Here is a 41417-nt window from a genome sequence, read left to right as displayed (position 1 = left end):
TTTCCTCCCCTTCCCCCGGACCCCCATCCCCTCCTTTTCCCAAACTTTTTATGCCGCCTTCGGCGGAGCAGGCCCACTCCCCCCGCTCCCTCCTCCCCTTGGAGCGATTCGGGTGCGCAGCACCCGACAGCGGCTCTCTTACCGCGCTCGCACAAGGCTTTGATTCGCCCCGTCCTGGGGCTCACCCCTTCGGGGCGTTGCGGAAAAACCGCAACGTCCAAATCCGCTGTCCTGCGGATTTGTCGAGAGTGGGTCAGCTGTGCATTTTCTTCCGGCCGCGACAACCGCAGCGTAGCCGTCTACGTGAGGATTGGCGCGGCCGGAAAAAGTGTGCAGATGGCCCGCTATCGGAAGCCGCCCCCCACCCGCCCCGCGACACAACAAAAAAAAGCCCGGTGAAAACCGGGCTTTTTTTTGTTGTGGTCGCGCGGGCGGCCGCCAAGCCGATTAAAGCTTCGCTTTAATCGCTGCGGCGATAGCCTTGCCCTGCTCATAGCATTTGTTGAAGACCTCGTGATCCGGGACGTACTGGTTCTTGATCCCTTCCACGACTTCCATGTTCATGTCTTCGAGCCACTGGGTCAGGGCCTTGACGCATTCGCCGGACCAGCCGAAGGAGCCCACGGCGGAGCCGATCTTGTTCTGGGGACGAAGGCCCTTCATGTAGGTCAGCATGTCGGCCATGAGCGGCAGGATGCCGTTGTTGTGGGTCGGCGAGCCGACGATGACCGCGGCGGCGTCGAAGACCTCGGCCATGACGTCGGAGTGGTGGTTGTTCTTCATGCACATGAGGCGCACGGAGACGCCCTCGTCGGCCAGGCCGCAGGCCACGGCCTCGGCCATCTTCTCGGTGGAGTGCCACATGGTGTCGTAGACGATGACCGCCTTGTTCTTGGGCTTCTGCTCGGCATAGGCCTGGTATTGCTCCATGGCCCAGGCGCAGTCCTCGCCCCGGAACAGCAGGCCGTGGTCCGGGCAGATGGTCTCGATCTCCAACCCCATCTCCTTGATGGTGGCCAGGGTCTTGAGAACCACCGGGGAATACGGCAGCACGATGTTGGCGTAGTAGTTGGCCATGAGTTCCTGCAGCCGGTAGCGGTCCACCTGGTCGGCCCAGCGCTCGGACGTGGCCCAGTTCTGGCCGAAGGCGTCGTTGGTGAAGGCGATCTTCTCCTCCGGGCAGTAGGTCAGCATGGAATCGGGCCAGTGCAGCATGCGGGTCTCGAGGAAGGAGAGTGTCCGCTTGCCGATGTTGATCTCGGTGCCGGTGGGCACGACCTCGACCGGCCAGTCCGTGTACTTGAAGTGGGCCTTCATGGCCTTCTGGCCCATGGGGGAGGTGAAGATCTTCTCGGGCTGGTATTTCTCCACGACCTTGGCCAGGCAGCCGGAGTGGTCGGGTTCCAGGTGGTTGGCCACCACGTAGTCGATCTTGCGGTCGCCGAGCACCTGGGCGAGGTTGCACTGGAGCGTGCCCCAGAACTCCTCGGCCACGGTGTCGATCAGGGTCACCTTCTCATCCACGATCAGAAAATTGTTGTAGGTGGTGCCCTTGTGCGCCTTGGAATAGCCGTGGAAGTCGCGGCGGTTCCAGTCGACAGCGCCGAGCCAGAAAACGCCTTCCTTGATTTCAACAGGTCTCATGGTCTTCTCCACATTGAGCGGTTACTCAACCGCCATGGTAAAAAAAGGAGCGCGTACCGGGGTGCGCGCTCCCTGCCCGCGGTCCGGGCAAGAAATTAATCCTCGGGTACGAAGCTGTCCTTGTCCGCACCGCAGACGGGGCAGGTCCAGTCGTCGGGCAGATCCTCGAACTTGGTCCCGGCCGGGATGTCGGAATCGGGGTCGCCCTGAGCCGGGTCGTACACATAGCCGCAAATCTCACAGACATATTTCTGCATGGGGTCAGTCTCCTTTTGGTCACGCATATTCGCAGCAGCGGCGGCCGCTGTCAACTTATCGTAATCGGTTTATATGAGCCAAGGGCTGGGGGCCGAAAGATACCCGATTCGATCAAATAACACGGAAATCCTCTTGCGGGGAACCGCACTCCGGGCAAACCCAATCCTCGGGCAGGTCACTGAATCTGGTCTCCGGCGGAATGCCGGAACGGGGTTCGCCTTCCACCGGCAAGTAGAGATACCCGCACGCACATTCATAGTTATGGTCTTCAAAACCATAAGTGCGCTTGCTCTGGCCCCTGTCTTCTACCGGACTATCTTCAGCACGCCAGGCGGTGGCAACCTCTGGACCTCCGCTCCACGGCACGCCGTCCTGTCCGAAGTTCCCCCGGTCGGCACCGCACTCCGGGCACCTCCAGTCCTCCGGCAACGCGTTGAAATCGGTGCCCGGCGGGGTCCCGGAATCCGGATCGCCATCCTTCTGGTCATACACATAGCCACAGACTAGGCAAACATACCTCGACATGAAAACAAGCTCCCTTCGGTTGTCCTTTTCGCGCCAGCTGACCCCGCCGTCAACGTTTCGCTTCTCCCTCGACTGGCAACTCACAGTCGCCCTGGGTGGAGCCGGGCCCGGCCAGGGGCCGGAAGCACTTTTTGGTGCCGCCGCAGATGGGGCAGCGCCAGTCGTCGGGCAGGTCCTCGAACCGGGTGCCCTTGGGGATCTTGCCCTTCCGGTCGCCCTTGTCCGGGTTGTAGATATAGCCGCAATTGACGGTTTGGCACTGGTATATCTCTTCGGGCCGGGCCATGGCTCCCTCCTGGGATGGAAAGGGCGGGCCTTGCGGCCCGCCCCCGTGATTCACATGCGGACGCCTCGCGGCCCCCGCCTCGCCGGACCAGCCTTACGCGGTGGCGGTCCACAGGCCGTGGAGGTTGCAGTATTCGCGGGCCTTGAGCGCGCCGGACAGGCCGCAGATGCAGAACTCGGCCTCGGGTTTGTCGCCGGGCTTGAGCATCTTGGTCAGGACCTTGTCACCGACCTGAAGCTCGATCCATTCGATGTAGTGCTTTTCTTCCATGGGATGGGCCACGGAACCGACCTTGACGGTGACCTTGTCGCCGTCCTTCTCGATGACGGGGACGTGCTTTTCCTTGGCGGCGTCCACGGTGTTCTCGGTCATCTGGACCATGTCCTCGCCGCAGCAGACCAGGTCGCCGTCGCCTGCGTGAATGGCCATGACGATATTACCGCAAACATTACACTTGTACACTTCGCCCAATTTGATAGCCATGTTGAATCCTCCTTAAGGATGTGTTGATATTTGTTTACCAGTTGGTGTCTTTGAGTTCGAAATGGGCCTGGGGATGGTCGCAGGCCGGGCATTTCACGGGAGCGGTGGAGCCCCTGTGATTGTACCCGCAGTTCTGGCAGCGCCAGACCACTTCCTCTTCCTTGACGAAAACGTGGTCGGTCTCGATGTTCTTGATCAGCGCCCGGTAGCGCTCCTCGTGGTAGCGCTCGGCCACGGCGATGTTCTCCATGACCGCGGCGATCTCGTTGAACCCCTCCTGGCGGGCTACCTTGGCGAAGCCGGGATACATGTCGGTGTTTTCCTCGTGCTCGCCCTCGGCGGCCGCGTAGAGGTTTTCGAGGGTGGAGCCGATGACCCCGGCCGGGAAGGAGCCGGTCACCTCGGCCGTGCCGCCCTCAAGGAACTTGAACAGCCTTTTGGCGTGTTCCTTCTCGTGCCCGGCGGTCTCCTCGAATATCTTGGAGATCTGCACGTAGCCTTCCTTCTTGGCCACGCTGGCGAAATAGGTATATTTGTTGCGAGCCTGGGACTCGCCGATGAAAGCGTACAGCAAATTCTTCTCGGTCTGGGTTCCTTTCAGTGACATCGTTCCTCCTTATCGGATCGATCTTTGGTTTTCTGATTCACCAGTCACCTTACACAAAATTGCGCTCGTTGTCGTATTTTTATGTGAAAAGGTACGGGTTTTATGGATCAGAAATATTTTATTCCGTCAAAACTCCGGGTTAGCCTCAAGGTGAGAATCATTCCTATCTTTAATTGTCCAAGCTGTCAAGCGAACCAAAAACAATTTTGACCATAAATAAAGCCGGTTGCCCCTTGGGGCAACCGGCTTTGCGCCGTGCGAACGGATATATTCGAAATTTACTGCCGCGCGGCCTGGCACCTGGGACAGATGCCGACGAATTCCACGTTGGTTGTCAGTATCCTGTAGCCGCTGGTGCAGCTCTCCGGGATGACCGGGATCTCGATGTCGCACTCCACGTCGGCCACGGCGGTGCAGACCTCGCAGCGGATGTGCGGGTGCGGGTCCGGGGTACCGTCGAAGCGCTTCTGCTCGCCGGGAGCGCCCAGCTTGAGCACCAGCCCCTTTGACGACAGGAACTCGAGATTACGGTAGACCGTGCCCAGGCTGATCCTGGGGATGATCTTGCGCACCATGTCGTAAACCTCGTCCGCCGTGGGATGCGACTTGACCTTGCGCAACTCTTCCAAAATCACTTTCCGCTGTTTGGAAAGCCTGAAACCCATTTCTTGAGCCATGGATGTCCTCCACATTTGATAACAATTACTATTCCCCCAGGCCGCCCTTGTCAAGGGGAATCACCGCCAGCGGAATCATGGCTCATTATCCCAGAAAAAGAATTACTGCAAATGGTCCGGGCAGGCGGCCCGTAGCCGCCCAGATTTGCTGGACAACTCCATCCAAACCAGGGCGAGGAAGGCCCGTGTGCGGAGCATGGGAAAGGGCCCGGCCGGAGCCGGGCCCCCGATATCTCATTGCTTCCGCTAGCTGCGGAACTTGGCCACCAGTCCGGCCAGCTTCTCGGCCATTTCCGAGACCTCCTGGATGCCCTGGTTGGACTTGCGGATGCCGGACAGGACCTCCTGGGAGAGGTTGTTGATCTGGGTGACCCGCGTGTTGATCTCGTCCGAGGTGGAGGACTGTTGCTCCGCCGCGGTGGCGATGCCGTTGACCATGTCGGCGATGGAGTTGGAATGCTTGACGATCTCGTCGAGCACGCCGCCCGCCTCCTGGGCCATGCCCGAGGTGTTGACCACCCGCTTCTTGGCGGTGTCCATCTCCTTGACCACGTTGCTGGTGGACTGCTGGATCAGGGAGATGGCTCCCTCGACCTCCTTGGTGGCGTCCATGGTCTTCTCGGCCAGCTTGCGGACCTCGTCCGCGACCACGGCGAAGCCGCGACCGGCCTCGCCCGCGCGGGCCGCCTCGATGGCCGCGTTCAGGGCCAGCAGGTTGGTCTGGTCCGCGATGTCGTTGATCACGGCCATGACCTTGCCTATGTTCTCGGCCCGGCTGGACAGGGAGGCCAGGGCCTCGGCCAGGTTCTCGGTGATGTCGGCCACGGCGTTGATCTCCGCCACGGTCTTGCCGACCACCACCCCGCCCGAGGCGGCCACCTTGTTGGCCTTGTCCGACGCCTCGGCGGTCTCGGAGGCGTTCTTGGCCACCTCCAGCACCGTGGCGTTCATCTCCTCCATGGCCGTGGCCACCTGGCTGGTCTCGTTGGCCGTGGTGTCCACGCCGCTGGCCAGCTGGTCCATCTGGGTGGACAGGGCGTTGGAGGCCTCGTTGAGCTTGTTGGCCACCTCGGTGACCTCGTTGGCCACCACCAGCAGGTTCTGGCGTTGCAGCTCGATGTTCTTCTTGTCCTCCTCCTCGCGCGTCAGGTCGATGAGCACGCAGATGACGCCCACGGTGTCGCCCTCGGCGTCCTTGAGCGGCGAGGCTTCGAACAGGAGCGGGAAGGTCGTCCCGTCGCGGCGGGTGAACAGGAAACGGCCGTTGAGCGGCTCGCCCAGGGCGATGACGTCGCCCGCGTTGCAGGTGGAGCCATCCTCGGACTCGCAGTCGAAGACCTCGGACACGGGACGGCCCTTGAGCTCCTCCTCGGTCAGACCGAGGATGGCCTGCAGGGGCGGATTGGCGAACTGGAGAGTCTGCCGGGCGTCGGTCACGAACAGGGGGACCACGATGCCGCTGAGCACGCTCTGGTTGTATTCCAGCTGGTTCTTGATCTGGCTGACCATGGCCCCGAGGTAGCGCGACAGGGAGCCGAGCTCGTCGGTCCCGGCCACTTCGAACCGGGCGTCCAGGTTGCCGTGCGCCACGTCCTCGGCCGTGGCCGCGATGGAGGTGATGCGGTTGACGATGGCCTTGCGCATGAAGATGATCAGCGCGGCCAGCAGGGCCAGCACGCCGAGCACCGAGATGCCGGCGGACTTGAGCTGGTTCTCGAGCAGCGCGTTGTACTGCGGGCTGACGTCGACGGCCACGACCATGGACCCGAGAATCTTCCGGGACCGTCCGTGGCAGTGAAAGCAGAACGGGTTGTTCTCGATGCTCTTGACCTCGACGAAGTGGCGCTTGCCGTCGATGTCCTCGAGCTTGCCCTCGGCCACCTTCTCCTGGAGGCCACGGGCCACAAGGTCGGGCAGCCCGGCCTCGGGCCGGACGTCGAAGATCATCTGGCGCTCGGCCTCGGTCACGGTGGAATAGGTGATCTCGCCCTTGTAGTCGGTCAGGTAGACCTTGATGTCCGGGTAGCGCTCGGCCATCTGCAGGAACTTGATCTCGGTGCCGTCGTTGTCGCCCTTGGACATGGGGTCCTCGATGGCGATGTAGAGCATGTCCGCCACCCGTTCGGCGGCCACGGCCACGCCCTCGAGGGTGTGGTCCTTGGTGGACATGGAGCTGTAGGCGAACAGCCCGGCAAAGGCCAGGATGGTCAGCAGGGACGACAGCAGGATAAGCTTGATGCCCAGAGAGCGCGTGATGAAATTATCCATACGGCCTCCTAGTGCGCCCCGCCGTACAACAGCGGCTTGAAGTCAAACGCCTTGACCCGCTCGGGGTTGTGGCATCCGGTACAGTCGTCCAGGCTCAGCTTGCGCTTGATCAGGTCCGGATCGCCCCCGGATTCCACGTGGTCGTAGCCCGGCCCGTGGCAGACCTCGCACCCGGCCTGGGCCATGTTCGGGGTCTTCTCGAAGCTGACGAACCCGCCCGGCTTGCCGTACCCGGTCATGTGGCAGCCGTAGCATTCGGCCAGCTCTTCCTGCGTCAGGTCGCCCACCATGATCTTGACGGAGTCCCCGGAATGAGCCTTCTTCGCGAATTTCTTGTAATTGCCGTATTCCCGCTCGTGGCAGTCGCCACACGCCTCGGAACCGACGTACCGGCCGGAATCCGTCCGGCCCGTGCCCGTCATGGCGGCGGATACGACAAGGGCTGCCAGCAAAAGCGCGCAGCAGCCCTTGATCCAAACCGATCTATTGAACATGAACCAACCCCCATAGCTATAAAGCCCTGTGCCGCAACCGGCCGGGCACCCTCAACCCGGCAGGGTCAAATACCCCGTCACCATAGAGAATTATTCACTTTTGGTAAAGGGTTGGCGTTAGGGATTGTGTTCTATGCGATCATTTTACCAGGCCAGTGTCTCCTTGAAGGCGCGGGCCAGCTCCTCCACGTCCGCGTCCAGGACCTTGCGGTCGGCCAGGGTGGCGCTCAGGGCGGGGGTTTCCGAGACATTGCCGATCCAGGCGCAGGCCTGCCCGGCGAACAGGGTTTCGAACCGCTCGCGGTCGGCCGGGGCCACGGAGACCACCAGTCGGCTGGCGGACTCGGCATAGAGCAGGCCGGTCAGGTTGAGCTCGCCCCAGGCGGGCACCTGGTTCAGGTCCACTTCCGCGCCGAGCCGTCCGCCGATGCACATCTCGGCCAGGGCCACGCCCAGGCCGCCGTCCGAGCAGTCGTGGCAGGCGGTGATCAGCCCTTCCTGCGCGGCCGCGAACACGGTCTCGTAGCGCTTCTTGGCGGAGAGCAGGTCCACCTGGGGCACCCGGGCGTCGGAGAAACCGAGCTGGGACGCGATCTCGCTGCCGCCCATCTCGGGCTTGGTCAGGCCGAGGACGTAGATCAGGTCGCCCGGCTTCTTGAAGTCCGAGGTCAGGCACTTGTTCACGTCCGGGATGACGCCGATGATCGAGAAGAGCACGGTCGGCGGAATGGATATCTTGCGCCCGCCGCCCTTGTAGTCGTTCTTCATGGAGTCCTTGCCGGACACGCAGGGCACGCCGAAGCCGAGGCAGTAGTGGGCCAGGGCCTGGTTGGCGCGGACCAGCTGGGCAAGCTTGTAGCGGCCATCCGGGGTGGACTCGGACTGGACCGGGTCGCACCAGCAGAAGTTGTCCACGCCAGCCATGTAGGAGACGTCGCCGCCCACGGCCACCGCGTTGCGCACGGCCTCGTCGATGGCGTTGGCCATCATCCAGTAGGTATCAAAGTCCGAGAACTGCGGGCAGATGCCGTGGGAGACCACCAGCCCCTTGTCCGAGCCGTACTCGGGCCGGATGACGCCCGCGTCGGACGGGCCGTCGGCCTTGACGCCGACCATGGGCTTGACCGCGGACTTGCCCTGGACCTCGTGGTCGTACTGCCGGACCACGTACTCCTTGGAGCAGATGTTCAGGCGGCCGAGCATGGCCTTGAGCAGACCGTTCTGGTCGTCGGCCACGGGCACGGCGTCCTGGGCGATCTCGGGCCGCTTCCAGACGGCCGTAAGCTCCATCTGGGGCACGCCGTTGTGCAGGAAGTCCATGTCCAGGCAGGTGACCAGCTTGTCGCCGTAGCGCACCAGGTACTTGCCCGAGTCGGTGAAGGTGCCGAGCGCGGTGGACTCCACGTCCATCTCGTCGGACAGACGCATGAACTCGTCGAGCCTGTCCGGCGGCACGGCCATGGTCATGCGCTCCTGGGCCTCGGAGATGAGGATTTCCCAGGGACGCAGCCCGTCGTACTTGAGCGGGGCCTTCTTCAGGTCCATGTCGAAGCCGCCGGAGTCCTCGGCCATCTCGCCCACCGAGGAGGACAGGCCGCCCGCCCCGTTGTCGGTGATGGCGTGGTACAGCCCGAGGTCGCGGGCGCGCATGAGAAAGTCGTACATCTTGCGCTGGGTGATGGGGTCGCCGATCTGGACCGCCGTGGCCGGGGAGCCCTCGTGCAGCTCCTCGGAGGAGAAGGTCGCGCCGTGGATGCCGTCCGCGCCGATGCGGCCGCCGGACATGACGATGACGTCGCCGGGCAGGGCGCGCTTCTCGTAGGACGGGTGGCCGGACACCGTGACCGGCATGGTCCCGATGGTGCCGCAGTAGACCAGGGGTTTGCCCAGGTAGCGCTCGTCGAAGACGATGGACCCGTTCACGGTCGGGATGCCGGACTTGTTGCCGCCGTGCTCCACGCCCTCGCGCACGCCCTCGAAGACGCGGCGCGGGTGCAGCAGCCGGGGCGGCAGCTCGCCCTCGTGGAACGGGGAGGCGAAGCAGAAGACGTCGGTGTTGCACAGCAGGTTGGCGCCCATGCCCGTGCCCATGGGGTCGCGGTTGACGCCGACGATGCCGGTCAGAGCCCCGCCGTAGGGGTCCAGCGCGGACGGGGAGTTGTGGGTCTCCATCTTGACGCAGACGTTGATGGACTCGGAGAACTTGATCACGCCCGCGTTGTCCTTGAACACGGACAGGCAGTAGTCGCCGCCCTCGCGGGTGGCCGCGTTGCGCGCGCGGATCTGCCTGGTCGAGCCCTGGATGAAGGTCTTGTACAGGCTGGAGTACTCGACGGTCTTGCCGGTCTCGGTGTTCTCGTACTCGATCTTCGCCGAGAAAATCTTGTGCTTGCAGTGCTCGGACCATGTCTGGGCCAGGACCTCGATCTCGGCGTCCGTGGGGTCGGCGGACAGCCCGATCTTCGCGCGCTCGGCCACAACCGCCGGGTCGGCGAAGTAGGCGCGGATGTCGTGCAGCTCCTTGAGCGACAGGGCCAGGGTGTTGGCCCGGGAAAAGTCCATCAGCTCCTGGTCGGACATGGTCGACAGGGGGATGACCGCGACCTCGTCCGAGGCCTGGCCCGTGACCCGGGCGGCCTTGGCCGTAAAACCGGGCTCGGCGGCCCACTGGGCGGCGGACTTGTACTCGAAGCGCTGGATCAGCTCGTTGGCCAGCAGGTCCTTGGCGATGCGGTGCGCGCCAGCGTCGTCCATGTCGGCCTGGATGAGGTACTGACGCGAGGTGTAGACCTTGATGCCCTCGCGCTCGGCCTTGGACAGGCCCAGGACCACGGCCATGGTCTCGCGGGCGGTGCGGCCCTCGTTGTCGGTCACGCCGGGCCGGAAGCCGACCTCGATGATCCAGTCGAAGTCCCGCGCCAGGGGCTCCATCGAGACCTCGTGCAGGACCGGGTCATGCAGGGCGGCCCGCTCCAGGACCAGGTCCACCTGCTCCCGCGTCGCGCCCTCCAGGGTGAACACGTTGACGATGCGAACGTCGCGCACGTCCATGCCGAGCTCGCTCCTGATCTTGCGGGCGATTTTCTCGCCCAGCACGTCCCGGACGCCTTCCTTCAGTCCAACGATCACACGACAAAGCATATCTGGCCTCTCCTCTCGATATGAAAAGCTGTAGGGCCGGCCATCCCTTGCGGAGGACCGGCCCTGAAAATCACTTGGTTCGGGTCAACACAAAATCCGCGGCCTGTTTGAGCACGACCAGTTCGTCGCCGGGCGCGAACCCGTCCAGGCACGCCTTGGCCTTTTCGACGTACAGGGCGGCCTCCTCCCGGGTCTTCTCCGAGTAGCCTCCCTCCCGGACCTGACCCAGGATGTCGGCGGTCTGGGCGTCGCTCAGGCGCCCTTCCTTCAGGGCCTCCAGCAGGACCTCGGCCCCGGCCTCGTCGCCCTCCTCCATGAGCAGGATGAGCGGCAGGGTGACCTTGCCCTCCTTGAGGTCGCCGCCCTCGGGCTTGCCCGTCTCGGACGTGGGCGAGGCGTAGTCCAGGGCGTCGTCCACCAACTGGAAGGCGATGCCCAGGTTCAGGCCGAACTCGCCCGCCGCGTCCTCCTGTTCCGGGGTGGCCCCGGCCAGGGCAGCGCCGCACCGGCAGGCGCACTCGATGAGCCGCGCGGTCTTGCCGATGATGATGCGCATGTATGTCTCGCGGTCGAGCGACGGGCTGCGCGAAAATTCGATCTCCTCGATCTCGCCCATGGCCGTCTCCATGATGCCCTTGGCCAGCAGCCAGGACAGCCGGGGATTGCCGTAGCGCGCGCCCATCTCGTTGGCCAGGGCCAGCAGGGCGTCTCCGGCCAGGATGGTCTCGGTCCGGCCGAAGACCAGATGGGCCGCCTCCCGGCCGCGCCGCAGCTCGGCTTCGTCCAGGTAGTCGTCGTGCAGCAGGGTGGCGGAATGGAGCAGTTCCAGCGCGCAGGCGATGGCTTGGTAGTCGTCCTTGCCGTACCCGAGCGCACGGGCGAACAGGAGCGTGAGCATGGGCCGGATGCGCTTGCCGCCGGACCCGAGGATGTACTTGGCGACGTCACGGACCAGACCGTTGAGCTGGTCGGCTTCGTGGTCGAGAAATTCATTGATTTCGGGAAGTTCCCGTTGAAAAAACCGCAAGAGTTCGTCCATGTATGTATTATGTCAGGTTGCGGGTTGCGGGGCAAGCCCCGTATTACGCGGCAAACAGCGTGTTCGCCGCGTCGTGAAGCGACCTCAGCGCGCCCTTCAGATTCCAGTCTCCGGGTTCGCGGGAACCCACCAGGTTGGAGATGGTCCGCACCTCCAGGAAGGGAACCCCGCGCAGGATGGCGGCGTAGGCCGCCGCAAACCCCTCCATATTCTCCATCTGCCCGTTGCAGGACAGTTTGAGCCGGTCCGCCCTCTCCGGGGTCCCGGTCACGCCGGACACGGTCACGCCCGTGGCGCGCAGCCAGCCGTGGCCCAGGGCCAGGCCCATGCGCTGGGCGTCGCGCTCGGGCGAAAGCTCGAGCCGGTTCCAGATCCTGCTCCCGCCCGCCTCGGCCTGGGCAAAGCCGAGCCCCATGGGGTCGGCCGCGCCGTGCGCGTCCAGCAGGCCGTATTCCGGCCAGGTCTCGGCCCCGGCGAAGCAGGCGGAGCCCATGGGCGTCTCATGGAGGTCGTACCCCCCGGCGATGCCGAGATCGACCACCCCGTCAACGTCCGAACGAACCAGCCATTGCCCGGCGCGCAGGGCCGTGTTGAGCAACCCCACGCCGGTCACGCCCAGGAGCACGGTCCGCCCGCCGGCCTCGTATTCGGCCGTCTCGCCCTGGCCCACGGCGGGCGCGGCCGGGAATGCGGCGCGCATCTCGTTGGCCGTGGCGGTCAGGACCAGGAGCACGGGAGCGCCCTACAGCCGCCAGTAGGCGACGGACTCGGCCTCGAGCTCGGCCCGGTCGAAAAATCCCTTCACGTCCACCACCAGGGCCTTGGCCGGGTCCGTGAACCAGCCCTTCAGCTCCTTGACGGCGATGTCCTTGTACGCGGCGTGCGGCACGGCCAGGATCAGGGCGTCCAGGTCGCGCAGTTTGTCGAGCCCGCACAGGGACACGCCCAGCTCGTGCTCGGCCTCCTCGGGGTCGGCCTGGGCGTCGTGCACCAGGACCTCTACGCCGTAGTCGTCGAGCTCGGCCAGGATATCCACCACGCGGGTGTTGCGCAGGTCGGGCACGTTCTCCTTGAAGGTCAGGCCGAGCACGCCCACGCGCGCGCCCATGATCTTGCAGTCGTTCCGGATCAACCTCTTTATCGTCGCCTCGGCGATGTACTTGCCCATGTTGTCGTTGATCTCGCGGCCGGCCAGGATGACGTGGGGGTGCAGCCCCAGGGCCTGGGCCTTGAAGGTCAGGTAGTACGGGTCCACGCCGATGCAGTGGCCGCCCACCAGGCCGGGCCTGAAGGGCAGGAAATTCCATTTGGTGCCCGAGGCCTCGAGCACGTCCAGGGTGTCGATGCCCATGCGCTCGAAGATCAGGGCCAGCTCGTTCATGAGCGCGATGTTCAGGTCGCGCTGGGTGTTCTCGATGACCTTGGCCGCCTCGGCCGTGCGGATGTTCGGGGCCAGGTGGGTGCCCGCCTTGACCACGGTGCCGTAAACCTGCTGGAGCAGCTTGCCGGTGGGTTCGTCCTGCCCGGCCACGACCTTGGCGATGGTCTCCAGGCGGTGGACCTTATCGCCGGGGTTGATGCGCTCGGGCGAGTAGCCCACGGTGAAGTCGGGGCCGCAGGTCAGGCCGGACTCGGCCTCCAGGATGGGCACGCAGACCTCTTCGGTCAGGCCGGGGTAGACCGTGGACTCGTAGACCACCACGGAGCCGGGCTGGAGATGCTTGCCCACCGAAATGGAGGCCCCGCGCACGGGGCGCAGGTCCGGGGTGCGAAATTCGTCGATGGGCGTGGGCACGGCCACCAGGATGAGGCGCGCCTTCTCGAGATCCTTCAGGTCGGCGGTGAAGACCAGGTCCACGTCGTCGCCCACGGTGGAGAAATCCACCTCGTGGGTGCGGTCGAGGCGCTGCTTCAGTTCGGCCACGCGCTTCTCGGAAACGTCCACGCCGAGTACCCGGAAATGCCGTCCCAGGGCCACGGCCAGGGGCAGGCCCACATAGCCCAGCCCGACCACGGCGATGGCGTCTTTCTTGGCCTGCAACCGCTCAAAATCAACCATGCTCATTGTGTTCTCCTTGACTCCCCGGGTGGACACCAATCTGGTTCTGTGGCTTACTGGCCCCCATGAACATCGACTGGTCGCTTCTCATCGCCGCCATCGGACTGGCCCTCGTCTTCGAGGGCATTCCCTATTTCCTGTTCGCCGAGCGGATGCCCCGCCTGCTTACCCGGCTGGCCATCCAGCCGCCCAAATTCCTGCGCTTCATCGGGCTTGCGGCCATCATCCTCGGCCTGCTCGTCATCTCGTTCGGCCGCTCTTTATCCCAATAAGGCACGGGCTGTCCAGAAACGGCCGGGCAATCCCCCGGCCGGACAAGGCTTTCCGCCGCCGCGCCGGGATGCCCGCAGCTAGCCTTTCGCCGATTTCTTCGGAGCCGCCTTTTTCGGGGCGGCCTTTTTCACAGTCGCCTTCTTCGCGGCCGCTTTTTTCGGGGCGGTCTTCGCCTTCGTCGAGCCCTTCTTCGGCGCCGCCTTCTTTGCGGTCTTCTTGGCGGTCGCCTTCTCGACGGATGCCTTTTGGGGGGCCGCCCGCTCCGGGACCTCGGGTTCCAGGACCTCGGGTTCCAGGGCCGGTTCGAACCGCCGCCCGCCGGGCTTTTCGGCCACGTGCAGGTAGACGATGCCGGACATCATTGGGACGTTGTAGACCCGCTCGAAGCCCGCTTCAAGCAGTTCCTCGCCCAGGGCCCGCTCGTCCGGAAAACTCTTTATGGTCTCGGCCAGGTAGCGATACGCGCCGGGGTCGCCGGAGATGCGGTCGCCGAGAAACGGCAGGACCTTGTCCAGGTAGAAATTGTACAACCCCTTCCAGACCCGCTTCGAGCCGGTGCCGAACTCGAGGATGCACAGCCGCGCGCCGGGCTTGAGGACCCGCAGGAACTCGGCGTAGGCCGCCTCGCGGGGCAGGATGTTGCGGATGCCGAAGGCGATGGTCGCCGCGCTCATGCACTCGTCGGGCAGGGGCAGGCTGCGGCCGTCGGCCTGGACCGGGAAGATGCGCTCCTCGCGGCCCTTCTTGAGCTTCTTGGCCTTGCCGTTCTCGAGCATGGGCAGGGCGAAGTCCAGGGCCGCCACCTTGCTGTCGGGATACTGCCGGAGCAGCTCCACGGACACGTCCATGGTGCCCGCGGCCAGGTCCAGGATCAGGCCGCCCGGCTCGGGGCGGGCCGCCTTGGCCAGCCGGTAGCGCCAGTAGATGTCCTGGCCCCCGGACAGGGCGTGGTTCAGGAAGTCGTACCAACCGGCGATGCGGCCGAACATGTCCGCCACCCGCCTGCCGTGCTCGGCATGGGTGGAGGCCCCGGTATGGGACGCGCATTCGGGACGGTCCATTACTCGGCCTCGTCCTCAATGATCACCTGGCGCGAGCCGTCCCCGGCGGTCACGCCGGTGATGGTGCGCACGATGTCCTTGTAGATGACATCGAAATTCTGTCCGAAGTTGGAGGGGGAGATGCGCCCCACCTCGATGAACTTGATGACCACTTCCTTGGCCACCTGCAATGCCTGCTTGTCGTACTTGTCCATGCTCCACGCTCCCGGTCGTCAAAGGAAAAACCGCCCGGTGGGAAATGGCCTTGACCAACACAGTCAGGGTATGCCGGGCGGAGAAAAAGGGAGAAACCGGAAAGCCCCTCTCTTTTTTCGGGGTCAGTAGCACGCGCCGCCCCGGTTCGTCGAGGAGTTTAGGGGGCGCGGACATTCGCCCCGCTGTGCGAATTTCGCTGGACGACGGCGGGGTTCCGCCCTACCGTCGCTCGACCCGGCCCGCCGGGAACTCTCCGCCCCGAGGTGCCCATGAGGATCCCCCTTTTCACCGCCCTGCTGCTCGCGGCCTCCAACGTGTTCATGACCTTTGCCTGGTACGCCCATCTCAAGGAGCTGAACCAGCGCCCGTGGTACGTGGCCGCCCTGGTCAGCTGGGGCATCGCCCTGTTCGAATACCTGATCCAGGTCCCGGCCAACCGGCTGGGCTACACCACGCTCTCCCTGCCCCAGCTCAAGATCATGCAGGAGGTCATCGCCCTGGCCGTGTTCGCCCCCTTCTGCCTGCTGTACATGCACCAGCCCCTCAAGCTCGACTACCTCTGGGCCGCCCTCTGCCTGCTGGGCGCGGTGTATTTCATATTTCGGTCGTGATCCCCTGACTTAGAAAAAGCAGGAGAGGAAGCCGCTTCGCGGCGATGGCCGGGTGACTTCGCCTTGATTCGCCCCGTCCTGGGGCTCACCCCTCCGGGGCGCCGGAAAGACCGGCGTCCAAATCCGCCGTCCTGCGGATTTGTCGGCGGGCAGCCCCAGCTCTTAGGCGGGTCATCGAGCCTTGGAGATAGCGGCGGCGATAGGGTTCGCCCCCTTGCATCCCTCTTTTGCGCCTTCGGCGCGGGAAGTTGCCGCTTCGCGGTGGGGGGGATTATTTCTCGGGGCGGCAGCCGTCGGCTTCGGACAGCCGGTTGCGGCCCTCGCGTTTGGCCCGGTACAGGGCCGCGTCCGCCCGCTCCAGGACCCGGGCCGGGGTGGTCAGGGTGCCGTCGTGGACGTACAGGCCGATGCTCGAGGTGACCGTGTGCTCCCGCCCGTCCACCACGAACGGGGTGGAGGACACGCTCTCCAGAATGCGCTCGGCCACGCCGCGCGCCGCCTGACAGCGTTCGCCCGGCAGGAGGATGACGAACTCGTCGCCGCCCAGCCGGGCGATGACGTCCTGGCTGCGCACGGCCGAGGCGCAGCGTTCGGCGAATCCGCCCAGGATCACATCGCCCGCGTGATGGCCGTAGGTATCGTTCAGGGTCTTGAAATTGTCGATGTCCAGCATGAGCACGGCAAAGGGCGAGCCCCGGTCCACGCCGTGCTCCAGCTGGCTCTGCAGCTCGCGCCAGAACATCCGCCGGTTGAGCACCCCGGTCAGCGGGTCGGTGACCGCCTCCTCCCGGAGCCGCTCCTCCTCCTGCTTGCGCGCCCGGATGTCCACGGCGATGCCCGCCAGCTGCTCGGGACGACCGCCCGCGCCGCGCCGCAGGTTGCCTATCAGCTCCATCCAGCGCATATCGCCGCAGTCCGTGAACAGACGCAGGTCCTGGCGGAAGACGTCCTTGTCCCCGGCCATGTGCTCGCGCACGGACTGGAGCAGGCCGTGGCGGTCCAGGGGATGGACCAGGCGCAGGGCCGCGCGCAGCGAAAGATTGATGTTCTCGGTGGGCATGGGCACGGAGTGGATGAGCTCCGCCGCGCACCACAGCTGGCCGGTGGTGAAGTCGAAGGACCAGGCCGCGCTGTCCGTGATCCGCCGCAGTATCTCGAACTGCTTGCGCTTGGCGCTCAGGCGGTCGCGGAGCACGGCGTTGGCGATGAGGTAGCCCGCGGTGCGCAGCAGCGCGATCTCCGCGTCGGTCCAGTCGTACTCCCGCTCGCAGTCGTCGAAGCCGAGCGTGCCCCACCACTCGTCGTCGACCATGATCGGGATGGTCAGCATGGACTTGATCCGCTGCACGGTCTGGCTGTCGCGCAGCCAGCCCGGTTCGAGCTCGTGGGTCAGAACCTTCTGCCACTCCCCGTTCTTCCGGCTGCGGATCATCTCCCGGTAGCCGGGCCGGTCTATGGGGTTGGTGAACATGGAGAACATGGGCATGCCGATCTGTTTGAACCGGGGCGCGGCCGCCCATTCGAAGGTGTAATTCTGGGTGAGGTGCGTGTCGGTCAGCTCCAGGGTCTGGAAGATCCACACCCGGCTCACCCCGGTGACCCGCCCGAGCGCGGCCAGCAGGTCGTTGACCCCCTCGGGCCACCCCTTGCCCGAGGTCAGTTCCTCGGCGCTGCGGGCCATGGCCGAAAGCAACGCCGCGTTGCTGCCCTCCTCGTAGGAGGACCCCAGTCCGTCGAATGTTCCCGTCTGTATAGGCATGCGCCCATAGTCCACACCATCGAAGCGGCGAGGTCAAGAAATGATAATCACTCTTGCTTTCCTTGTTCCTTGTTGCTACATCAGGCTCAATGCATTCTCTAGACTTTCTCAAGAACAGACGGCGGAAGCGGACCCGGCTCTTCCGGGCCCTCCTGCTGGTCCTGTTGGCATGCGGCATGTTCCCCGCGCCCGTGGCCTCCGAGGTCATCGGCAGCGTGGACACGGTCTTCCACATGTTCTCGCGGGACGACGACATCGTGGTCGAGGCCTTCGACGACCCGGACGTGGGCGGCGTGACCTGCTACCTGAGCCGGGCCCGCAAGGGCGGGGTCAAGGGTATGATCGGCGTGGCCGAGGACCCGTCCGACGCCTCGATCATGTGCGTGGCCACCGGGGACGTCGTGGTGCCCGAACGGGTGCGGAACGGCAAGGCGAACGGGGACAAGGTGTTCAAAAAGGGCACCTCCCTGGTCTTCAAGTCCATGCAGGTGGTCCGGTTCTACGACCAAAAGCGGGACGTCCTCGTGTACATGGTCTACAGCGACCGGGTGGTCGAGGGTTCGCCCAAAAACAGCATCACCTGCGTCAAGGTGCAGTGACAGGGAGATCGCAATGAGCAGAGACGAATTATCGCGGCTGATGGGCGACGCCCTGGCCGACCCGGAGCTGATCCGGGAGGCCATGACCCTTACGGACCGGCCGGGCCTGGAAGCCTTTGTGCGGGGCCGGGGCTACGCCCTCTCCCCCGGAGAGATGGACGAGATCTGGGAGCTGGCCTGCAAGGCCCTGGGCGGCGGCGCAGGGGCCACGGACGCGGCCCGCTGGCGGCTGACCACCGTGGGCAACGCGCATCTCGCCCCGCAGGACTAGCCCCTTATCAGAACCGCCAGAGAATCCGGGCGAATCCGCCCAGGGCGTTGTCCAGGTCGTGCGACGACTTGTACGAGCCCGCCTTGTTGTACAGCTTGTACTTCCGATTATAGTGGAATTCCGGCCCGACGCTGAAGGTCAGGGCCTTGTTGGGCATGTAGTCCAGGTAGAGCCCGACCTTGGACTGGGCCACGCCGAGATAGCCGCTTTCGTAGATCGCGTTGTCCGGGGCCAGCCGGTAGGTCTTTTCCTGGGTGGACAGGGCGAAGTTCAGGGCGATGTGCTCGGAACCCGGCTTGGAGTCCTGCAACAGCCCCACGGACTGGAGCGTCCTGCGCAGGGTCTTTTGCGAAACGGCCACGGCCAGGCCCAGCTCCAGGTCGCCGAACAGGTCGCTGTTCAGGGCCGACAGGGCCACGCTCCGGGCGGTCAGCCCGAGCATCCAGCCATCCCAGAAATCATAGGCCACCCCGCCGTCGACACCCACGCCGACGGCCCCGGGCGCGACCTTCTCGTAGGAGGCGTTCACCTCCGCGTTGACCCAGTACCGCCAGTTGTCCGTGAGCTCGTTGTTCAGCAGCCGGGCCTGCAGGGTGATGTCCTGGAGCGTTTCCCAGGGAGTGACCGCCCCGCCCGTATCGAAGCGGCGGCCCAGGCCGTCCTTGCCCGCCCACTTGAAGTAGTCGATGTCGTAGGACAGGTGGAAGATGGAATAGTCGGCGGACAGGGAGGCGCGGGTCACGCTGACGCTGCCCAGGCCGCTGGTGAAGTCCGCCTGGGCGATGTGCCCCAGGCCCCCCTGCAGTTGCAGGGTCTTGTTCACATTGGTCGGCGCGGCCACCAGGAAGCCCGGCTCGTCGCCCATGGTCACGCCCCCCTGGGCAAAGACGCGGGGGGCAAGACCGAGCACGACGGCGAGCAGGACGGCTATTATGGCGTGGGCGCGAAACATGGCGCGGAAAATACACGCCCCCTCACGGGATGGCAAGATCGCCCGCCCGGCCCCGGCCGCGAAAAAAGCCCGGCCCGGCGTGTGCCGGACCGGGCTTTGAATGCCGTCTCCGCAGGGCGTTAGGCCCCGCAGCATTTCTTGTATTTTTTGCCGCTGCCGCAGGGGCACAGGGCGTTGCGCGATATCTTGGCGTCCTTGCGCACGGTGGCGGGCTTCTTCTCGTTCGCGGACTCGCTGTCCGTGTACTGGAGATCGTCCGTGTCCTCGTGCTTGAACTCGTCGTCGCTGACCTCGGCCTGGATGCGCAGGTGCGAGAAGGAGCGCAGGGCGTTCTCCTTGATGGTGTAGATCAGCTCGGAGAAGAGCTCGAATCCCTCGCGCTTATACTCCTGCTTGGGGTCCTTCTGGCCGTACCCGCGCAGGCCGATGCCGTCGCGCAGATGGTCCATGTTCAGCAGGTGCTCCTTCCAGTTGCGGTCGAGCGAGTCGAGCAGGAAGTAGCGCATGATCTCCTGGTAATGGTCGCCGGTGGAGGCGCGCAGGTAGGCGAATATCTCCTCCACCCACTTCTCGGCCTGCTCCATGTCGGGCAGGCCGGACTTGCCCCATTCCGGGAAGCGCTCGAAGTTGAAGACCTCCTCCAGGCGGGCCCGGACCGACTCCACAGTCTCCTTGTCCGCGCCGCCCTTGGCGTCCAGGGCGGGCTCGAGGATCTCCTCCAGGAGGTCCTCGGCGTATTCCTTGGCGATGGGCTCGACCTCCTTGGACTCCATGAGCTCGCGGCGCAGGCCGTAGATGGCCTCGCGCTGCTGGTTCATGACGTCGTCGTATTCGAGCAGCTGCTTGCGGATTTCGTAGTGGTGGCCTTCCACGCGGGTCTGGGATTTTTCGATGGCGCCGGAGACCATCTTGTTCTCGATGGCCATGCCGTCTTCGAGGCCCAGTTTTTCCATGATGCCCTTGAGGCGGTCGGAACCGAACAGGCGCATGAGGTCGTCGTCCAGCGCCAGGTAGAAGCGGGACGAGCCCGGATCGCCCTGGCGGCCCGCGCGGCCGCGCAGCTGGTTGTCGATGCGCCGCGACTCGTGGCGCTCGGTGCCGATGATGTGCAGGCCGCCCAGTTCGCGGACGCCCTCGCCGAGCTTGATGTCGGTGCCGCGACCGGCCATGTTGGTGGCGATGGTCACCTTGCCCTTGTGGCCCGCTTCCAGGACGATCTCGGCCTCGCGCTCATGCTGCTTGGCGTTGAGCACGTTGTGCGGGATCTTGCGTTTCTTCAGCAGGTTGGAGAGCAGCTCGGACTTCTCGATGGAGACCGTGCCCACCAGGGTGGGCTGGCCGCTCTTGTAGCATTCCTCGATGTCCGCGGCGATGGCCTTGTACTTCTCTTCCTGGGTCTTGTAGATGGAGTCCGGGTTGTCCTTGCGGACCATGGGCATGTTGGTCGGGATGACCACGACCTCCAGGCCGTAGATCTGCTGGAACTCCACGGACTCGGTGTCGGCCGTGCCGGTCATGCCGGCCAGCTTTTCGTACATGCGGAAATAGTTCTGGAAGGTGATGGAGGCCAGCGTCTGGTTCTCGGCCTCGACCTTGACGTTCTCCTTGGCCTCGATGGCCTGGTGCAGCCCGTCGGACAGGCGGCGGCCCGGCATGAGGCGGCCGGTGAACTCGTCGACCAGGACGACCTGGTCGTCCTTGACGATGTATTCCACGTCCTTGATGAAGCAGTAGTGCGCCTTGACCGCCTGGAGCACGTGGTGCTGGAGCGAGATGTTCTGCGGGTCGAACAGGTTGTCCACGTCGAGCAGTTCCTCGATCTTTTCCACGCCCGCGTCGGTCAGGGTGATGGACTTGGTCTTCTCGTCCAGGACGAAGTCGCCGTCGGGCACGGCGTCCTTGTCCTCGGGGTCCGTGGGGCTGGACTTGACCAGCTTGGGCACGATGGCGTCCACGCGGCGGTACAGGCCGGACGACTTCTCGCCCGGACCGGAGATGATCAGCGGGGTCCGCGCCTCGTCGATGAGGATGGAGTCCACCTCGTCCACGATGGCGAAGTTGAGCGGCCGCTGGACCAGCTGCTCCTTGTAGAACTTCATGTTGTCGCGCAGGTAGTCGAAGCCGAACTCGTTGTTGGTCCCGTAGGTGATGTCGGCCGCGTAGGCCACCTGGCGTTCCTGGTCGGTCAGGCCGTGGACGATGACGCCGTAGGTCAGGCCGAGGAAATTATAGAGCTGGCCCATCCACGCGGCGTCGCGCGAGGCCAGGTAGTCGTTGACCGTGACCACGTGCACGCCCTTGCCGGACAGGGCGTTGAGGACCACGGCCAGGGTGGCGACCAGGGTCTTGCCCTCGCCGGTCTTCATCTCCGCGATCTTGCCCTGGTGCAGGACGATGCCGCCGATGAGCTGCACGTCGAAGTGGCGCATGGGCGGGTCGAACGCGCGCTTGCCCGCCTCGCGGACCAGGGCGAAGCACTCGGGCAAAAGGTCGTCCAGGGTCTTCTCGCCGGCGGCCACCTGCCCTTTCCAGGCCGCGACCTTGACCGGGAAATCGCTGTCGGCCAGGGCCTGCATCTCCGGTTCGAGCGCATTGATCTGCGCGATGATCGGCTTGAGTTTCTTGAGGTATCGGTCGTTCTTGGAACCGAAGATCATTTTGAGCATGTATGGGTTCTCCAGAAAATCTTTGGCGGCCCTTCAGTGCGCGGCCGCGAACGCTGTAGTGCAAGATAACGTCGGAAAACGGAAAGTCAACGCGACAATCGCGTGACACTCCCCTTTCCCGGCGGAGTCAAGGGATAGCACAAAGCGGGCCGGGCGTAAAAGGGACGGCTCCGGGCCCGGCCGACGCGGGAAAAACGGCAGCGGAAGGCGTCACCCGGCGCGCACGGACGCCCCGGCCCCGCCGCGCAGCTCCCGGTACCAGGCCGCGCCCACGGCCCAGCCCAGGACGGACACGCAGCACTGGACCGGAACCTGGAGCCAACGGGAATACAGTTCGGTGAACGGGCTGAACGGGAAGACGCCGGACAGGATGTCGGACGGCAGCCGCCGGGCCGCCCACCACAACAGCGCGGTCAGGAACAGGGTTCCGGCGACCGGGCGCGACAGCTCCCATGAACGCCGGAAGGACACGCGGTCCCCGGCGGCCGCGCCCGCCAGGGTGAACCCGAAGCGGCAGAGCAGATACAGCAGCGGCAACGCCGCCACATGGTAGGATACGGTCCACAAGAAAAAGGAATGCTTGCCGAAGACCGGCGCGGCAAGCCACTGCACGCCCCAGCAGAGCAGCCCCCACGCCTGGCCGAAGCAGAGGTAATAGCAAAAGGCGTAGGGCAGCGCCCGCAGGAACCGGCGCGAAAAATCCGGTCCGAAAAACCCGCGCTCCCCATCCCCGCGCAGCACCGCGCCCGCCACGACCACGACCAGGGCCAGGTTCAGCAACGCCCCCAGGGCCGACCACGACCAGCCCGCAACGTACAGGTACGCGCCCTCCAGCCGCCGCAGGGGCAGCAGGCTGAAAACGAACGACAGGTACAGGATCGCGGCGCTGGCGGCATAGGGCAGCGGCTCGGCCCGCATCCGTCCAAAGGCCGCGCGCAGGACCCCGCCGATCCGGCGCAGGGCCGCCCGCCAGGCGTCCTCGGCGCGCATGAACCAGGGGGAATCGGGCACGGGGTTAGGCCTCGGCGGCCGCAACGGGCGACGGCGGCCCGGCCTCGCGGGCGAGCACGACATACCAGGTGGTCGAGAGCGAAAACGTCAGCGGGAGGAACAGGGAAATCAGCAGGGACCGTATCATGGCCCAGACAAGAGGCTCGGTCGGAACCATGGGGCCGAACCACTGTCGCGCCGCCCATTCCAGCCCCAGGAGCAGGGCCCCGGGCGGCCCCAGGAGCGCCACGCCGGACAGCAGAATGGGAAAAACCTTCTTCCGGGTCAGCTGGAAGGAGAGTTCGAGCGGCGACTTGCGCCCGTCCACGACGGCCGCCGGGGTCAGGACAAGCCGCATGGCCAGACAGGCCGCGAGCAGGCCGGGCATAATCTCGACCATCCACTTCGTTACGGGCCCGACCTCGGCCACCGGTCCGTCCAGGAACAGCCCCAGGGCGGCAACACAGGCGATCGTCAGGATGAAGGCGAAAACGCCCACAAAAGCGATGAGCACGACCGAATACAGGCCATAGCTCAGAGATTTCCTTAAAAACAACGGGGGAATGCGGCGAATGTCGCCCTCCCCGGTGAGCAGGACGAAAACGAATGCCACCTCCACCGGCATGAGCAACACGGAGAAGGGCATGACAAAGGCGAACCAGTGGACCGGATCGGGTCCGGGCATCCGCCAGTCGAAGTAATCCTGGACCAGGGAAAGAACGGCCAGAAGAAGGAACGGGACCAGCAGCCGCTTCCGCCGCTCACCGAGCACGCCGAGTGCACGGCGCGCCACGGCCAGCGGCGAGGGGGAGCGTTCCATGCCTATCGCCCCTCCGGCAAATCCGCATACGGCCCCACGCCCGAACCGGCGCGCGGGTCGGGGGCGGCTCCCGGGGCGAATTCGAACGTGCCGGAATCCTTACCGGGACCCGCTTTGCGCAGGCGCAGCTTCTCGTACCATATGGCGTTGGCGGCGATCAGCACGATCCAGGTGAACAGGTTTACCACCAGCATGAGGATCGTCACCGGAACGGCGCTCGACCCGATGTCGCCCGCAGCAGCCCCGGCCATCATGCTTACCTGGAAGATCGTGCTCAGCACCATGGTCGGGATGGAAATCATGATTATCGACCAGAACAAGCGCCAGGCGTGCCCTTTGGTCAGGGCCAGGGCCTCGCGCACGCTGACCACATGCCCAACGGCCGCGCCCGGAATCATGACCCCGAGCCGCAGGAAAAACCCGATGAGCACGAAATAGAGAACGACGCCGACCATGATGATGGCGGCCAGGGCCGACGGATTGGAGACGCCCGGCTGCCCGGCGTCGGGCATGAGGGAGAAGGCCATGACTCCCAGCGGCACCATGACCACGAACGCAGCGGCGAAAAAGATCAGGCAGAGGATCAGCACCCGAACGAAGACCCGGCCCATGGCGGGCCAGAACGGCCGGGGTATGGCCTTGCCCGGCCCCCGCTGCATGGTCACGGCCAGATGGTTGGTCGTGGTCGCCAGAAAGAGCAGGCTCAGAATGTAGACGACCCCGGACAGCAATGCGGCCCCCAGGCCCAATCCCGCAGCCCCCTGCGGGGTGGCCAAGCTTGCGGCCATCCCCACGGTCAGAAACAGGACCAGCAGCACGGGCACGAAACAGGCCAGTATAAGCGCGGCGAAGGTCCCCTTCCGCCTCCAGCCCAGGACGACGGCCTCTTTGACCACGGCAAAAGGCGAAATCTTTTTCGACATGGACACCTCCCCGGAATCTCCGGTCTGTTCAGGGTTCAGGGTCGATTCATAGTGCATGCGCAACCGCTCGTACCAGATGGTGAAGGCGGCGAAGGTAAACCAGAAAAGGGCCGTACCGACGACCATGTACAGCAGGTAGGCGGGCGAGAACGGGTCAAAGGTCCGGTCCCGCATGGTCTGCAGGTTCACAACCACGCTCACGCCAATGAGCACGGCGTACGGCAGGGCGAACAGGAGCAGACGCAGAACATGCCCCTTGGTCATCCGCCAGGAGCGCCGGAAAGCGGCGGCGTCACCCGCCGACACGGCGGGCAGGGCCATGCCCCAGCGCACGAGCAGATACGTGGAGACAGACATCACCACCGCCGTGACGGGTATGGTCATGGAGGAAATCGCTTTCGGTACATCCCCGCTCATGAAAATGAGTACTCCAAGGACGACTGCGCACAGTTCGGCCACGCCGAACGCCATGAGCGCAACCAGCAGGGACTTCCACAAAAACCGCAGATACCGGCGGCCGAAGCGGTCGGGCAACAGCCTGGGGGCGCCGCGCAGGGCCATCAGCGAATCGTGAAACACGACCATATACAACAGGGGAGACAAAAGCAGTATCGCCCCCCAACCCGCGAGGGTCAGTTCCAGGGAGTAGCCCTTTGAGACGAACGACAGCATCAACGGCAGCGCGAGAATCACCCCGGCCACAGCCGCGCCCAGATAGACCTTGGCCCGCAACCGCATCAGCCGCAGGGCGTCCACGGCCACGGCTTTTATTGAAATCTTGTCCGACATCTCCCACTCATCCTATGGTTTCCAGCCAGTGGCCCACCGCCACCCCATCCGGCGCGGTGGCCGAGAGCTGGGCCAGGCAGGCCGAGCATCCAGAGAGGACCACGTCCGCGCCCCTGAGCGCTTCCCAGCATTGCCGGTTGACCGGCTCGGTCAGTCCGGGCGCGGCCAGGCGCATGACCCCGCCGAAGCCGCAACACTGCTCGTCCGTGGCCCGGACGAGCCTGTCGCCCAGGACCTCGCGCAGAAAATCGCGGTCCGGATCGTCCGAACCCGCGTGGCACGGATGGTGATACCCTAACCTTTCCGGGATGTTGCCGGATATCACGAATTCCATACCGTGTATAGTTTCAGACAGGGGCAGTAGGGAACCCACCCAACGGGACCGTTCCCCGTCGGACTCGAAACAATCGTAGACCCGCAGCCCGGCCAGGCAGGAGGCGCAGAACACGACAATGCGCGGACGGCCCGCCTCGCGCCAGACCGCCACGTTGCGCTCGGCCATGGCCGTGGACTCGTGCGCGAACCCGGCCCCCTTCAGGCCTGAGCCGCAGCAGGCGAAATCGCCGGACAGGACCTCGGCCCCCAGGCCGTCCAGCAGCCGCAGCGCGGCCATGAGCCAGCGGCCCTGGACGTAGTTGGCCGTGCAGCCCGCGAACAGGAGCAGCTTCTCGCCGCGAAGGGTGTCCGGAAAGGTCTTGGGCGTCAGGAAGGGGTCGAGCCCCGGCCCGCCGGTCATGCCCGCGAGCATCTTGAGCATGGGGCCGAGCTTCTCGGTGCGGAACCGCTCGGGCACCAGCCCGGCGGCCTTGGCGCTGGGCGACCAGAGCTGCCGGGCGCGGGTCAGCCAGGTCTTCCACAGCCAGGATTTGAAATTCGGGTGCGCGGCGCGCAGGGCGGCCACCAGGCCGGGCACGTCCTGGCCCTGGGAGCAGACCTCGCGGCACCGGCCGCAGCCGAGGCAGAGCCCGGCCAGCCTGGCGGCGTCGGTCTCGGACAGCTTGTCCGGGTCCTCGGCCAGGACCCGGCAGAGGTCGGACTTCGAGCGCGGCCCGAGCTCCTCGCGCCCGGTGGCGCGCAGCAGCGGACAGACCTGGAGGCACTTGCCGCACAGGATGCAATGGGAAACGTGTCGGGAGATACTGTCGGACATGCCTAGGTCCTACCCGCGTCCGTCCCCCTTGGCAACCGGCCGGAACGGCGGCGAAAAAGTGCCCTCATCAGTACAGGGGCGGGAGCAGGGCCTCCGCCGCCATGCTCACGGCGACCGCCCACAGGTAGCTCGCCAGCGTGCCGACCAGGACGTATTCCGCCCTTTCCCGGTCCGCGGAATCCTTGATCTCGCCGAACCGGAGGATGGATTTGGCCACCACCAGGAAGCCGATACCCTCCCAATGGCCGCCCAGAATGAAAATCAGGATGAACAGCCGCTCCAGGATGCCGATCCACTTGCCCGCGTTCTTGCGGCCCCGGACCCCGTCGTCCTGGCCCTCTCGCGGACCTTCGGCGGCGTTGCTCCCGGCCTCCTCGCCCTTGCCGATGTCCCAGATCCCGATCATGGTCTTGACCGCGAGGGAACCGGGGATGCCGACCAGCAAGAGCCCGCATCCCCAGACGCGCACGGCCCCGGAGCCGAGGGTGGATAGCCAGAGGGGCTCCAGTCCGGGCGACAGCGGCGTTCCGGGCAAGCCCCACCACACCAGCCCGCAGATCACGGCCAGGTGCAGGGCCTGATCCGCCAGCAGCCACCGGTTTCCGCCGTCGCCCAGGCAACTTTTCGTCCCGTCTATGGCCCAATGGCTGGCGGTCGTGACGGCGAACGCCCAGACGGGATCCAATGACCCCGAACTCATGAGCGCGGCGAGCGCTCCGGCCACCATCGAGTGCAGGAGCAGGACACCGGAAGCGAACCCCCTGTCTTCCTTGGCCTTGACCCAACCGTCGGGCTGGAACAGGAAATCCGTGGCGAGATGCGCGAGCAACAGGCCGAGAAGCAGTAGTTTGGGATCAGCCATGGGACAGCTCCTCCCCGGAGACCAGCTCCCGGACCGACCGCTCGTAATATTCGATGAACTTTTCCACGGCCCAGAAGCCCGAGGCCGCGAGATGCTGGTGCGCGGTCGATTGGCCGACGCCCATCAACTCGCCGATCCGCCTCTCCGTCCCGCACTCCTGCAGGGCGAGCCCGGCGGCCCGGCTCTGCCGCTCGGTCCAGCCGGACGCCAGGGCGTCGAACAACGCGCACTGCGGAACCAGGGCCCGGTTGAACGGTTCCCACGGCGTCCGTACGGCCAGGCGCCTCTTTTCCGCCAGCTTGACCGACAACTCGTCCACGCCCCTTCCGGACAGCAGGAACGCCTCGCCACGGCTCCGGCCGGAGCTTTCCCCCAGCGCATCGACGCGGCCCACACCCACGCCCATGCGCACGTCGAGCTTTTTTTCGCCCCACCGGCGGAACTCCGCCAGCAGGCTCATCCTGATATGCAGGGCCACCCGGAGGGCGTCTCCCGGCGTGACCACGCCCTGGAAGCCGTCGCCCCGATACACGGCGAAATCCCGCACCATGCCGCTCCGGTTGGCGCAGGAGACATCGTTCAGCACCCGCGCCAGCGTCTCCTGGACCAGCCCCGGTTCCCTGGCGCTGGTGGAACTGACGACATCCCCCGTCACCACGCCGACAAAATCCATTGATTCCCGCATAGTCCCTCCGCAATAGCCTTGAGAGGCGATATTTGCCATTAATGGCATCAGGGGGCGATAATCAAAAACAATCGCCTTGAGACACCATAATTACCGACAATAGCCTTGAAAGACGATAATTGCAATTAATAGCCTCAGGAGGCGATAAGATGCGCGATGGGACGCGGCCGGGCCTACCACCCTTTGCCGGGATTCATGATCTCGTTGGGGTCGAAGACGCGGTGCACGGCGTCCATATAGTGGAGTTGGTCCGCGCCGAGCTGTTCGGGCACGAAGGAGGCCTTGGTCAGGCCGGTGCCGTGCTCGCCGGAGATGGTCCCGCCCAGCTCCACGGCGGCCCGGAAGAGCCGTTCCTTGACCCGGTGGGCGGCCCGGACCTCCTCGGGGCGGCTTGCGTCGTGCATGATGTTGGTGTGGATGTTGCCGTCGCCCAGGTGGCCGTAGCAGAGCACGGGCAGCCCGGCGTCGGCCCCGGCCTTCTGGGCGATGTCGACCAGCTCGGGCACGCGGCCGCGCGGCACGGCCAGGTCCTCGGAGAGCTTGTTCGGCCGCAGCCGGTAGGAGCCCGGTGAAATGTCGCGGCGCGCGGCCCAGACCGCCTCCTCGGCCGCGCCCTCGCCCACCTCGATGGAGACCGGGCGCACGGGCGCGAGGGCCGCTTTGAGCCGTTTGATCTCGGCGGCCACGCCCTCGGCCGTGCCGTCGAACTTGAAGAGCAGCGCGGCCTGGGCCTCCTGGGCCAGGGGGATCTCCCCGCCCATGCGCACGGCCTTGATGGTGGTGACGTCCATGAACTCGCAGGCGCAGGGCAACAGCCCGGCCCCGAACACGGCCATGGCCCCGTCCATGGAGGCGGCCAGATCGGGGAAGCCCACCAGGACCGAACTCGCGGTCTCGGGCAGGGGAATGAGCTTGACCGTGGCCCGGGTGATCAGCCCGAGCTTGCCGTCCGCGCCGACAAAGAGGCGCTTCAGGTCCAGGCCGACCACGTCCTTTTGCGAGCGCCCGCCCATGGTCAGGACCTTGCCGCCGGGCAGCACGGCCTCGATGCCGAGCACCCAGTCGCGGGTCACGCCATATTTGACGGCCCGAAGCCCGCCCGCGCAGGTCGAGATGTTCCCGCCCATGGTCGAAATCTTCACGCTGGCCGGGTCCGGGGGATAGAACAGCCCCTTTTCGGCGCAGGCCGCCTGGAAATCCGAGGTGATCACACCCGGCTCCACCTCGGCCGCGAAGTCCCGCCCGTCGATGTCGAGGATGCGGTTCATGCGCAGCAGGGAGACGGTCACGCCGTGCAGGATCGGCACGGTGTTGCCCACCTGGCCCGTGGCCCTGGCCCTGGGGTAGATCGGCATGCGCTCGGCGTCGGCCCAACGCAGCAGTTCGGCCACCTGCTCCCGGTTCTCGGGCCGGACCACGGCCCACGGCATGGACCGCTCGCGGCTGGCGTCGGTCGAAAAGGCGTTGAGCTGCACGGCCTCGAGCACGCACCCGTCGCCGGGGAACAGATCGGTCAGAAACGCCCGGTGGGCGTCGGTCAGGGACTTGGCGTATTGCGGCATGGGCCGAACCTACGAGGGCGGCCCCCGGCTGTCAATGGCCGGGCTCCGCCCCCGCGCGCCCCGCCCGTGCTACGAGCCGTTTCGCTTGAAGTAAGCGTCGATGCGCGTCTGCACGTTGCGTTGCAGGTTGCGGTACCAGAAGGCGTAGTCGTACTTGTGCAGCACACCCGGCGGGAAGTGCCCGATCTCCAGCTTGTCCGGCGGCACGGTCTCCAGGGCCCCGTTCCCGAGGTTGATGCGCGCCCCGGCGTACTGCGGGACCTCGCGCAGGACCTTGCCCTTGAAGTCGTCATAGAAGACCGCGCCCAGGTTCAGGTTTCTGTCGGCCATGGCGTCGTCGGTCCGCCAGTTGAGCGGGTTGATGGCGATGGCCCCCGGCCGCAGCACGGGCGACCCCGTGGCCCCCGGCATCTGGGTGTTCCAGGACACGACCACCCCGGTGTCGTCGGCCCCCTTGGCGGGCTTGATCCACGGATACTTCCGCAGGTCGTCGCGGGTCACGGAGTAGCCGATGAGGTAGGCGGCCACGAGCTGCTTCTGCAGGGCCGGGTCCTTGAACCGGCTGCGCATGAGGTCGAGCAGGACCACAGAGCCCTGGCTGTGCCCGGCCAGGATGAACGGGCGGCCCTGGTTGAGGAAGTTCAGGTAGAAGTCGAAGGCCCGGTGCACGTCGTCCGCGCCGATGCGGAAATAGCTGTTCAGGGTCATGTCCGCATCGGGGTCGAGCGCGGCGAAGGTGACCTGGCGGTAATAGGGCGCAAACAGGTTGGCCGCCCCGGAGTAAACCCCGGCCTGGGCCTTGAGCAGCCCCTGCACGTCGGCCCGCAGCGCATGGTTGAACACGTCCATGTTCAGGGGCGATTTGTCGGGATAGATGGTCGGGTAGACGTAGAAGACGTCCACCGGCTTGTCCGGGTTGTCCGGCAGCGAGGCCCAGGCGACCATCTGCCCGTAGTCCGGGCAGCCGGGCACGCAGTCCACGGCGGCCCCGGCGGCCTGGTCGGCGGGCGCTCTGGTCGTGGCGGCGGTTGTGGCCGCGTTGGCGGCGGCGTTTGCGGGGACCGACACGACCGGGTTCGCGGCCGAAACCGGGCCGAACGCGGCCAGGCAGAGCAAAAGGGAAAGCATTCCTGTCCAGATCAAGCGCATGGTCATCTCCTTGGCGTTTTTCTTTTCTGCGTAGCAACTCGGGGGGAAAAAGGAAAGCGCCTGCGCGGTGCGGCGTTGAAGAAGGGGTTGATGGTCCGCGCATGCGCATTGAGGTTGAGCGGTCCCGCCTGCGGCGGGCCTGGGGAACGCCTCTTGTTTGCGCGCATGCGCGGTGGGAGAGCGTGCGTTCTCCTTACTTGGTGTTTCGCCTTTACGGCGACTTCCTTTTTTGCCGGCGCAGAAAAAAGGAAGCAAAAACTGCGCTGTGGTGCGAGCGCGTCGGAAGCGAACCCAAGAGCCCGTAGGCGGCTTTCGCTGGCTGGATAGATGTCCGCTGCGCGGACGCGATCCAGTCTGCCCTTCGCCGCCCGAAACGGGCTCTAGGCCCCGCTTCCGATTGCCCGTCGTTGTAAGTGATATTGTCCTGCCGCGTCCGGCCCGTCATCCCGCCCCCCAACAAGCCCTACCAAGCTCACTGGAGCGCTTTGGACGCCCAGCGTCCAACAGCGGCTCTCTTTGCAGGGCGTCCCGAACGGAAGCGCACCCTCCCGATAATCCACGCCCGCCACATCCGAGTGACCGAAGAGGAGCAGACCAGCCTGAGCCCTGGATCGACGGCCTAGAAGCCGCCCCGAGCGGATCGGATTCTCGTCGGCGATCCCTTGGGCGGCCACACCGCGCGCAAGGCCCTTTTTTGGTTCTTTTTTGGGCAAGCAAAAAAGAACCGCCGCCCGCGCAGGGCATGGAGCAAGTGCAGGGGCGCAGCCCCGCACGGCGGCTCTTGCGTGCCGCAGGCACGTTCCTTCCATCAAAAAAGCCGCCCCAAAGGGCGGCCTTCCTTATCTTCTTAAGGCATCGTCGAGGCCCTTCGACTACCCCTCCCCCACCTCTATCCAGGCGGTGTCGCCACGCGAACTCTCCAAACACGCCTCGAGGAATTTCACCCCCCGCAGCCCATCCTCCCCGGTGGGGAAGTCCACCGCCGCACCCGTCGCGATGGTCGCGCAGTAGGACTGGTAAATGTTGGCGAACGCCAGCAGCCACCCCTCGGGATGCCCGGCCGGGGTGTGGGAATAGGCCATGGCCCCGGGCAGCAGTTCGGGCGCGCCCCGGGTGATGATCCGGACGGGCTCGTTGAGCGGGGTGTAGCGCAGGTGGTCCGGGTCCTCCTGGAACCACTCCAGGCCGCCCCGGTCGCCAAAGACGCGCAGCTTCAGCCCGTTGACCGCGCCGGTGGCCGCCTGGGAGTACCAGTAGACCCCGCGCGCGCCGGTGTCGTACTCGGTCAGGATGACCCCGTTGTCGTCGAGCACCCGGCCCTCCACCAGGGAATCGAGCCGGGCGGCCAGCCGGGTCAGGTTGAGCCCGGTGACGTGCGGCACCAGGTATTCGATGTGCGAGCCCACGTCGCCCAGCGACAGGGTCCCGCCGCCGCGCTCGGGGTCGGCCCGCCAGGACGCCTGGACGTGGCCCGTGGCCTCGAGCAGTTCGGCCAGCCACCCCTGGGGATACTCGCAGTTGACGAAGCGGACCTCGCCCACGTCGCCGCGCGCGATCATCTCGCGCATCTGCCGGACCATGGGGTAGCCCGCGTAGGTATAGGTCACGCCCAGGACGAGCCGCCGCTCGCGGGCCAGGTCCACCAGCTCGCGGGCCTGGGCGGAGCTGTGGGTGAACGGCTTGTCGCACATGACGTTGATGCCGCTTTGCAGGCAGGCCCGGACGTTGGGGTAGTGGGCCTCGTTGGAGGTGACCACCACCGCGAAATCGATGTCCCCGGCCTCGAGCCGGGCCAGCTCCTCGGGCGTGGCGTACACCCGGTCCTCGTCCAGGCCGAGTTCCCGGCCCAGGACGCGGCTCTTTTCCAAATCGCGGGAAAAACACCCCGCCACCAGCCGGGCCTGTCCGTTCAGGGCCAGGGCCCGCCGGTGCACATCGCCGACAAACGCACCGGGACCGCCGCCGATCATGGCATATTTGAGCATGCGCACCTCCTGGTACGGACATATCCCAAAAACCGGTACGCTAAAAGGGGAAAACTATAATACACTTGTCCACCTTCATTCCCAGATATAATGTGGCATTGAACGATGACGGTAAAATAAAAAGGACGTTTTTGGGTGAAGCCCTTTCTTTACGCGCTCATTCTGAGCATCTGCATGACGCTGGCCCCTTCCGCCGGAAGGGGAGCCGCGCCCCCCAAAACGCCGACCGTGGTCTTCCTCTCTCCGATCAGCGTGACCGAACGCCCCTTCTGGCGCCTGTTCTGCGGGTTCATGCAGGCCGCGGCCGACAATCTCGGCGTGGAGCTGCGGATCGTATCCTCGGACAACCGTTACCAGGTCCTGGACAACGCACGGGCCGCCCTCGCCGAAGAGGTGCCGGACTATGTGATCCACACCTACCAGGCCAAGACCACCGTGGACATGCTCCCCCTGTTCGAACGGGCGGGCGTCAAATCCATCATCTGCAACACCCAGCCCGTGGAGAGCGAGAGGGAGGAAGTGGGCCTGCCGAGAGGGAAATACACGCAATGGCTCGGTCTGATATTCCCCGACAACCGCGAGGTGGGCTATCTTTCGGCCAGGAGGCTCATCGGGCAAGGCATCGCCATGGGCCTGACCGCCCCGGACGGGAAGCTCCACATGGCCTACATCGGCGCCTCAAACTCCATCTCCTCGGCCTACACCAGGCGGCTGGGCGTGGAGGCGGCCATCAGCGAGGAACCGCGCGTGGTCGTGGACCGGTTCATCCGCGCGGACTGGATGCGCGACAAGGCCCGCTACAAGACGGAGCGGCTGCTGGACATGTACCCCCTGGCCCGTGTCTACTGGGCCGCCAGCGACTATATGGCCCTCGGCGTCCTGGACGCCGCCGAGGCAAAAGGGTTGACCCCGTCCGTGGATTTCCTCACCACCGGCATAGGCTGGACCGAGGAAGGCATCCGGGCCGTCCGGGAGGGACGGCTGGCGGCCTCCTACGGCGGACACTTCATGGAGGGCGCCAGGGCCCTGATCCTGGCCCTGGACCATTACAACGGCCACGACTTCGCGCCATTGGTCCAGCACTCCCGGATGCGCTGCATCGACCTCGGCAACCTCGACGCGTATCTCCCTATCCTCGACCAGGACAACTGGAAGCGGATCGACTTCAAGCCGTTCACCAAGACCTACAACCCCGACCTCGCGGCCTACGACTTCACGCCCGAGGCCGTGCTCCGGCAGCTGGCCGGGAAATAGGTCCGCTGCCGTCTGGCAAGGCGGGCTCCCCTGTGCTATCCCTCCTGGGCATGGGATTCTTCACGAAACTGCTGTCCGGGCGGACCATGGGCGGCCGGACCGAACACCGGGGCGCGCCGGGCGAGGACGCGGCCGCGCGATACCTCGAATCCAGGGGATTCAAGGTGCTCCACCGCAACTGGCGCTTCCACCAGTGGGAGCTGGACCTGGTCTGCCGCGACCGGGACACGGTGGTCTTCGTGGAGGTCAAGACCCGGCGGGCCGGGTCCATGGGCGCGCCGGGCGAGGCCCTGACGCGCAAGAAACAGGCGCGGCTGATCAAGGCCGCCAGCCATTACCTGACCGAGCACGACCTGTGGGACGAGCCGTGCCGGTTCGACCTGGCCTCGGTCACGGACACGGGCGCGGCCCTGACCGTGGAACTCGAGGAAAACGTCTTTCAACTGGACGGGCAGAGAGCATGAGCGATACCGGCACCCTGTACGTGGTGGCCACCCCCCTGGGCAACACCGACGACCTGTCGCCCCGGGCGCGGGCGATACTGATGGACGCGGACGTGGTCCTGGCCGAGGACACCCGGCGGGCCGGGCTGCTCTTCCAGCGCCTCGGGCTGACCCGCCACGGCAGGCTGATCTCCTTTTTCGAGCACAACGAGGACAAGAAGCTCCCCAAGGTCCTGGACCAGCTGGCCGAGGGGCTCAACGTGGCGCTCATCTCGGACGCGGGCACCCCGCTTCTGTCCGACCCCGGCTTCACCCTGGTCCGCGCCTGCCGCGACGAGGGCTACCGGGTCACGCCCGTTCCCGGACCGTCCGCGCCGGTCACGGCCCTGTCCGCCTCGGGGCTGCCGCCCCTGCCCTACACCTTCCTGGGCTTCCCGCCGCGCAAGAAGAGCCAGACCGAACGGCTGTTCCGCGCCCACCGCGACACCGGGGCCACCCTGGTCCTGTTCGAGCGCAAGACGCGCCTCAAAGGCACGCTGACCATCGCCCGCGACATCCTCGGCGAGCGCGACTTCTGCGTGGCCCGCGAACTGACCAAGGAGTACGAGGAATTCCTGCGCGGCAATCTCGGCGACCTGGATTCCTTCGACTTCGAGCTGCGCGGCGAGCTGACCGTGATCATCGCGCCCGGCAAGGACGACGGCGAGGCGGACGAGGCCACCATCCTCGAACGCATCGCCGAGGAAACCGAGGCCGGAGGCAAGCCCAAGGAGATCGCCCGGCGGGTGGCCGAACGCAGCGAGGGCTGGACGCCCAAGGCGGTCTATGCACTCATGCGCGACTGATTTCGGGGGGAAGAGAAAATCAGGTCTTGAAAGCCGCTTCGCGGCGATGTCGGGTGACTTCGCCTTGATTCGCCCCGTCCTGGGGCTCACCCCTCCGGGGCGCCGGAAAGACCGGCGTCCAAATCCGCTATCCTGCGGATTTGTCGGCGGGCAGCCCTAGCTCTTAGGCGAGTCATCGAGCCTTAGAGATAGCGACAGCAGCGATAGGGTTCGCACCCTTGCATCCCAGTTATGCGCCTACGGCGCTGGTTTGTAACGGGAGATGCCGAATAGCCGAAAAAAACCGGAAGGCCGGAAGCGGGGGTGAATCCGCTTCCGGCCTTCCGGTTTAACAACAGGCTGTGGCCGTGCTATGCGCCGTACAGGGCGTCCTTGTGGAAGAAACAATAAAAGTCTTCCGACTCGGTGAACAGTCCGGGATGACGCCGTCCGAAACGGCGGACAGACCGAAGCACGGTCGGACAGCAGGCCTTGATCCTTGCGCCCAGGATGGGGCCGAGGCTCGCCAGAAACGCCGTCAGGGCGAAGAGAAACACTCCGTCCACGAAATAGAAATCGAATTCCATACTTGAACCCTCCGAAATTAGTTCCACCTTTACTATAAGCTCTTTTGGCGGCGAAGCAACCCCCCGCAAAAATCCTTTTCTTCACATTCTCCCGTGCGGCGGGGCTTTCCGGGCGACTTGACATCTCCGCCAGGGTGACCCACAACGCCCCCATGAGCCTCGATTCCATTGCCCGCAAGGCCCTTGACGGGGTCCTGCCCTCTGATGCGGAGATCATGTACCTTATTGAACAAGCGCCGGAACGCCTTCCGGAGCTCCTCGGCCACGCCCACCGTATACGCGCCGCCCGCCTGGGCGACGAGGTCGGCCTGTGCGCCATCGTCAACGCCAAGTCCGGGACCTGTTCCGAAGACTGCGCCTTCTGCGCCCAGTCCGGCCACCACGCGGCCAACAGCCCGCAGTATCCCCTGCTCTCGCCGGACGAGATCGCGGACGCCGCGAGCCGGGCCAAGGCGTGCGGGGCGACCCGCTTCGGCATCGTAGCCTCGGGCAAGCTGGTGGGCGGCGGCGACCTGGACGGCTTCGAGGCGGCCATCCGGCGCGTGGCCGCGCTGGGCATGGTCCCGGACCTGTCGCCGGGCATCCTGGAGCGCGGCCAGCTGGCCCGGCTGAAAAAGGCGGGGCTGCGCGGCTACCACCACAACCTGGAGACCTCGGCCACGCACTTCCCGAAGATGTGCACCACCCACCGCTACGAGGAGGACGTGGACGCGGTCCGGGCCGGGCTCGACGCCGGGCTGTACGTCTGCTCGGGCGGCATCTTCGGCATCGGCGAGACCTGGGACGACCGGGTGGAGCTGGCCCTGCTCCTGCGCGAGCTCGGCGTGCCGTCCGTGCCCATGAATTTCCTGACGCCCATTCCGGGCACCCCGCTCGAAGGCCGCGCCCCGCTCCCGCCCGAGGAGGCCCTGGCCATCGTCGCCCTGTACCGCTTCCTGCTCCCGGACCGCCAACTGCGCATCTGCGGCGGGCGGCCCACGGTCTTCGGGCCCGACCGGCAGCATGAGCTGCTGACCGCCGGGGCCAGCGGTCTGATGGTCGGGGACTACCTGACCACCAAGGGCGGCGACGCGAACGCCGACCTCGATGACATCCGCCGGGCCGGACTGGTCCCGGCAAAGGAGTAAGCTCAATGAACGACTCCACGCCGCGCGGCAATGCCCTGCCCCAGTCTCCCCTGACCGCCCTGCACCTCCTGGTCTGGACCGCGCTCATGGCCGCGCTCATCGGGGCCGGGGCCTACCTGATCATGCCCATCGGCCCGGTGCCCGTGTCCATGCAGCCGTTCTTCATCTTCCTGGCCGGATACCTGCTCGGCCCCCGGCACGCGGTCCTGGCCATGGGACTCTATCTCCTGGCCGGGATCATCGGCCTGCCCGTGTTCGCGGGCGGCAAGTCCGGGCTCGGCTACCTGCTCGGCCCCACGGGCGGCTACCTGATCGGTTTTTTGGGCACGGCATTCCTCTGCGGCCTGGCCCGCACCCGCGAAGGCGGGCTGCCGTGGCTGCGCGGCACCCTGGCCGGGCTGGCCGCCGTGGGGGTGGCCTACCTGACCGGCGCGGTCTGGCTCAAGTTCGTCCTCTCCCTGACCTGGACCAAGGCCGTGGCCCTGGGCGTGCTGCCCTTCATCCCCTGGGACATGCTCAAGGTCGTGGTCGCCCTGGCCTGCGCCCGGCACATGGTCCGGCTGCGGTTGACGCCCGGTCGACGATAAGTGCAAACCCCCGTACCTACTGGACAGAAGTAACCGTCTGTGCTTTGATGCGCTCCCGTCAACAACCTGTTAGGATGCGCCCAATGAACACCACCCGTCCGACCGATATGCACCGCCCGACCTGGACCGCGCAGGCCCCCGGCCCGTCCGGATCCGACCCCGGACGGCCATGACGGTGCACGGCATCTCCCATATGCGGGCCGACACCCGGACGGTGGCCTTCCTGCGCAGTTTCCTGCGCTGCTACCTGACCGGCGCGGCCTTCAACTCGCGCGGCATGCAGAACATCGGGCTGATGTACGCCATGCTGCCGGGGCTCTCGGCCATCCACGAGGACCCCAAGGACCTCAGGGCGGCCCTCAAGCGGTACGCCCGCCACTACCAGTCGCACCCGTTCTGGACGCCGTGCATGGTCGGCATCCTGCTCAACGTGGAGACGACCATCAGCGCGGGACACTTCCCGCCGCGCATGCTGGCCAAGGTCAAGGACACCACCAGCTACACCCTGTCCGCCATCGGCGACTCGGTCTTCGCGGGCAGCGCGCTCATCTTCTGGGCGCTCCTGACCATCTGCCTGCTCCTGACCGGCTATCCGATCCTGGCCTTCGTCCTCGGCCTGATCCTCTTCCTGGGGTTGCAGGTCTTCAGGGCGTACACCTTCGTCTGCGGGGTCAAGCAGGGGTTCCGCTTCCTGGAGAAGCTGAGGCGCTGGGACCTGATCAACTGGGGCACCAAGGTCAAGTACGCCAACGCGGCCCTGCTTCTGTGGCTGTGGACGCTCATCTGGCCCCGCCCGTACGACTGGTGGGAATTCGCGGTCGGGTTGTCCGCGCTGATGCTTTTCGGGCGCTACGTACGCACCGGCCTGCTCTCGCGGCTGCTGGCGGTGGCCGTTTTCGTGGGCCTCATCGAATTTTTCCCGTGGTTGGAGACAACGGCCAGAACCGCTTTTGGCTTGTGATTTCCCGCCCGATCAGACATAAACACGACTTGAAAAGCAGGTTTTGATATGACGGATGAAAGCACCAGGACCGACGAGACTTCGGGATACCTTTCCAGGAAGGTGGTCGTCTCCTCGGAGAACGGGTTGCATGCCCGGCCGGCCGGACGGCTGGCCCAGGAGGCCCAGACATTCGATTCGGAGATATCCCTGGTCGTCGACGACCAGGCGGTGGACGCCAAGTCCATCCTCGATATCCTGACCCTGGCCGCGGGCCCGGGCAACATGGTGGAACTGCGCGCCCGGGGCGCGGACGCCGAGGCCGCGCTGGACCGGCTCGAAGCGCTGTTCCTGAACAAATTCGAAGGGGCATAAATGGCTGACTCGACCCTCACGGGCATACCGGTCGCCACCGGCATCGCCATCGGCAAGGCCTTTTTCGTCAACCGGAACCACATGGCGAACCTGCCCCGGCAGATCGTCGCCGCCGAAGACATGCCGGAGGAGATCGAGCGTCTCCACGCCGCCTTCAAATCCGTGGAGACCGAACTGGCCGCCATCCGCGAGCAGGTCCCGGAGGAGCTCAAGAGCCACGGCTCGCTCATCGACACCCACCTGATGATGCTCAAGGACCCCAAACTGTCCGGGTCCGCCGAGAAATACATCGAGACCCTGGGCCTGAACGCGGCCTGGGCCCTGGAAAAGGCCGTGGCCGACCAGGAGGCCGCCTTCGAGGCCATCAAGGACCAGTACATCCGCGAGCGCATGCAGGACGTGCGCGTGGTCGCGGAGAAGGTCCAGACCAAGCTCATGGGCGTGAAGACCGACCTGTCCTCCATCTCGGGCCGGGCCATCATCATGGCCCACGACCTGACCCCGGCGGACACCGTCGAGCTTCAGGTCGACAAGATCATGGCCTTCGCCACCGTGCGCGGCGGCAAGACCTCGCACACGGGCATCATGGCCCGGTCCCTGGGCATCCCCGCCCTGGTCGGCGTGGGCCGCCTGGAGGAGGTCCACGACGGCGACCTGGTGGTCATCGACGGCCTGACCGGCAAGATCGTGGTCAACCCCACCGAGGCCGAGCTGGCCGAATACAACGAGCGGGCCGCCCTGTTCGAGGACTACACCCGCAAGATCCGCCGCCACTGCCACCTGCCCGCCGAGACCTTCGACGGCTCCCGGGTCATGGTCCAGGCCAACATCGAGCTGGTCGAGGAAGTGACCGCCGTGCTGGACAACGGCGGCGAGGGCGTGGGTCTGTATCGCACCGAGTACGCCTACCTCAACCGGACCACCCTGCCCACCGAGGACGAGCTGGCCGAGAAGTACATCGACCTGGCCGCGATCATGTCCCCGCGCAAGGTGGTCTTCCGCACGCTCGACCTGGGCAGCGACAAGTTCATCTCCACCTTCGGCGAGCTCAACGAGACCAACCCGGCCATGGGGCTGCGGGCCATCCGCTTCTGCCTCAAGTACCCCCAGCTGTTCAAGACCCAGCTGCGGGCCATCCTGCGCGCCTCGGCCTACGGCAACGTCTCGATGATGTTCCCCATGATCTCGGGCGTGAAGGAGGTCCGCCAGGCCAAGGCGTGGCTGGCCCAGGCCAAGGCCGAACTGCGGCGCGAGGGCGTGGACTACGACCCGGACATGCCCATCGGAACCATGATCGAGCTGCCCGCGGCCGTGATGATCGCCGAGTTCCTGGCCCACGAGGTGGACTTCTTCTCCATCGGGACCAACGACCTGATCCAGTACTCCATCGGCGTGGACCGGACCAACCGGCACGTGTCCTACCTGTACCAGCCCCTGCACCCGGCCACCCTGCGGGCCATCAAATTGGTGGTTGACGCCGCGCACCAGGCGGGCATAGAAGTGTCCCTCTGCGGCGAGGTGGCCTCGGACCCGTTCTGCGTGCCCATCCTGCTCGGCATGGGCATCGACTCCATCTCCATGACCCCGCAGGCCATTCCCGGCATAAAGCGGATCATCCGGCAGACCAACATGCACGACTGCCGACTGCTTCTCAAGGACGTCCTGGAGTGCCGCACGGTCAGCCGCATCAACAACCTGGTGATGGACAACATCTTCAAGCATTTCCCGGAAGAAGTGACCTTCTTCTCCTCGCTGCTCGAAAACGACGAGCTGCCCAGTTAGCATCATGGCCAAGAAAAAGAACAAGACCACCTCGCCCGACACCATCGCGGTCAACAAGCAGGCCCGCCGCCTCTACGAGATCCTCGAGACCTTCGAGGCGGGCATCTCCCTGGTCGGCTCCGAGGTCAAGTCCCTGCGCGGGGGCCAGGTCTCGTTCAAGGACGGCTACGTCTCCTTCCGCCAGGGCTCGGCCTTCCTGGTGGGCGTGCACATCGCCCCCTACGAGAAGACCGGGACCTACGACCAGCACGACCCGGAACGCCCGCGCCGCCTGCTCCTGCACCACCAGGAGATCGTCACCCTCCAGGCCAAGACCGAACAGAAGGGGTTGTCCGTGGTGCCCATGAAGATGTACTTCAGCCACGGCAAGGTGAAGGTCCAACTCGGGCTCGGACGCGGCAAGAACGTCCACTCCAAGAAGCAGGACCTCAAGGACCGCGACATCGCCCGCGACACCCAGCGCCAACTGGCGGCGTATAAGTAAGATTTGCCTCCGGGCCTCCAGCCGTTGGCGAGTCTTCGAGCCTTACGGATGAGGACAGCAGCGATCGGCCGGGGGGAAGGGGAAGGAAAACCCTTTGAAAAGGGCTTTTGTGCAACCGGAAACATGGGTAACACTTCTGCCCGGGTACATGGGTAACACTTTTATTGTTCGTCCACCGGTTCCGGGGGCCTGATCAGGCCCCCGGAACCGGTGGCGGGCAGGACGCCGAGC

Annotated in this window: 41 protein-coding genes; 13 read left to right on the top strand and 28 right to left on the bottom strand. The window is 65.6% G+C overall.

Translation table 11 applies throughout. The features are described from left to right. Positions 1 to 447 precede the first annotated feature (447 nt). From AB6M95_RS12850 to AB6M95_RS12790, 13 genes are all read right to left on the bottom strand, one after another. The gene (locus AB6M95_RS12850) at positions 448 to 1644 is read right to left on the bottom strand and encodes an FprA family A-type flavoprotein (protein WP_371387157.1); all 1197 of its coding nucleotides are present in this window, start codon (positions 1642 to 1644) and stop codon (positions 448 to 450) included. A gap of 95 nt (positions 1645 to 1739) precedes the next feature. Continuing rightward, positions 1740 to 1901 (bottom strand): rubredoxin, encoded by a 162-nt coding sequence (rd, locus tag AB6M95_RS12845; protein WP_338670215.1) that lies wholly within the window; start codon positions 1899 to 1901, stop codon positions 1740 to 1742. 112 nt (positions 1902 to 2013) lie between these two features. Continuing rightward, positions 2014 to 2427 carry a rubredoxin gene (locus AB6M95_RS12840; protein ID WP_371387156.1) on the bottom strand — a complete coding sequence of 138 codons (414 nt, stop codon included), beginning with the start codon at positions 2425 to 2427 and terminating at the stop codon, positions 2014 to 2016. A gap of 49 nt (positions 2428 to 2476) precedes the next feature. Then, positions 2477 to 2713 carry a rubredoxin gene (locus AB6M95_RS12835; RefSeq protein ID WP_371387155.1) on the bottom strand — a complete coding sequence of 79 codons (237 nt, stop codon included), beginning with the start codon at positions 2711 to 2713 and terminating at the stop codon, positions 2477 to 2479. Positions 2714 to 2806: 93 nt separating this feature from the next. Then, the gene (locus tag AB6M95_RS12830; protein ID WP_371387154.1) at positions 2807 to 3196 is read right to left on the bottom strand and encodes a desulfoferrodoxin; all 390 of its coding nucleotides are present in this window, start codon (positions 3194 to 3196) and stop codon (positions 2807 to 2809) included. 34 nt (positions 3197 to 3230) lie between these two features. Continuing rightward, complete coding sequence (gene rbr / locus AB6M95_RS12825) at positions 3231 to 3803, bottom strand: rubrerythrin (protein ID WP_371387153.1); 573 nt, start codon at positions 3801 to 3803, stop codon at positions 3231 to 3233. A 278-nt stretch (positions 3804 to 4081) separates the two neighbouring features. Then, positions 4082 to 4480 carry a Fur family transcriptional regulator gene (locus AB6M95_RS12820; protein WP_371387152.1) on the bottom strand — a complete coding sequence of 133 codons (399 nt, stop codon included), beginning with the start codon at positions 4478 to 4480 and terminating at the stop codon, positions 4082 to 4084. Positions 4481 to 4726: 246 nt separating this feature from the next. Then, complete coding sequence (locus tag AB6M95_RS12815; protein ID WP_371387151.1) at positions 4727 to 6748, bottom strand: methyl-accepting chemotaxis protein; 2022 nt, start codon at positions 6746 to 6748, stop codon at positions 4727 to 4729. Positions 6749 to 6756: 8 nt separating this feature from the next. Next, positions 6757 to 7242: a cytochrome c family protein gene (locus AB6M95_RS12810; protein WP_371387150.1), complete on the bottom strand. Its 486-nt coding sequence runs from the start codon at positions 7240 to 7242 to the stop codon at positions 6757 to 6759. A gap of 144 nt (positions 7243 to 7386) precedes the next feature. Continuing rightward, positions 7387 to 10383: a phosphoribosylformylglycinamidine synthase subunit PurS gene (locus AB6M95_RS12805; RefSeq protein WP_371387149.1), complete on the bottom strand. Its 2997-nt coding sequence runs from the start codon at positions 10381 to 10383 to the stop codon at positions 7387 to 7389. A gap of 70 nt (positions 10384 to 10453) precedes the next feature. Beyond that, positions 10454 to 11422, bottom strand: a complete 969-nt coding sequence (locus tag AB6M95_RS12800; protein WP_371387148.1) for a polyprenyl synthetase family protein — start codon at positions 11420 to 11422, stop codon at positions 10454 to 10456. 43 nt (positions 11423 to 11465) lie between these two features. Beyond that, positions 11466 to 12155, bottom strand: a complete 690-nt coding sequence (mqnB, locus tag AB6M95_RS12795; RefSeq protein ID WP_371387147.1) for a futalosine hydrolase — start codon at positions 12153 to 12155, stop codon at positions 11466 to 11468. Between the two features lie 9 nt (positions 12156 to 12164). Next, a complete protein-coding gene (locus AB6M95_RS12790) occupies positions 12165 to 13481 on the bottom strand; it encodes a nucleotide sugar dehydrogenase (RefSeq protein ID WP_371387159.1) in 1317 nt (438 codons plus the stop codon). A gap of 65 nt (positions 13482 to 13546) precedes the next feature. On the opposite strand from AB6M95_RS12790, the gene AB6M95_RS12785 reads away from it, so the two are divergent. Continuing rightward, on the top strand, positions 13547 to 13753 hold the full coding sequence (locus tag AB6M95_RS12785; protein WP_319583189.1) for a DUF2065 domain-containing protein: 207 nt from the start codon (positions 13547 to 13549) through the stop codon (positions 13751 to 13753). A 78-nt stretch (positions 13754 to 13831) separates the two neighbouring features. Here the strand turns inward: AB6M95_RS12785 and AB6M95_RS12780 are convergent, their stop codons facing one another. Further along, on the bottom strand, positions 13832 to 14815 hold the full coding sequence (locus AB6M95_RS12780; protein WP_371387146.1) for a ubiquinone/menaquinone biosynthesis methyltransferase: 984 nt from the start codon (positions 14813 to 14815) through the stop codon (positions 13832 to 13834). Then, positions 14815 to 15009, bottom strand: coding sequence for a hypothetical protein (locus AB6M95_RS12775; protein ID WP_371387145.1), 195 nt, complete (start codon positions 15007 to 15009; stop codon positions 14815 to 14817). The genes AB6M95_RS12780 and AB6M95_RS12775 overlap by 1 nt, the downstream gene beginning before the upstream one ends. Before the next feature lie 270 nt (positions 15010 to 15279). Here AB6M95_RS12775 and AB6M95_RS12770 point away from each other — a divergent pair, with 270 nt between their 5' ends. Then, the gene (locus AB6M95_RS12770; protein WP_371387144.1) at positions 15280 to 15621 is read left to right on the top strand and encodes a DMT family protein; all 342 of its coding nucleotides are present in this window, start codon (positions 15280 to 15282) and stop codon (positions 15619 to 15621) included. A gap of 271 nt (positions 15622 to 15892) precedes the next feature. Here AB6M95_RS12770 and AB6M95_RS12765 read toward each other — a convergent pair whose 3' ends face one another. Further along, complete coding sequence (locus tag AB6M95_RS12765) at positions 15893 to 17380, bottom strand: sensor domain-containing diguanylate cyclase (protein ID WP_371387143.1); 1488 nt, start codon at positions 17378 to 17380, stop codon at positions 15893 to 15895. Between the two features lie 89 nt (positions 17381 to 17469). On the opposite strand from AB6M95_RS12765, the gene AB6M95_RS12760 reads away from it, so the two are divergent. Beyond that, positions 17470 to 17979, top strand: coding sequence for a CreA family protein (locus tag AB6M95_RS12760; protein WP_442604687.1), 510 nt, complete (start codon positions 17470 to 17472; stop codon positions 17977 to 17979). Between the two features lie 13 nt (positions 17980 to 17992). After that, complete coding sequence (locus AB6M95_RS12755; protein ID WP_371387142.1) at positions 17993 to 18250, top strand: hypothetical protein; 258 nt, start codon at positions 17993 to 17995, stop codon at positions 18248 to 18250. A 7-nt stretch (positions 18251 to 18257) separates the two neighbouring features. Here the strand turns inward: AB6M95_RS12755 and AB6M95_RS12750 are convergent, their stop codons facing one another. The 11 genes from AB6M95_RS12750 to AB6M95_RS12700 all read right to left on the bottom strand — a co-directional run bounded on the left by AB6M95_RS12750 (position 18258) and on the right by AB6M95_RS12700 (position 32783). Further along, positions 18258 to 19202 (bottom strand): hypothetical protein, encoded by a 945-nt coding sequence (locus AB6M95_RS12750; RefSeq protein WP_371387141.1) that lies wholly within the window; start codon positions 19200 to 19202, stop codon positions 18258 to 18260. A 119-nt stretch (positions 19203 to 19321) separates the two neighbouring features. Next, complete coding sequence (gene secA, locus AB6M95_RS12745) at positions 19322 to 21868, bottom strand: preprotein translocase subunit SecA (protein WP_371387140.1); 2547 nt, start codon at positions 21866 to 21868, stop codon at positions 19322 to 19324. A gap of 210 nt (positions 21869 to 22078) precedes the next feature. Next, on the bottom strand, positions 22079 to 22879 hold the full coding sequence (locus tag AB6M95_RS12740; RefSeq protein ID WP_371387139.1) for a hypothetical protein: 801 nt from the start codon (positions 22877 to 22879) through the stop codon (positions 22079 to 22081). A gap of 4 nt (positions 22880 to 22883) precedes the next feature. Further along, a complete protein-coding gene (locus AB6M95_RS12735) occupies positions 22884 to 23678 on the bottom strand; it encodes a hypothetical protein (RefSeq protein ID WP_371387138.1) in 795 nt (264 codons plus the stop codon). 2 nt (positions 23679 to 23680) lie between these two features. Beyond that, positions 23681 to 25390, bottom strand: coding sequence for a hypothetical protein (locus AB6M95_RS12730; RefSeq protein ID WP_371387137.1), 1710 nt, complete (start codon positions 25388 to 25390; stop codon positions 23681 to 23683). A 7-nt stretch (positions 25391 to 25397) separates the two neighbouring features. Then, positions 25398 to 26540: a (Fe-S)-binding protein gene (locus AB6M95_RS12725; RefSeq protein ID WP_371387136.1), complete on the bottom strand. Its 1143-nt coding sequence runs from the start codon at positions 26538 to 26540 to the stop codon at positions 25398 to 25400. 67 nt (positions 26541 to 26607) lie between these two features. Next, a complete protein-coding gene (locus AB6M95_RS12720) occupies positions 26608 to 27402 on the bottom strand; it encodes a DUF3307 domain-containing protein (protein ID WP_371387135.1) in 795 nt (264 codons plus the stop codon). After that, positions 27395 to 28087, bottom strand: coding sequence for a SatD family protein (locus AB6M95_RS12715; RefSeq protein WP_371387134.1), 693 nt, complete (start codon positions 28085 to 28087; stop codon positions 27395 to 27397). Before AB6M95_RS12715 ends, AB6M95_RS12720 begins: the two co-directional genes overlap by 8 nt. 173 nt (positions 28088 to 28260) lie before the next feature. Continuing rightward, a complete protein-coding gene (locus tag AB6M95_RS12710; protein WP_371387133.1) occupies positions 28261 to 29649 on the bottom strand; it encodes an FAD-binding oxidoreductase in 1389 nt (462 codons plus the stop codon). Between the two features lie 69 nt (positions 29650 to 29718). Further along, the gene (locus tag AB6M95_RS12705) at positions 29719 to 30798 is read right to left on the bottom strand and encodes a DUF3089 domain-containing protein (protein WP_371387132.1); all 1080 of its coding nucleotides are present in this window, start codon (positions 30796 to 30798) and stop codon (positions 29719 to 29721) included. An 872-nt stretch (positions 30799 to 31670) separates the two neighbouring features. After that, positions 31671 to 32783, bottom strand: coding sequence for a Gfo/Idh/MocA family protein (locus AB6M95_RS12700; protein ID WP_371387131.1), 1113 nt, complete (start codon positions 32781 to 32783; stop codon positions 31671 to 31673). Between the two features lie 135 nt (positions 32784 to 32918). Here AB6M95_RS12700 and AB6M95_RS12695 point away from each other — a divergent pair, with 135 nt between their 5' ends. Genes AB6M95_RS12695 through rsmI form a run of 3 tightly spaced genes read left to right on the top strand, consistent with a single transcriptional unit; the run spans position 32919 to position 35325 of the window. Beyond that, entirely contained in the window at positions 32919 to 34037 is a 1119-nt protein-coding gene (locus AB6M95_RS12695) for an ABC transporter substrate-binding protein (protein ID WP_371387130.1), read from the top strand. 32 nt (positions 34038 to 34069) lie between these two features. Then, entirely contained in the window at positions 34070 to 34501 is a 432-nt protein-coding gene (locus tag AB6M95_RS12690) for a YraN family protein (protein WP_371387129.1), read from the top strand. Beyond that, positions 34498 to 35325 (top strand): 16S rRNA (cytidine(1402)-2'-O)-methyltransferase, encoded by an 828-nt coding sequence (rsmI, locus tag AB6M95_RS12685; protein WP_371387128.1) that lies wholly within the window; start codon positions 34498 to 34500, stop codon positions 35323 to 35325. The genes AB6M95_RS12690 and rsmI overlap by 4 nt, the downstream gene beginning before the upstream one ends. 350 nt (positions 35326 to 35675) lie before the next feature. Here rsmI and AB6M95_RS12680 read toward each other — a convergent pair whose 3' ends face one another. Next, a complete protein-coding gene (locus tag AB6M95_RS12680) occupies positions 35676 to 35891 on the bottom strand; it encodes a hypothetical protein (protein WP_371387127.1) in 216 nt (71 codons plus the stop codon). Positions 35892 to 36043: 152 nt separating this feature from the next. Here AB6M95_RS12680 and bioB point away from each other — a divergent pair, with 152 nt between their 5' ends. The 6 genes from bioB to smpB all read left to right on the top strand — a co-directional run bounded on the left by bioB (position 36044) and on the right by smpB (position 41186). Further along, a complete protein-coding gene (gene bioB, locus AB6M95_RS12675; RefSeq protein ID WP_371387126.1) occupies positions 36044 to 37018 on the top strand; it encodes a biotin synthase BioB in 975 nt (324 codons plus the stop codon). Positions 37019 to 37023: 5 nt separating this feature from the next. After that, a complete protein-coding gene (locus AB6M95_RS12670; RefSeq protein WP_371387125.1) occupies positions 37024 to 37605 on the top strand; it encodes a biotin transporter BioY in 582 nt (193 codons plus the stop codon). 169 nt (positions 37606 to 37774) lie between these two features. After that, entirely contained in the window at positions 37775 to 38566 is a 792-nt protein-coding gene (locus AB6M95_RS12665) for a PTS system mannose/fructose/sorbose family transporter subunit IID (protein WP_371387124.1), read from the top strand. A gap of 48 nt (positions 38567 to 38614) precedes the next feature. Beyond that, a complete protein-coding gene (locus AB6M95_RS12660; RefSeq protein WP_371387123.1) occupies positions 38615 to 38920 on the top strand; it encodes an HPr family phosphocarrier protein in 306 nt (101 codons plus the stop codon). Further along, a complete protein-coding gene (gene ptsP / locus AB6M95_RS12655; RefSeq protein ID WP_371387122.1) occupies positions 38921 to 40702 on the top strand; it encodes a phosphoenolpyruvate--protein phosphotransferase in 1782 nt (593 codons plus the stop codon). Between the two features lie 4 nt (positions 40703 to 40706). Further along, positions 40707 to 41186: an SsrA-binding protein SmpB gene (smpB, locus tag AB6M95_RS12650; RefSeq protein ID WP_371387121.1), complete on the top strand. Its 480-nt coding sequence runs from the start codon at positions 40707 to 40709 to the stop codon at positions 41184 to 41186. The last annotated feature ends 231 nt before the right edge of the window (positions 41187 to 41417 follow it).

This window comes from Pseudodesulfovibrio karagichevae, from assembly GCF_041414475.1.
Lineage (GTDB): Bacteria > Desulfobacterota > Desulfovibrionia > Desulfovibrionales > Desulfovibrionaceae > Pseudodesulfovibrio > Pseudodesulfovibrio karagichevae.
Note: the sequence above shows the minus strand (reverse complement) of the source record. Positions and strands in the feature narration are given on the sequence as shown.

Coding starts and splice junctions, on each gene's coding strand:
- AB6M95_RS12850 (WP_371387157.1), bottom strand. CDS start 1,644: ATGAGACCTGTTGAAATCAAGGAAGGCGTTTTCTGGCTCGGCGCTGTC.
- rd (WP_338670215.1), bottom strand. CDS start 1,901: ATGCAGAAATATGTCTGTGAGATTTGCGGCTATGTGTACGACCCGGCT.
- AB6M95_RS12840 (WP_371387156.1), bottom strand. CDS start 2,427: ATGTCGAGGTATGTTTGCCTAGTCTGTGGCTATGTGTATGACCAGAAG.
- AB6M95_RS12835 (WP_371387155.1), bottom strand. CDS start 2,713: ATGGCCCGGCCCGAAGAGATATACCAGTGCCAAACCGTCAATTGCGGC.
- AB6M95_RS12830 (WP_371387154.1), bottom strand. CDS start 3,196: ATGGCTATCAAATTGGGCGAAGTGTACAAGTGTAATGTTTGCGGTAAT.
- rbr (WP_371387153.1), bottom strand. CDS start 3,803: ATGTCACTGAAAGGAACCCAGACCGAGAAGAATTTGCTGTACGCTTTC.
- AB6M95_RS12820 (WP_371387152.1), bottom strand. CDS start 4,480: ATGGCTCAAGAAATGGGTTTCAGGCTTTCCAAACAGCGGAAAGTGATT.
- AB6M95_RS12815 (WP_371387151.1), bottom strand. CDS start 6,748: ATGGATAATTTCATCACGCGCTCTCTGGGCATCAAGCTTATCCTGCTG.
- AB6M95_RS12810 (WP_371387150.1), bottom strand. CDS start 7,242: ATGTTCAATAGATCGGTTTGGATCAAGGGCTGCTGCGCGCTTTTGCTG.
- AB6M95_RS12805 (WP_371387149.1), bottom strand. CDS start 10,383: ATGCTTTGTCGTGTGATCGTTGGACTGAAGGAAGGCGTCCGGGACGTG.
- AB6M95_RS12800 (WP_371387148.1), bottom strand. CDS start 11,422: ATGGACGAACTCTTGCGGTTTTTTCAACGGGAACTTCCCGAAATCAAT.
- AB6M95_RS12790 (WP_371387159.1), bottom strand. CDS start 13,481: ATGGTTGATTTTGAGCGGTTGCAGGCCAAGAAAGACGCCATCGCCGTG.
- AB6M95_RS12785 (WP_319583189.1), top strand. CDS start 13,547: ATGAACATCGACTGGTCGCTTCTCATCGCCGCCATCGGACTGGCCCTC.
- AB6M95_RS12780 (WP_371387146.1), bottom strand. CDS start 14,815: ATGGACCGTCCCGAATGCGCGTCCCATACCGGGGCCTCCACCCATGCC.
- AB6M95_RS12775 (WP_371387145.1), bottom strand. CDS start 15,009: ATGGACAAGTACGACAAGCAGGCATTGCAGGTGGCCAAGGAAGTGGTC.
- AB6M95_RS12770 (WP_371387144.1), top strand. CDS start 15,280: ATGAGGATCCCCCTTTTCACCGCCCTGCTGCTCGCGGCCTCCAACGTG.
- AB6M95_RS12765 (WP_371387143.1), bottom strand. CDS start 17,380: ATGCCTATACAGACGGGAACATTCGACGGACTGGGGTCCTCCTACGAG.
- AB6M95_RS12760 (WP_442604687.1), top strand. CDS start 17,470: ATGCATTCTCTAGACTTTCTCAAGAACAGACGGCGGAAGCGGACCCGG.
- AB6M95_RS12755 (WP_371387142.1), top strand. CDS start 17,993: ATGAGCAGAGACGAATTATCGCGGCTGATGGGCGACGCCCTGGCCGAC.
- AB6M95_RS12750 (WP_371387141.1), bottom strand. CDS start 19,202: ATGTTTCGCGCCCACGCCATAATAGCCGTCCTGCTCGCCGTCGTGCTC.
- secA (WP_371387140.1), bottom strand. CDS start 21,868: ATGCTCAAAATGATCTTCGGTTCCAAGAACGACCGATACCTCAAGAAA.
- AB6M95_RS12735 (WP_371387138.1), bottom strand. CDS start 23,678: ATGGAACGCTCCCCCTCGCCGCTGGCCGTGGCGCGCCGTGCACTCGGC.
- AB6M95_RS12730 (WP_371387137.1), bottom strand. CDS start 25,390: ATGTCGGACAAGATTTCAATAAAAGCCGTGGCCGTGGACGCCCTGCGG.
- AB6M95_RS12725 (WP_371387136.1), bottom strand. CDS start 26,540: ATGTCCGACAGTATCTCCCGACACGTTTCCCATTGCATCCTGTGCGGC.
- AB6M95_RS12720 (WP_371387135.1), bottom strand. CDS start 27,402: ATGGCTGATCCCAAACTACTGCTTCTCGGCCTGTTGCTCGCGCATCTC.
- AB6M95_RS12715 (WP_371387134.1), bottom strand. CDS start 28,087: ATGCGGGAATCAATGGATTTTGTCGGCGTGGTGACGGGGGATGTCGTC.
- AB6M95_RS12710 (WP_371387133.1), bottom strand. CDS start 29,649: ATGCCGCAATACGCCAAGTCCCTGACCGACGCCCACCGGGCGTTTCTG.
- AB6M95_RS12705 (WP_371387132.1), bottom strand. CDS start 30,798: ATGCGCTTGATCTGGACAGGAATGCTTTCCCTTTTGCTCTGCCTGGCC.
- AB6M95_RS12700 (WP_371387131.1), bottom strand. CDS start 32,783: ATGCTCAAATATGCCATGATCGGCGGCGGTCCCGGTGCGTTTGTCGGC.
- rsmI (WP_371387128.1), top strand. CDS start 34,498: ATGAGCGATACCGGCACCCTGTACGTGGTGGCCACCCCCCTGGGCAAC.
- AB6M95_RS12680 (WP_371387127.1), bottom strand. CDS start 35,891: ATGGAATTCGATTTCTATTTCGTGGACGGAGTGTTTCTCTTCGCCCTG.
- bioB (WP_371387126.1), top strand. CDS start 36,044: ATGAGCCTCGATTCCATTGCCCGCAAGGCCCTTGACGGGGTCCTGCCC.
- AB6M95_RS12670 (WP_371387125.1), top strand. CDS start 37,024: ATGAACGACTCCACGCCGCGCGGCAATGCCCTGCCCCAGTCTCCCCTG.
- AB6M95_RS12665 (WP_371387124.1), top strand. CDS start 37,775: ATGACGGTGCACGGCATCTCCCATATGCGGGCCGACACCCGGACGGTG.
- AB6M95_RS12660 (WP_371387123.1), top strand. CDS start 38,615: ATGACGGATGAAAGCACCAGGACCGACGAGACTTCGGGATACCTTTCC.
- ptsP (WP_371387122.1), top strand. CDS start 38,921: ATGGCTGACTCGACCCTCACGGGCATACCGGTCGCCACCGGCATCGCC.
- smpB (WP_371387121.1), top strand. CDS start 40,707: ATGGCCAAGAAAAAGAACAAGACCACCTCGCCCGACACCATCGCGGTC.